We start from the raw sequence: 56,416 nt of genomic DNA, 5'->3' as shown, positions 1-56,416 counted from the left end.
TCACCGGTACTGGCGAGTTAGGAAGACTACGCAGCCATGCCAGCGCTAAAGCGCTGGGGGAGCTATCAAGCTTTGCCGCCCACTTAGCCAAACATTCGCCAACGGCGTCTTGCATCAGTTGCCCGCCTGCCAGAGGCGACCACGCCATGGGGGCGTGGCCATCGGCACATAGATCATCAAAGCTGCCGTCAAACAGCGGCGTTGTGTGGGTAATCGAGAGCTCGATTTGGTTGGCTGATAAGCGGTGATGCATGGCGCCCTGCAAGCGCCGCCACTGGCTGGGCAGGTGGTTGGAAATCCCCGCAGCGCCAATTTTGCCGGCTTCAATGGCGTCGTCCAGCGCGCGGCCGGTCGCTTCTGCGTTCATCAGCAGATCGGGACGATGAATCAGGAAATGGTCGAGGCGTTCGACATTCAAACGCACAAGTGAGGCATCAATGGCACTATTAAGATAAGCAGGGCTAGCGTTGTAGTGCTTTACCTTACCCGAACCGGGGGCGGGGTTGTCGTTAGCGATGCTCGCTTTAGTGACGACATTGACCCGCTGAGCCAGGGTAGGGCGCGCCCGTAGCGCGGCGCCAAAAAGCGTCTCCCCTTGGCCGCTGCCGTAAATGTCCGCATGGTCAAACCAGTTAAGGCCCTGCTCCAGGCGCGCTTCGATCCATTCTGCTAATCGCTCGGGTTCGTGCATGGCGGGTGTTTCGTGCAGACGCATCATGCCGAGTAAAAGCGGCACATCAAAGGTGGCGGCGGGCATAGCAGGTTCCGTATTGATGTTGTTAGAAGTTGTGATCAGAAAACCTCTTCGTTATGCAGTGCTTCGGCGGCACCTAACAGGCCCGTCCAGGGCGCAGTCACCACCCACACGGGAATGTCAGCGTTATAAGCGCCCATACGGCCTTTATTGACAAAGGCGGCGCGCAGCTCGCTTTTTGGCAGCCACTCAAGCAAGCGCGGGAGAATACCACCGCATAGATAAACCCCACCCCTTGCGCCCATGGTCAAGGTGGCGTCGCCGCACACATCGCCAAGAATTTTTAGAAAGCGCAGCAGGGCAGTAGTGGCGAGGCTATCGCCTTCATTGGCCGCTGTGGTCACCTCGGCTGGGCTAGTTAAGTGCGGCTCAATTCCTTCAAGGGTGCAGTAGGCTTGGTAAAGCTCCAATAAACCCTGACCGCATAAGATGCGTTCTACGCTCACCCGTTTGTGGCGCTGCAGAAATACATCCAGCAGTGCCTGCTCGGTACTATCCGTGGGGGCAAAGGTGACGTGACCGCCTTCGGTGGGCAGCGGAATCCAGGCGTGTTGCCCAGGAAATACCCCGGCAACGCCCAGCCCAGTGCCTGGGCCGATAATTAAGCGTGTGGAGTGTGCCTGGGTTTGCCCCGGCTGAACTTCGACCAAATCATTGGATGCCACATGGGGGACGCCCAGCGCCTGGGCGGTAAAGTCGTTGATGACCTTGAATAGCGATAGATTCAACTGTTGCTGAACATCGCTTTTCAAAAAATCCCAATGGTTATTGGTCATTTTGACCCGTTCAGCGTGAACGGGGCAGGCGAAGGCTAAACACGCCTCTTGGGGCGCGTTGTCACCCGTGGCGCCCACGCGCCCCAGATAATCCTGCACCGCTTCCACGACGCCGGGGTAGTCGGCGCAGGGTAGGTTCAAGATATCGTGTGGGGTTATTTCACCGGGAGAGACCAGCGCCAAGCGTGCGTTGGTTCCCCCGATATCGCCGATGAGTGCCGGTCGCATCAGGCATCCTCTTCTGAGATTTGCCCCTGCTGACGGGCGAGATCATCGGCTTCAAAGCCACCGAATACACCAGCGCCTTCTTCACCGCGCATGGCCAGGTGGCGGAAGCCTCCAAACAGCTCGCGACCCAAGCCCACGTGGTAGTGATCCAGGTTGCCAATAGCCAGTTCCCGTTTAGCCCAGGTGGCGGGGTCGACTTTGGCTTCGAGCGTACCGGCGTTGGCATCCAAACGTACAATATCGCCATCACGCAGTTTGGCCAGCGGGCCGCCGTCCAGGGCTTCGGGGCTCATGTGAATGGAGGCGGGTACTTTGCCTGATGCACCCGACATGCGGCCATCGGTGACCAGTGCCACTTTAAAGCCACGATCCTGCAGTACGCCCAGGAAGGGGGTTAGCTTATGCAGCTCGGGCATGCCGTTGGCTTTGGGTCCCTGGAAGCGAACCACCACAATCACGTCGCGATCCAAGTCGCCGGATTCGAAGGAGGCTTTCATTTCGTTTTGATCTTCGAAGATCTTCACCGGCGCTTCTACCACGCGATGCTCTTCCGTCACTGCGGAGACTTTGATCACACCGCGACCCAGATTGCCTTTCATGACCGTCAAGCCACCCGTCGGCGCGAACGGTGTCGCTACCGGGCTGAGCACGTCTTCATCAAGGCTTTTTTCGGGGCCTTCGTGCCAAACGATTTTGCCATCTTCAAGGAACGGCTCTTGGGTGTAGGCGGTTAGGTCGGTGCCGAATACGGTGGGAATATCGCCGTGAATCAAGCCCGCGCCCAGCAGTTCGCGGAACAGGTAACTCATGCCGCCCGCTGCTTGGAAGTGGTTGATATCTGCCTGGCCGTTGGGGTAAACCCGCATCAGACTGGGGGTGACCGCCGAAAGGTCGGTGAAGTCGTCCCAGTTGAGGGTAATGCCCGCAGCGGCGGCCATGGCGATCAGGTGCATCGTGTGGTTGGTTGAACCACCGGAAGCCAGCAAGCCCACCACGGCGTTAACAATCGCGCGCTCATCAATCTGCTTATAGAACGGGCGGTAGTCGCCACCGGGTTCGGTGTTGCGGATCGCCTGCTCGGTGGCATAGCGCGTCAACGCTTCGCGCATTTCGGTGCCTGGGTTTACAAAAGAAGTGCCGGGCAGGTGTAGGCCCATCATCTCCATCATTAGCTGGTTGGAGTTGGCGGTGCCGTAGAACGTACAGGTGCCGGGGCTGTGGTAAGAGTCAGACTCGGCTTCGAGCAGCTCAGCACGGCCGACCTTGCCCTCGGCATAGAGCTGGCGAATGCGCGCCTTCTCTTTATTGGGTAAGCCGCTGGGCATGGGGCCCGCGGGTACAAACATGGCGGGCAGATGGCCAAAACGCGCCGCGCCAATAAACAGACCCGGCACGATCTTGTCGCACACGCCCAGATACAGCGCGGCATCAAACATATTATGCGAGAGACCTACGGCGGTGGCCATGGCAATCACATCCCGGGAAAACAGCGATAGCTCCATGCCCGGCTGGCCCTGGGTGACACCGTCACACATGGCCGGAACGCCACCGGCAAACTGGGCGGTAGAACCCATGGCACTGGCGGCTGCTTTAATCGTTTCAGGAAACGTCTCAAACGGCTGGTGCGCCGAGAGCATATCGTTATAGGACGAGATAATGCCCAGGTTGGCGCTATTCATTAGCTTGAGTTCGTTTTTATCACGCGGGTTACAGGCCGCGAAACCGTGAGCCAGGTTGCCGCAGCTTAGCTCAGCACGGTGCACGCCACGTTTGTGCTGGTCAGCCATGCGCCGCTCGTAGAGGGCGCGACGCTCAGCAGAACGCTCACGAATGCGCTGGGTAACCTCAGCAACGGTGGGGTTTAACGTAGCAGGTGTTGAGCTCGGCATAGGGACCTCTGCATGATAGAGACGGTGAGTGAAGCTTGTAGTTATTTTACATTTTTTGGCGTCGAAATAAGAGACTTTACGGCAATAAAAACCACATTTGTAGTTTTATTACTCGAATGTGAGGTGGCAAGTACGCCACGCCAAATATCTAAATAAAGCCTTAACATCCTGGCAGGGTGGAAGACCCGCTAATGAAATAGCAAGTATAGCACTCAGGCTTTTGCTACCATTTTGCGCTTTGCCTTTGAATGTTTGATGACCCCTAGTGGGCTGGAGCCTGCATGCACGCCATTGTTGACCACATTCAGTCAGTTGATCTTAATGCCGGTGAAGAAACGCATCGTTACTTGGATACGTTGACCAAGCCGCCAGGTAGTTTGGGTGCCTTGGAAGAGCTGGCTATTCAACTGAGCGCCATAACCGGTGAACTCAAGCCCAGCGTGACGCCGCCTGCGGTGGTTGTGTTTGCCGCCGATCACGGAGTTGCTGATGAGGGGGTGTCAGCTTTCCCCCAAGCAGTGACCGCTCAGATGGTGGCCAACTTTGCCAACGGTGGGGCGGCGATTAATGTCTTCGCCCGTCAGATAGGCGCGCAGGTCGAGATTGTGGATGTGGGCGTTGCTTCGCCTTTAACACTGCCTGGGGTGACCTCCGCCAAGGTGCGCTATGGCACCGCCAATATGGTGTTAGAAGACGCGATGCAATGTGATCAAGCCATAGCCGCGATTGATGTGGGTATTGCGGCCGTTAATCGAGCAAAAAGGGCAGGTGCAAAGTGCATTATGGTGGGTGAAATGGGCATCGCCAATACCACTGCCAGCAGCGCAATGTTGGCGGTGCTGACGGGTGAGTCAGTGGCAAGCGTGGTGGGCGCCGGAACCGGGATTAACCCTCAGCAGCAGGCGTACAAAGTGGCGGTGATTGAACGCGCTATTGCTGCGCGCAGCGCTGACCCTCAGGTGCCTTTAGAGGTGCTGGCCAAGTTGGGTGGTCTGGAAATAGCCGCTATGACCGGTGCTTATCTGGCAGCAGCAGCCCAGCGTTTACCGGCCATTGTGGATGGCTTTATTGCCACCGTCGCAGCGCTAACCGCTTGCCGTCTATGCCCCGCCGTTCGTGACTATCTGATTTTTGGCCATCGCTCCCAGGAGTCAGGCCATGATGTGGCATTAAAAGCGTTGGAGGCCAAGCCGCTGCTCGATATGGGCATGCGACTAGGCGAAGGCAGTGGTGCTGCGCTGGCGTATCCATTGCTGCAAGCGGCGACAGCGATGGTGGCGGAAATGGCTACCTTTACCGATTCCGGTGTTAGCGATAAGGCATCACCATGATCCCAGGCGCCACTTTTGGCGGTATTGTTCTGATCATCTTCGCGATCGCCATTGATTTAGTGGTTGGCGATCCGCGCTCATTGCCACACCCGGTGGTGCTGATCGGGCGCTTTATCAGCGCTTTTGAGCGGCTGTGGAATCGTGGCACGGCGCAGCAGCGCAAAGTTAGTGGCTTTCTGCTAACCATTATTGTCGTCGGCGGCGTATGGGGTATTAGCTGGCTAACGCTGACGCTGCTGGAACGCTTGCACCCAGGGCTAGCGCTGATCGCCGAGCTTTGGCTGCTCTCTACTACGCTGGCGATCAAAGGCTTGGGCGATGCGGCCCGCGCCGTGATCCAACCGCTTTCTCAAGGCGATTTGCCTGCCGCCCGCAAGGCGCTGGGGATGATTGTTGGCCGCGATACGCAAAATCTAGACGAAGCGGAGATTACCCGGGGCACGGTGGAAACAGTGGCGGAAAATACCGTTGACGGCATTACTGCGCCGCTATTTTTCGCGCTGATCGGCGGGGCGCCGCTAGCGCTGGCGTACAAGGCAGTCAATACTCTTGATTCGATGGTAGGCTACAAAAACCAGCGCTATGCCAATTTTGGCTTTGCCTCTGCCAAGCTGGACGATCTAGCTAATTGGGTACCGGCACGCTTAACCGCGCTGTGTCTATGGCTCGCAGGCTTGCTATTAAGCCTTTCAGGTGTTGTACGATTGCGCTGGCAAGGCGCACTGTGGGGCACCTTCCGCGATGCACCGCGCCACCCCAGCCCCAACGCCGGTTGGCCAGAAGCCATAGTGGCCCGTTTGCTCGGCGTGCAGCTGGGCGGCACCAATTTCTATGCAGGCGAGGCCTCACACCGTGCGACCTTGGGCGAGCCGCTTGAGCAACTGCGTGTTGCCCATATCAGCACCACACTTTGTTTAATGTACGGCGCCTGGATACTGTTTATGTTGCTGCTTGCTGGGGTAATAGCTGGATTGATGTTTATGCTGCGAGGATCGCTATGAGTACTCCTCTATTGCCCAACGCTCCATGGCCCAGCTCTCCATGGCCCAGCCATGGCGGCCAGGCCGAGACACTGCTGGCCCATTTCGGCTTGCCCGCCGATCACCGCCTGGACGACTTTAGTGCCAACCTTAACCCCTTGGGGCCTCCGGCGTGGGTTAGCGATTGGCTGGCTAAGCAACTGGCAGGTCTTGAACGCTACCCCGCGCCGGATTACGCCGCTGCACGTCAGGCCATCGCCACCCATCACCAGCTTCAGCCCGAACAGGTACTGCTCACCAACGGTGGCGCTGAGGCAATTTTCCTCGCCGCCGCGCTGCATGCGGGTAAGCGAGCGGCGATTATTACCCCGAGCTTTGGCGAGTATGCCCGCGCTTGTCGCGCCCATCGGCTTTCAATCAGTGAGATCGCGCTGCCCGCGCCGCACTTCACGCTGGACGTTGATTCGCTATTGGCAGGGCTTAACGACATTGATGTGCTGTTTCTATGCCGCCCCAATAATCCGACCGCTACGCTTATCGATATTTCAGCAATGGAAGACCTGTTGAATTACACCGCTGCGATGGGTTGCCGCGTTGTGGTCGACGAAGCCTTTATCGACATGGTGGGTGAGACGCTGGGCGAGACGTCACAAGAGGCGTCGTTGGCACCGCTACTGGCGCGCTACCCGCATCTGATGCTGCTCCACTCAATGACCAAGTTTTATACCCTGCCGGGGCTCCGGCTGGGCTACCTGCTGGCGGATACGAACACGGTTCAAGCGGCACAGGATCACCAGCCACCTTGGAGTGTCAACCACCTCGCGGCTGAACTGGTGGCGCCACTATTGGCAGATGATGCCTTTGCCCGGCGCACCCAGCGGTGGTTGGCCAGCGAGCGCTCGCGCATGGCGGAGGCGCTTGCTCAACTAGGGCTGGAAGTCGTACCCAGCCAGGCGTGTTTTTTTCTTATCCGGCCCAGTGCCGCGCAGGCAATCACCAGCGATGCGTTATTTGAGCAGCTGCTGCGCCGGGGGATTTTAGTGCGTCATACCCATAATTTTGCCGGGCTCAATGGTGAATGGCTGCGGGTAGCGCTGCGCGATGCCCCTGCTAATCGACGGCTGATAAGCGTGTTGAAACATGTTTTAGAAAATGTTTTGGAAAAAGGAACTGCATGATTGTCTTCGTTAGCGGCGGGGCGCGTTCCGGCAAAAGTGATATCGCCGAGCAGCTAGCAGTTAGTGCAGCAGGCAGTTCGCCCTGTTACTACTTAGCCACCGCAGACATATACGACGACGAGATGGCTGAGCGGGTGGCGCGTCATCGTCAATCCAGGCAAGGGCAGTGGCACACCGTTCAATGGAAAACGCTAGAGGCACCGCTGCATATTGATCAATCGATTGCCAAGGTGCCTGATGGTGGCGCCGTGCTGCTGGACTGCTTAACGCTATGGGCCAGCCAAGTCCTGTACGCCAGTAAACTAAGCGAAGAAGAAGGCTTCGCGTTGCTAGCAAACGCACTGGCTGATGCCCGCGCGCGCAGCCTTTATCTAGTGATTGTCTCCAATGATATCAACGAAGCGCTGCCGCCTACGGATGCTGAAACCTGGCGCTATCTGGCGTTTCTACAGCGGGCTCACTGCTGGATAGCGGCAGAGGCCGATTCCGTGCTCGAAGCAGTCGCAGGCTGTGCCATTAAGTGGAAGCATCAGGAATGGAAGCATGAGAAGGAGGTAAACGTTTGAAAAATGCCTTGTTCGGTGTGCTGCTGGCGCTGCAGTTTCTGACCCGAGTCCCGATTCCTATAGCCGTTCCCTGGACGCCCAATACCCGTCGCTGGGCAGTGCGCGCCTATCCATTAGTGGGGTTGATGATAGGGGGCTTGCTGGCGCTAGTAGCGCTGGGGATGCAGAACGTTCCTGCGCCGGTCACCGCGTTGACGGTGCTAAGCCTCTGGGTGACGCTCTCGGGTGGGCTGCATTTGGACGGCGTCATGGACATCGCCGATGCCCTGGGCAGTAATCAGCCCATGGCGCGCCGCTGGGAGATCATGAAAGATCCGCAAATCGGCAGCTTTGGAATGCTGGCGCTAGTGTTTTTGCTCGCCTGGAAGGGCGTTCTGCTATGGGCGTTGCTGGCCTATCAGGCTCCCTTGTGGTGGCTGTTGATGTTACCTGCACTAGGTCGCTGGGCTGGCGTTGCATTACTGGTGCTAACACCCTGCGCCCAGCAGAAGGGCTTGGCGTGGAGCTGGCAGCAATCGCTTAGCGGCCAGGATGTGGCACTAGCGCTGGTGCCGATTGTGTTGATAGCCCTGTTAGCGCCCGCGATAGTGTTGATGATGCTAACGGTTACTGTTTTCGTGTTACTAATCCGCTGGCTAATGTTGCGACTGTTTAACGGCATTAACGGCGATATGGTAGGCGCTACCATCGAAGGAGGAGAGCTTTGGCTACTGATCTTACTGTGGAGCTGGTGGCTGTTCGCCACGGTATCACCGCTTGGAATTTAGAGCGCCGTTATCAAGGCCAGCAGGATATTCCGCTGCTGTTTCCCGAGGCTGAAGATGGGTTGCTGGCACTGCGTGACGCACTGGCGCATGAGCGGTTCGATGCTATCTATTCAAGCGATCTTAGCCGCTGCCAGCAAACCCTGGAGTGGGCTGACGTCACCAAGGATGGCGTGCCGCTTGTACTTGAGCAACGCCTGCGTGAGCTTGATTTTGGCGAGTACGAAGGCAAAGTTTACGATGAGCTGAAAGACTTGCCCCATTACCGTGCCTGGATTGATAGCGTGGGCGAGCTGCAAATTCCCGGCGGAGAATCGGCGGCCCAACTGCGTGAGCGTTTAGGCGCTTGGTTGCATGATCTGGCTCTGGCTACGAATGGCCGCGTCGACGGCCATAAAAAGATTCTGGCCGTCACCCATGGTGGCGTGATTCGTGAGCTGCGCCGCCGCTTTGAAACGATTCATTTCTGGGACGGTACCGTGCTCCAAGCCCAAGGCAGGCGCTGGCAGCTTATTTATCAGCAAGACGACCATGGAAAAGGGGAATGGCAATGCAGCTCTTCATCGGCGGTGCCTGCGCTGGCAAACGTGACGCTGTAACCGCACGCTTTCCCACCGCAAACGGGTGGCGGCTTGATGCTGCTAAGCCCTTCAGCGATAGCCAGCAAGCGCTCGTAGCCGACATGCCGCTTGTTATCACAGGTGTGCTTGAATGGCTTAGCGTTGCACTTGAGCGTGACGATAACGATGCCCTGCGACAGCAGTGGCAGAGCGATATGGCAGCACTCTGCCAGCGCGCCGAAGAGCTAAACGCACCGTTAATCATCATTGCCAACGAAGTTGGCCGTGGAATTGTGCCCATGCAGCCCGAACAGCGCCGTCTGCGTGACCTCAATGGCTGGTTTGTTCAGGATGCCACTGCCCAGGCTGAACAGGTGTGGTATGTCCGGCATGGGTTGGTGATGGCGGTTAAGTAGTTAGCTAAGCTTGGCTCCGCCAGCGCTGCCAGCCAATCATCAGCAAATGCACTGGCAGGTAGACTATTACGGGCCAGAGTAGCGAGAGTAGAAACAGATAGAGCAACGGGTCGAGGCTGTCCTGGGGTTGGCCGAAGGGCCCATGCACCCAATTGATATTGCGCTCGGCTTCGGTCAGCAGATAGGTCAATGGCACCACAATCCAGGTCAGCAGGGTCTGCCACAGTAGGGCGCGGCGCGCATAGCCCAGCTTGGCGACGCCAATGCCAGCCACCAGCGGCAGTACCACGTGGTAGAGCGACATGGCTCGCGCCATGGGGGGATGCTCCGGGTCAAACATATACTCGGTGCCGCCGATAGGATGCACGCCAGTGAGCGCAGCCGTGGCGACGTCCAGGCTCCATAAACTGCCGACCAGTGCCACCGCTAGCCATTGCATCGACATCAGAGTGCGATGCTCGCTCCACAGTGCCACCAATAGCAGAAAACTCGCCACGTTACACAGCCAAAAGAAGTTCTGCGCTCCCAGCAGCACTACGTAGCTTGGTGCCCAGACCAGGACCCACAGTGTAAAAGCCAGCTTTAACCAGCGTGGCACACCGGCTGCCGAGAAATCGATCATGGCCGTCTCCTGTTCCGTGCACTGCCTTTACTCTAGCAGCTCATCATGAATTGACCTCTCTTGGGCAAGTTGCTAGCTTACGCCCACTCTCAGGTGCTGGCGGTGGATTAAAGCCGCTAGTGAAACGGGAAGTTGGTGAACGCCTTGCGTGATTCCAACGCTGCCCCCGCAACGGTGATCGAGATAAGAACGGCTAAGACGCCACTGTGCTAACGCACGGGAAGGTGGTCGTTCGGAAAGAATGAAGACGTCTTTCGCTCGTCAGCCCGGAGACCGGCCCGAGAGTAATGGTTCAACCTGAACCGATATATGCCGAGGTGCGGTGGGCGCTCTCAGGGCGATTAACGGTGGTGCGATGCGATCATGCCGCGCGACCGAGACTCCCTTGTTTGATCCTCCGTTCGGTCAAAAAAATGCGCTGTGCGGGTGAGCACACGAGCAAGGGGTCTCACATGAACCACCGTTTCCACACCACCGCCAAACGGGCGGCGTTTAGTATGGCTGCTTTACCGCTAGCCTTTCACATCCAAGCCGAAGCCCAATACGCCGAAACAACGACCGATTTGGCCACGCTTGATCCTGTCGTCGTTACCGCTGCGTTAGCGCCCCGCACTGCTAATGAAAGCCTCTCTTCCGTTAGCGTGCTGGATGAAGCCACTTTCCGCCGCCAAGACCCCACCAGCCTGACGGATCTTCTGCGCGGCCAGCCGGGCGTTGATGTCACGAGTAACGGCAGCTTTGGCAAAAGTAGCAGCGTTTATCTACGCGGTGCGCCCAGCGATGCCTCCGTGCTAATGATTGACTGTATCCGGCTACGATCCGCCACGGCGGGCGGTGCTGCATTTCAGTATTTAGATCCGCGTATGTTTGATCGTGCGGAAATCGTGCGCGGCCCCCGCGGTAGTCTTTACGGAGCGGATGCCGTCGGCGGCGTGATACAGCTTTTTACCCTTGATGGTGACGAAGAGGGGCCGCAACCGAGAATTTCAGTCGGCGGTGGTTCATTCAATACCCAGCGGTTAAGCGCAGGCGTTTCAGGGCGCGAGGGGGGCACGCGTTACAGCTTTGCCGCTAGCCATTTCAATACCGATGGCCAGCCCATTCGTCGGGGTGGTGAGGACAAAGGCTACGACAATACCTCAGCGCTAGCCCGCGTTGCGCATACCTTTGAGAGTGGCGCTGAAGTTGGCGTGCTGGCACTGCGCGCTCGCGGTAACAACGAGTATGACGGTGGGGAGAATGACTTCGTCCAGCAGGTAGCAGGCGTCTACGCTGAGTTGCCGGTAACTGATACGTGGCAGAGCCGACTGACCCTTAGCGAAGCCCGCGATGAGCTGGACACGTTGGATAATTTCGGCGACTCAGTCATTGATACCCGCACGCAAACCGCCCGTTGGCAGAACAACATTCAGTTTGGTGCCCATGAGTTGATCGCTGGCGCTGAAATTAGCGAAGACCGCGTTTCAAGCACCAACGATTTTGACGTTACCAGCCGTGATAACAAAGCAGTGTTTACCCAAGGGTTACTCGACTTTTCGCCGTTCGCCATTCAAGCAAGCCTGCGTTATGACGATAACGAAGCCTATGGTGATGAAGTCACCGGCAGCTTGGCGCTGGGCTACGATCTGGATAACTACCACACGCTGCGTGCCAGTGTAGGTACTGCGTTTAAAGCACCGAGCTTCAATGACCTTTATTGGCCGGATTCGGGTAACCCTGATCTCAATCCGGAAACCTCTGAAACCGTCGAGGTGGGCGTTCGCGGCCAATACAGCCAGTGGTTCTGGGACTTGGCCGCCTTTCAAAACGACTACGACGACATGATTGCCTGGGCGCCAACGTCGAGTGGCTTATGGGCGCCGCAAAACGTTAACAGCGCGCGTATACGCGGGGCTGAGCTGTCAAGCGGCGTAGAGGTCAACGACTGGACACTCCAAGCTGCCTTCACCTACCTGGATCCGGAAGACCGGGCAACCGGCAATCGATTAGCCCGCCGGGCCACTCAAAGTGTGCGATTGGATGCAGATCGGGAACTTGGCGATTGGTCGTTGGGCGGCTCACTTGTAGCGCAGAGTTACCGTTACGATAACACCACCAATACCCAGCGTTTAGGAGGCTATGGGCTGGTTAACCTGCGCGCTGGCTGGCAGTTTGCGCCACTCTGGAGCGCTCGTGTTACGCTAGAAAATGCCTTTGATAAAGAGTATTCAACCACCCGTGATTACATCAACGCTGGCCGAGCAGGGTTCTTGAGTGTTCACTTTGGCCAATAGAAAAAGTGGTTTTGCGCGCGGGGCCCTGGGCCTCGCACTACTGCTGATGGCGTCCGCTGCCCCGGCACACGAGCACTCGCGCTGCGCAGTGGATGATCGTGACCGTGAGGTCTGTCTGTATAATGCTGCTCAGCGAATAGCCACGCTCTCCCCTGGCGCAACCGAGCTGACCTACGCGGCTGGCGCAGGGGATCAAGTGGTCGCCGTCGTCTCGTATAGCGACTATCCCCCGGAAGCCAAACAAGTGGCGTCAGTGGGCAGCCATACCCGAATTGATTTAGAAAAGCTGGTGGGGCTGGCACCCGATATAGTGATTGGTTGGGTGACGGGTAACCCCGCCGAACAGCTTGAAACCCTTGAAGCCCTGGGCATGCCAGTGTTCTATATCGAGCCCCGCGATGTAGAAGGCGTGGCCAGCACCATTGAGCGCTTGGCAAGGTTGGCAGGCACAGAAACAGTGGGGCAAGCAGTGGCCGACAATTTCCGCAATACCATGAACGCCCTTGAAGAGCGCTATCGAGACCGGGAGCCGGTACCCACGTTTTACCAAGTGTGGGATGAGCCGCTAATGAGCGTTAACGACCAGCACCTGATCGGCCAAGTGGTTGAGATTTGTGGCGGTGAGAATGTGTTTGGCGAACAGGCACGCCTGGTACCGCGTATCGATGACGAAGCCGTGCTGGCAGCGAATCCTGAAGCGATTGTTGCCGGTGGCATGGGGGAAGAGAATCGCCACTGGCTGACGCACTGGGAGCAGTATCCCAACTTGACGGCGGTTGCGGAAGATAACCTCTTTTTTGTGCCGCCTTCACTGATTCAACGGCCCACACCGCGACTGATGGAGGGCACCCAGATCCTCTGTGAGAAGCTCGACATCGCCCGCCAAAAACGTGAGCGCAGTTAATGCTCGCACGCCTGGGCCTCCCGCTTAGTCTGCTATTACTAGCGGCCTTGGCTTCGCTGGTCATCGCCATGGGTGTCGGCAGTGCGCAAATCTCTCCTGCGCAAATTTGGCAGGTGTTGATGGGTGACAGTGTGCAAGGCCAGGGCGATGCCTTGGCGCGTACCATGGTGATCGAGCTGCGCTTGCCCAGAGCGCTCTCGGCTTTTGCCGTGGGCGGTTTGTTGGCGGTAGCGGGGGCGTTGATGCAGGTGTTGCTGCGTAACCCCCTGGCAGACCCTTACGTGCTTGGTCTTTCCGGTGGCGCCTCGATTGGCGCACTGGCGGCCATGCTAGGAGGACTTGGCGGACTGGCGATTTCAGGCTCGGCATTTGGCGGCGCACTGCTCTCGACGTTTTTAGTCTTTGGTTTGGCCCATGGCAGCGGCGGCTGGACGCCTTCGCGGCTGCTGCTCACCGGCGTGGTGGTCGCAGCGGGGTGGGGCGCAGTAATTACACTAATGCTGGCGTTGAGCCCCGCCGAACGCCTGCCGGGTATGCTTTACTGGCTCATGGGTGATCTCTCCTATGCGCGTACGCCTTGGCCGCCGCTACTGCTGTTACTGGCTACCTGCGTGGTGCTGATTCCGCTCGGGCGGAGCCTGAATGTGCTGGCCCGTGGCCCGCAGCAAGCCGCCGCGCTGGGCGTTGCGGTCAGACCGCTTGAGTGGTGTATCTATATTGCCGCCAGTCTGCTGACTGCTGCTGCCGTTACTACCGCAGGCAGCATTGGTTTTGTCGGTCTAGTGGTACCTCATATGCTGCGTTTACTGCTAGGCAATGATCAACGGCTGATACTGCCCGCCTGCGCACTGGCGGGTGGCACGCTGTTGGTGCTGGCCGATACCCTGGCGCGCACCATGATCGCCCCGGAACAGTTGCCCGTAGGAGTAATCACCGCGCTATTAGGTGTGCCTACCTTCCTGTTTCTGCTCTACCGGAGCCGCTGATGAGCGTACTGGCTACCCGTAATCTCATCATCGATGTGCCTGGCCGCGAAGGCGGTACGCAGCTTAATATAACCATCGAACCAGGGCAGGTGTGGGGTGTGTTAGGGCCTAACGGTGCGGGAAAAACGACGCTATTACACACCTTAGCTGGCCTGCAAGCGCCACGTTCAGGCAGTGTTCAGCTCAACGATTCAGCGCTTGGCCAACTGCGCCGCCGCCATGTTGCTCAGTGCTTGGGGTTAGTGTTTCAAGATCGCCAGGATGGGTTTCCAGCAACCGTGTTGGAAACCGCGCTGATTGGCCGTCACCCTTATCTATCGCCTTGGCAGATGGAGGGGGCTGAAGACTACGCCCGCGCGGAAGCCGCCCTTGAGCGCCTGGATGTTGCGCACCTGCGTGACCGTCTGGTAAGCACTCTTTCCGGTGGCGAGCGCCAGCGGGTGGCGATTGCCACGGTGCTGACGCAAGCGCCCAATGTGTGGCTAGCGGATGAACCCACCAACCATCTGGATCTTCATCACCAGAGTGCCGTGATGGCGCTAATGGCAGAACAGGCCATTCAGGGGCAGGCGGTCATCATGTGTTTACACGACCTAAACCTTGCTGCCCGCTGGTGCGACCATGTGCTGTTGCTTTATCCCAATGGTGAGGCGTGCTGGGGCCCGCGGGATAGCATGCTGGAGCCCAGTGCGCTGGAAGACCTCTACCGCCAAAAGCTAGCGGTAGTAGAGGTGGATGGTGCACCGGTGTTTGTGCCGATAAAGGGGTGATACTTACTGCTCCAGCTCTTCCCGCCAGGAGTGGCGTGGTTCAAAGCCGACCAGACGACGGGCCTTTTCGATGCAGTAGAAGGTTTCGAATTCGCCCATTTCGCGCTTGATGGGTACGCCGGAGTAGAAGCGCTCTATCACTTGTGCATTGGTCAGGCCCACTGACAGTTCGTTATTGGCGACGTTAAATACCTGGTAGCCAAGGCCATCCGTTTTCAGGCAGCAATCGACCATCTGGCCCAGGTCGCGGGCGTCGATGTAGGCGAATATATTGCGGCGGCGCAGGGCAGGGTCGTCCATGTAGGCTGGGAAATTTTGGCGGTATTCGTGGGGCTCAATAACGTTGTTGATGCGCAGGCCGTAGATGTCGATGCCTGAGCGTGCCTGGAAGGAGCGTGCCGTTACTTCGTTTACCACCTTGCTCATGGCGTAGCTATCTTGAGGCACGGTGGGGTGCTCTTCATCGACGGGCAAGTAGTCGGGTTTTTGCTCGCCATCAGCGAAGCAGACACCGTAGGTGGTCTCGCTAGAGGCGAAGATGACCTTGGGAATACCTAACTTGGTGGCAGCATCAAGAATGTTGTAGGTACTTAGCGTATTGATGCGGTAGGTCTCGTTGTCCGGCCGATGCAGGATGGCTGGTATGGCCGCGAAGTGAACAATCGCATCGTAACGCGGCACGCCGGAGCCGGGTTCCAGCTCATCGAACCCAGCGTAGGCTTGGCAAGCATTAAACACTTGCCCAGCATCGGTCAGATCGGTTTTCAGGGTAGTAATACCGGGCACATCAGACGCCACCCAGTCCAAATTGGTGACGCGGTGGCCTTGATCGCGCAGGTAGGCAGTTGCATGACGGCCCGCTTTGCCACTGCCGCCGGTGAACAGAATACGCATATGAACTCCACCAATTAATAGAATGAGCTCCTCCACCTTAGCAAAGAAAAATCCTCACCTCCGAAAATGATTTTGTGTTCTACACTAAAAATGATTCGGAACCTTGTTGATCCGATCGATCATCGTCTGATCCTAACAATAGCGTGTCCACAAAAACGGGAGGTCGTTATGGTCAATCATGTTTGGGGGCTTCTCCATCATCCTGAACGGGAGTGGTATAAGATCAGTGAGGAGCATGAGTCTGTCAGTCATCTCTATGCTCACCATGTCCTGTTACTCGCTGCCGTTCCTGTTGTCTGTGCCCTGATAGGCACCACCCAGGTAGGCTGGACTTATGGTGGTTCGGCAACCTATAAAGTCTCCCTTGCCAACGGTATTGCCTTAGGCGTGGCTTTTTATGCGCTGATGCTAATGGCTGTGGGGGTGGTGGGGAGTGTGATCCATTGGATGGCCCGCCGTATTGAGAATCGACCTAGCCGCCGCGACTGTATTATCTTCGCAGGTTATATTGCGACCCCGATGTTCCTCAGCGGCGTTTTTGCGCTATATCCGGTTTTCTGGTTGTGTGTGCTAGGGATGGTGATCGGCCTGCTCTATAGCACCTATCTGCTCTACAAAGGAACGCCCAGCTTTCTGGGAATCAGTCATAAGCAGGGGTTTATTCTGTCGACCACGACGCTGGGTATCGGTGTTTTGGTGCTGGAGGCGCTGCTTGTCGTCGTTGTACTTCTGTGGAGTATGGGCACGGACCACAGCGTGGTTTGGCATTTTTTTCGGTGAATGAGCATTGTAGCGCCAGGGGCACGAAAGTTTGCGCTGTCGGTAACCGGGCGTTTTTCCTTGCAGACTAGGATCTAGCTAAATCGCACTATGAAAACGCATGACTTGCTTGCCATCGACAGGATCATCGATCACATGGGCATATACCCCAAAGGTCTGTTGTAGCCTGTTAGGCGTGAGTATGTCTTGGGGGAGGCCGCTATCGATCAGGCGGCCGCCATCCATGACGCCGATGCGGTCACACTCCATGGCTTGGTTAAGATCATGCAGTGAGATAACCACCGTGATCGGTAGTCGCCTGACCAATTCAAGAATCGAAAGCTGGTGGCGAATATCCAGATGATTGGTGGGTTCATCCAACAGCAGAATTTTAGGCTGTTGTGCCAGCGCTCGGGCAATATGCACTCGCTGGCGCTCACCGCCAGAGAGGGTATGCCAAAGGCGATCGGCCATGTGCGCCATATCTACATCTGCCAGCGCCTGCGCCACGATGGCATCATCTTCCGTTGACCAGGGACGCAACGCGGAAAGGAAAGGTGTACGACCCAGTGATACCACTTGGTGTACGGTAATGCGGTCGGTAGTGTCCGCCTGCTGTTCCACCAAGGCAACGGATTGTGCGATAGCCCGTTGCTTGAGCGTGTGCAGGGGCTGGCTATCCATCAACACCCGTCCTGCCTTGGGCTTGTTCAATCCCGCCAACAGACGCAGCAGGGAGGTTTTCCCCGAGCCGTTCGGCCCCACCAGGCCAAAGGTCTGGCCGGGCTCGACGGTAAGATTGACGTCAGCAAGCAATGGCGTGCCGTGCACTGACCACGCAAGCTGTTCAGCCGATAAGCGCATCAGGACCTCTTGCCGCGAACCAGGATCAGCGCAAACGCGGGCGCGCCGATCAGTGAGGTAATTACCCCGATGGGAAGTACTTGGCCGGAGATCAGCACCCGGGAAAGAATATCCGAGCCGATCAAGAACACGGCGCCTGCCAGGGCGGTTGCTGGTACCAGTCGGGTATGGCGGCTCCCCACGATAAAACGCATCGCGTGAGGGATCACCAGGCCAACAAACCCGATGGCCCCCACGATAGACACCATCACCGCCGTGACCAGTGCCATGGCGATAATCAGCATTCCACGCACCGGGCGCACCGCTATGCCCATGGAGGCGGCGCTGTCGGCGCCGAAGGTAAACGCATCCAGGGAGCGCCGGTGCCACAGGCAAACCAGCAGCCCGAACAGCGCAGCAGGCACCGCCAAGGATACATCGGCCCAGCGTACCCCGGATAGATTGCCCATCAGCCAAAACATGATGCCCCGGGCCTGCTCGGCGCTTGCTGACTTGGTGATGATAAAAGCGGTCAGCGCATTGAACAGCTGCGAGCCTGCGATGCCCGCCAAAATAATCGCCCCCGCGGCCTGAACACCGCGGCCGCCACCCACACCGCTATTGGCCGCATGGGCGAGCATCACCACAATACCAAAGGAGAGCAGGGCGCCGATAAAGGCGCCTAGGGAGAGTGAAAGCGCTCCAGCGCCCAGTCCGGCGACTGCCACCGCGACTGCTCCGGTAGAAGCCCCAGCGGAAATACCCATCAAGTAGGGGTCGGCCAGGGGGTTGCGCAGCAGCGCCTGCAGTACGACCCCGGCCAGGGCCAAGCTGGTGCCGCAACAGGCGGCAACCACGGCGCGACTGAGACGATAGTTCCAAATAATGCCCGCGTCGATTCGGTCAACCGGGTAATCCGTTCCTATCAGCTGGTTGGCGAGCACTTTGACAATGGTATCCACGGGAATCGGCGTCTCGCCGATGGCGGTGCCCGCGACCAGTGCCGTCACAAGCACGAGCGGCGTTATCCATAGCCAGCGCAACCCGAAGTGTGCGGAGGAAACCCTCGTTAGCGCTATGCTCATTCGTTAAACGACATATTGGATAGTGCCTCGGCAAGTGATTCAAGGCCGTAAATAGTGCGCATAGTGGCGCTCATGGCGTGGGCGTCCATCTCGACGATACGATTATTTTTAACCGCGTTCATCTCGCGGGTGACCGGGTCACTATGTAAAAACTCACGTTTTGCTTCAATGTCATCGGCAGGGAAGCGGCGGCGATCCATACTGGCGATAACAAGCACATCGGGGTCGGCTCTGGCGATGCTTTCCCAGCCCACCGTGGGCCACTCTTCGTCAGACTCGATGACATTACGAATGCCGAGTTTTTCCATCATATACCCTGGTGCCCCCAGTTGCCCCGCCACGAAAGGGCTAACCCCCAGATCTGTCGATGAAAACCAGAATGCCGCCGACAAGTCTTCCGGTAAATCAAGGCTGCTCGCCAAGTCGATAGCGCGCTGTTCGCGGGCGGTAAGGTCGGCTATCAGCGCCTCGCCAGCGTCCTGAACATCGTAGATCTCGGCTAACTCGGTGATCCCTTTATAGATGGAGTCAGTCGAGAAGGCGGCGGTGCGGGTGCCATCGCCGCCGGTAGAGTTATCCTTGGTGTCGCAATCGGCGGGCATAATATAGGTATTAATACCCAGCTCATGAAACTGCTCACGGGTGGCGACACTGCCGGTGGGGCCCACGTGCCACTCATACTGCACCGCCACCAGATCAGGCCGTTTATTGACCACGGCCTCGAAGCTCGGGTCGTCGTTGGCGATCCGCTCGATCGCTTCATTGGCATCAGCAAACTGGGGAAGAACCGGATTAAACCAAACCGAAGTGCCATTCACTCGATCAGCGAGCCCCAGCGAATAGAGAATCTCCGTAGCTGACTGGCCAACCGTCACCGTTCGCTCCGGGGGGGACGTCACACTGAAGTCAACGCCGCAATTGGTTAGCGTAAGGGGGTAGTCGGTGGAGGCGTAAGCCGCCTGTGCAAGGCCAACAGCGCTCGCGGCGATGGCCATGGTCAATCTCAACATCATGTACACTCCCGTGCATGATGAGCTCCGCATTCGGGCAGAAAATACTGACCGAGCCACTTCGCTCGATGTAAGTAATATATCGGCAGTTCTCCTGACTGACGGGTCATGGCTAGCTCGCCTTCCCAGACGCTGTGTCCAGTGGCATTAAAGAGCATCGCTCGCCGCCTACAGTTGCGGGGGCAGTTCCGGTTCGCGGCAAGCCGCGGCGGATTCTCTATTAAGTTCCGTTGGGAACACCGACACTGGCCATTCTAGGTTGCAGATGGATAGCGAACAACAGAAAGCCTAAGGATCTTATGAGTTCTTGTTTAAAATGATATGTTATAACATTGTATTATGTAGGAGCGTAAAAATCCAACTGTATCCTTAGCGTAAGTGATATATGCCCTCGCAAAGTTAATAGCTTGCAACAAATTGGCCTCGCCGCCACCCCTTCCTCTATACTGAACACCTTTTCTGTTCCCACTTCTTTATGAATGATTTTATTAACATTTGGCTAGATGCCATGAATCATATTCAAGTTCCATGCTCCCCAGATCAGTTGGCTAGTAGTGATCGGTTAGCGGGCTTGGCCAGCACGGGAGGTGCCGGTGAGTGAGTTCCCCTTTGCGGCGGTGGTCGGCCAGGAGTCGCTGAAGACCGCGCTGCTCCTTAACGCCATTAACCCGCGCATCGGCGGGGTATTGATTAGTGGGCCAAGGGGCAGCGCTAAATCCACCTTAGCTCGGGCGCTGGCCGCCATTCTGCCCAGCGATAGCGAAGGAAAACATGCCCCTTTTGTCACTCTGCCGCTGGGTGCCAGCGAAGACCGGCTGGTTGGCAGTCTGGATCTGCAAAAGGTACTGGCCAATGGCGAAGCTACCTTTCATGCCGGGCTGCTGGCTAAAGCCGACGGCGGGGTGCTCTATGTGGATGAAGTCAATCTGCTACCGGATACCCTGGTTGATTTGCTGCTAGACGTGGCCGCCAGCGGTACCAATATTGTTGAGCGCGATGGCATTAGCCACTCCCACCCGGCGCGCTTTAGCCTGATCGGCACCATGAACCCGGACGAAGGCGAGCTGCGCCCTCAGTTGCTTGACCGCTTTGGCCTCTGCCTTGAACAGGCTGGAACCATAAGCATCGACGAGCGCATTGCCATTGTGCAGCAACGGGAAGCCTTTGACCGCGACCCCACTGGCACGCTCGAACGCGTTGAGGATGCCCAGGCCGCTCTGGCCGGGCGCATTGCTAAAGCGCAGTGCTTGCTCAAAGAGATCACCACCGACACCTGGGTGTATCGAACGATTGCCAACTGCTGTGAAGCCGCGGGCGTTGAAGGTCTGCGGGCAGACGTTACCTGGCACCGCGCCGCCCAGGCCCATGCGGCCTGGCGTGGTGTGGCTAGCGTGGAGCAGCAGGATATCGACACCGTTGAACCCTGGGTGTTGGCTCATCGGCGTACCCAACCGCCTGAGCAGAGCCCGCCATCATCTCCACCTAATGGAACACCTTCGAAAGACGAGAGCGGTTCGTCGTCGGGCAATAACGCATCGACCGCTGGTTCATCCCAACAGAGCGCTGAACAGGGCCAGTGGGGCGCAATGCCTCCCATAGCCCAGGAAGCGATTATCCAACCAGCGGTGAAATTGCCCGATAGCGAAGATCTTTTTAAGCTGGCCAACCGCACCGATACCAACGCTAGCGCTGGAAAAGGTGGTGCGTTGGGCCAGGGGCGATCCCAAGTGACGACTTCCCGGCTGGATGGGTTTGCGACCGTTATCGCCAATCGCGGTCAGTGGCCTTGGCAGCAGCTAAAGATACGCAAGACCCGCTCTGGGCAGGCGACAGCGCACCTGGTGCTGCTGGACACCTCCGGTTCCACCCTGGGTCAGCGCCTGCTGGGCCAGGCAAAGGGGCTGGTCGAATCGCTGGTCAGCCAAGCCTACGCCGCGCGGGAGCAGGTGGCGGTGCTTGGGTTTGGTAATGGTGGCGTGGTGTCGATACTCTCTCGCCGCCGAGCGCCCAAAAACGCGCGGAGCACTCTGGATAGTGCCAAAGGCGGTGGCGGTACCCCGCTGCGGGAAGCGATTATTGAAGCCAAGCGGCTGATCCGCCAGTGGCAGCGCCGCGAGCCCGGCCTGAAGGTGCGCACCTATCTGATTACCGATGGCCGCACCCGGGAAGCCGTTGACGATCTCGCCCCGCTGGAGGACTGTCTGCTGATCGATACCGAACAGTCGAAAGTCAAACGCGGGCAGGGCGCGCGCATCGCCCAGCAGCTGGGTGCGCGTTACTGGCCGGCCTCGTTTGACAAACCCTCTATGGCGCCTTCTTTCTCTGCACATCAACCTGGGAATTCCTCATGAGCGACGCAAGCCACCTCAATCGCATGCAGCGCAAGAAAGACGTGGTCGACGAGCGCATCAGCAAGGCGACGGAAGAACGCGGCGTGCTGATTCTGCTCAAAGGCAACGGCAAGGGTAAAAGCAGCTCCGCTTTCGGCACCATGGCGCGCTCACTGGGGCACGCCCAGCAGTGCGCGGTGATCCAGTTCATCAAAGGCCGCCGCGAAACCGGCGAGTACCTGTTCTTTCGCGATCATCCCAAGCTCGATTGGCACATCATGGGCCACGGCTTTACCTGGGAAACCCAGAACCGCGAGCGGGATATCAAAGCCGCCGAGGCCGCTTGGGCCGTCGCCAAAGGGCTGCTGGAGAACCCCGCCTATCATATGATCGTGCTGGACGAGATGAGCTATATGTTCAAGTACGGCTATCTCGACCCCGAGCCGGTAGTGGAAGCGCTTAAGCGCCGCCCGGCGCACCAGAGCGTCATCATTACCGGGCGCACCATGGCCACGCCGCTGCAGGAAATCGCCGATACCATCAGCGTCGTTCAGGATGAGCGCCACGCCTTTCGCGGCGGCGTCAAAGCCCAGGCAGGGATCGAATACTGATGACGACGCCAACCGCTCGCTGCCCCGCGCTGTTTATCGCTGCCCCGGCCTCAGGCCAGGGCAAAACCACCGTCACGGCGGGCCTGGCGCGCCTGCTGCGCAACCAGGGCAAGGTGGTGCGGGTGTTCAAGACCGGCCCGGACTACCTGGATCCGCAGATACTCGCCCAGGCCTCCGGTCAGCCGGTGGATCAACTGGATCTATGGATGGCAGGCGAAGCCTACTGCCGCCAGCGCTTTTATGATGCCGCCCGTGAAGCGGATTTAATCTTAGTCGAAGGTGCCATGGGACTGTTCGACGGCGAGCCCTCCAGCGCCGATCTGGCGGCCTTGTTTAATATTCCCATGGCGATCGTCATGGATGTAAAAGGCATGGCCCAGACCGCCGCCGCGCTGGTCTCGGGATTGGTCGGCTTTCGCGACGACATTCATATCGCCGGGCTGATCGCCAACGCCTGCGGGTCGCAGCGCCACCGCGAGCTGATCGAAGGGGCGCTGCCGCCGACGATTCCTCTACTGGCCGCCATGCCCCGCGACCCCGAGCTGTCGCTCCCCGAGCGCCACCTGGGCCTCGTCCAGGCGGCGGAGATTCGCGAGGATCTGGAAGCCCGCTTCGAGGCGGGCGCCAAAGCGCTGGAAGCGGCCGGGCTGCTGGACGCGCTCTCGGCGCTTTCACCCGTGACCTTTACCGCGCCCCAGGAACAACTTGCGGCCGTTAAGCCGTTGCTCAAAGGCCACACCATTGGCGTGGCCCGCGATGCCGCCTTCAGCTTTGTCTATCAGGCCAACCTTGATCTGCTGGAGCAGATGGGCGCCACGCTGCGCTTCTTTTCACCGCTGACGGATAGCCACCTGCCGGAATGCGACGCCCTCTGGTTGCCCGGTGGCTACCCGGAGCTTCACGCTCAAACGCTTGCGGATAACGGCGCCATGCGTTCGGCCATTGAGGCTTTCTACCGCGCCGACATGCCCATTCTGGCCGAGTGTGGCGGGCTGCTGTACTGCCTGGAAAGCCTGACCGACTACGACGATATCACCCATACCATGCTGGGCCTGCTGCCTGGGCAGGGGGCCATGCGCGGGCGCCGCGGCTGCCAGGGAATGCAAACCGCCGAGCTGCCGGAAGGCCCGGTTCGCGGTCACGCGCACCACCGCTCCATGGCGGAAGGCACCCCCGAGCCGATTGGCCACGGGCGACGCCAGCGGCACCCCGCACCGGGGGAGGCGATTTACCGTCAAAAGCGCCTGACGGCGACTTATTTACATCTGTTTTTCCCCAATAATCCTGACGCTGTGGCAAGGCTCTTTTCTGCCAGCCCGGCGTACTGCGAACCGCAACACAGCGAGGCATTTACCCATGCAGCCCAATAACGTACAGCTGAATAAGATTCCTGCCACGGTCGTCACCGGTTTTCTCGGCAGCGGCAAAACCACGCTGCTGGCCAATATTCTGCGTCAGGTGACCGGCAAGCGGATCGCCGTGATCGTCAATGAGTTCGGCGAGCAGGATATCGACTCGAGCCTGCTGCGCAGCTGTGCGCTGGGGTGTGAAGAGGGTAGCGAAGGCGGGCAGCTAGCCGGTGAAGACGGCAGTATCTATGAACTGGCCAACGGCTGTATCTGCTGCACGGTGGAAGAAGAGTTTCTGCCGGTCATGAAAAAGCTGGTCGCCCGCCGTGACGATATCGACCACATCCTGATCGAAACCAGCGGCCTGGCGCTGCCCAAGCCGCTGGTGCAGGCGTTCAACTGGCCCGACGTCCGCCAGCACTGCACCGTGGATGCGATTATTACCGTGATCGACGGCCCCGCCGTGGCCGCCGGGCGCTATGCTAGCGACGTGGATAAGGTGGCAGCCCAGCGCCTCGCCGACGAGAGCCTGGATCACGACCCCAGTCTGCGCGAGCTGCTCGATGACCAGCTCAGCGCGGCGGATCTGGTGCTGGTCAGCAAGGCCGACCTGCTCAGCCCGGAAGAGCGCACAAAGGTGGAAGCAGTGATTCAGGCGCGGGTGAGTGCCTCGGTGAAAACGCTATTTATCGATCAGACCCAGACCGCCGACACCACCCAGCTGGAAGCGCTGATGGGCATTGGTGCGGCCAGCGAAAAAAACATCGATAGCATTACCAATCACCACGATAAGCACCACGCCGAAGGCGCTCACCACGACCACGCCCACGATAACTTTGATTCCTGCGTGATCACCCTGGGCGAAGTCGATGGCGACATCCTGGCCGACAAGCTGCAACAGCTTCTGAAAAGCCACGAGATCTACCGCGCCAAGGGCTTCGCGGCGATCCCCGGCAAGCCCATGCGTCGGGTCATCCAGGCGGTGGGCGAGCGCCTGGAAGGCTACTTCGACCGGCTGTGGAGCCAGGACGAGACGCGCCAGACCCAGCTGGTGATCATCGGCAAATCGCTGGATAGCCAACTGCTGCAAAACGAGCTTACCGCGGCTGAAATGAACCCTGAACAGTCGCATACGGCTAGCTAATGCACTTATTTGCCGCCAAGCCCGGAGGTTTTGTCGATGATGAAGGCATCATCGATCTGCAACAGAGCCCCGCCGAGGTCGTGATACTCTCCGCCGCCGATAGCAATCTGTCGGCGCTGGCCCAGGCGGTGGATCGTCTGGGCGAGGCGTACCCCTCGGTGCGGCTGGCCAACTGGATGAACCTGGTAAAACCGGCCGCCTATGATCTCTACGAAGATCGGGTGCTGGAAAAGGCTCAGTTGGTCATCGTCTCGCTGCTGGGCGGCAAGGCCTACTGGCAGTATGGCCACGAACGCCTGCTCGCCTGGGCGGCGGCGAAACCCGAGCGCCAGCTGATAATGGTGCCGGGCTGCGATGCCCCCGATGACGCCCTGCTGGAAGATTCCACCATCGCCTTTGATGACGCGTATCGCGTGTGGCGCTACCTGCGTGAGGGTGGCACTGATAACGCCGAGCAACTGCTGCGCTTTGTCGCCAATGAATACATGGATAAGCACATGGGCGACTGGCAGGAGCCCAAGGTCATCCCGCCAGCGGTGATTTATGCGTCGCAGGAGCAGCAGGCGACCAGCCTCAGCGAGTGGCGCGATCACCAGGTGCCCGGGCGGCCGGTGTGCCTGCTGCTGTTTTATCGCAGCCATTTGCAGGGGGCGAACACCGCCGTACCCGACGGCTTGCTGGCAGCACTTAAAGACCAGGGGCTGGAGCCGTTGGCGGTGGCCGTGGCGTCCCTGAAAGAGGGGCCGTGCATTGATTTTATCAATCACCTGATTGAGCAGACCGGCGCCATGCTGGTGATCAATACCACCAGCTTTGCGGTCAACCGCAACGCCGACGGGCTGGATGCCCTGGGAGAGGAATTACCCGACAACCTCTTTGTAGGCCGACCCGTAGTGCTCCAGGCGATTCTTGCCAGCAGCACGTCGGAAGACTGGCAGGGCATGGCCGCCGGGCTGCATAGCCGCGATGTGGCCATGCAGGTAGTGCTTCCCGAGATGGATGGCCGCGTCATCACGCGGGCGGTGGGCTTTAAAGCCGAGGCCCACTACAACCCGCGCTGCCAGCTGGCGGTGACCCACCACGTGATCCACCCGGAGCGGGCCGCTTTTGTGGCCGAGCTGGCGCGGCGCATTTGTTCGCTGCGGCTGACCCCCAACGGCCAGAAGCGTGTTGCGCTGATCATGGCCAACTATCCCAATCGCGATGGCCGGATCGGTAACGGGGTCGGGCTGGATACCCCCGCGTCGACGCTGCAGATTCTCAGCGCCCTGAAAGAGGCGGGGTACCCGCTCAGCGATCTGCCGGAAAACGGCGATGAATTGATCCGCCAGCTTCAGGGCGCGGTGACCAACGATCACGGCAGCCTCGACCAGCGCGCCTGCTGGCAGAGCATCAGCGTTGACGACTATCTGGCCTGGTTTCAAACCCTGCCCACTGAGCTTCAGGAAACCGTATGGACGCGCTGGGGCGCGCCTCACGAAGACCCCAAATGCCGCCAGGGGCGCTTGATGATTGCGGGTATTCGTTTGGGTGAGACCTTCGTGGGTATCCAGCCGGAACGCGATTTTATCGACGATCTCACCCAGTCCTATCACGATATGGAGCTGGCGCCGCCCCACAGCTACCTGGCGTTTTATTTTTGGCTGCGCGCGCACTACCAGGTCGATGCGGTCATCCACGTGGGCAAGCACGGCAACCTGGAGTGGCTGCCGGGTAAAAGCATCGCCCTGAGCGCCGACTGCTGGCCGGATATTGCCCTGGGGCCGCTGCCGCACTTTTATCCGTTTATCGTCAACGACCCCGGCGAGGGCGCCCAGGCCAAGCGCCGCAGCCATGCGGTGATCATCGACCACCTGATGCCGCCGCTGGCCAGGGCTGAACTCTACGGCGCTATGGCCGAGCTTGAAGCGCTCACCGACGAATATTATCAAGCGCTGGATATGGATCCCCGCCGGGAAGCGCTAATACGCAGCCAGATTCTCGCCCACCTGCGTGATACCGGCATTGATCAGGAACTGTCCCACGTGGCAAGCGGTGAATGTGAGGCCGAGATTCTCAACGCGCTGGATACCTTTCTGTGCGACATCAAGGAATCACAGATCCGTCACGGCTTGCACATATTCGGCACGCTGCCGCCGGAAGAGAAGCGGGCGGGCACCTTGGTGGCGCTGTTGCGACTACCCCGTGGCGAAGCGGTGGCAAGCCGCGGCTTGCTGCATAACCTAGCAAGCGATCTAGGCTTGGATTTTGATCCGCTAGCCGCGGGCAACGAGCCCTGGCAGGGGCCTAAGCCGGCCATTCTAAGCCGGCAGCTCGATACCCCCTGGCGTACCGGGGCAGATGCTCGCGAGCGGCTGGAACTGCTGGCCGAGCGCTGGGTGGCCGACTACGTCTTGGCAGACGGCTGCCTGGATGACCTGGCCCGAGATTACCCCGATACGGCAGCGCAGCTGCGCTACGCCCGCGACCAGCTATGGGTCACCATGCAGCGCGGCGTAAAAATGGAAATTCAGTCCCTGCTCGACGGCCTCGAGGGCATCTTCGTGCCCGCCGGGCCCAGCGGTGCGCCCAGCCGGGGGCGGCTGGATACGCTACCCACCGGGCGCAACTTTTTCAGCGTCGATAACCGCTCGATTCCATCGCCCGCCGCCTGGACGCTGGGCGAAAAATCCGCCCAGGCGTTTGTCGAACGCTACCTGCAGGATCACGGCGACTACCCGCGGCGGCTGGGGCTATCCATCTGGGGCACCGCCACCATGCGTACCGGCGGCGATGACATCGCCCAGGCCTTCGCGCTGATGGGCGTGCGGCCCATCTGGTCGCTGGGTTCCCAGCGGGTGAGCGACTTTGAGGTCATCCCCTCGATGCTGCTCAATCGCCCACGGGTAGACGTCACGCTGCGGGTATCCGGGTTCTTCCGTGATGCATTCCCCAACGTGATTAGGCTGTTTGATGCCGCGGTGCAGGCGGTGGCTGCGTACGAGGAACCAGGTAATAGCAATACCATCCGCGAGGCGGTGCTTTCCCGCCAGCGAGAACTGGAAGACCAGGGACTAAGCCCCGAGATGGCCGCTCAGGAGGCGAGCTACCGCATCTTTGGCAGCAAGCCCGGCGAATACGGCGCGGGCCTCAACCGGCTGATTGAAAACCGCGCCTGGGACAGCGCCGACGATCTGGCCGAGGCCTACATGGAGACAGGCGCCTACGCCTACGGCCAGTTCAAGGCCTCCGGCACCGCTGCGCGGTCGGCGTTCGAGCAGCAGCTCCAGGGGCTGGATGCGGTGATGCAAAACCAGGATAACCGCGAGCACGATATCCTCGATTCCAACAGCTATTACGCCTTCCAGGGCGGCATGGCCAACGCCACGCGCTCGCTGAGTGGAAAGGCGCCGGAGATTTACCACGCCGACCACGCCAACCCCGCGATGCCCAAGATTCGCACCCTGAAAGAGGAACTGGCGAAGGTGATTCGCTCGCGGGTGCTGAACCCCAAATGGATCAACGCCATGCGCGAGCACGGCTACAAAGGCGCCTTTGAGATGGCCGCCACGGTGGACTACCTGTTTGCCTACGACGCCACCACCGATCTGATTGCCGACTACCAGTACGCCCAGGTGAGCGACGCCCTGGTGCTCGACGCCGCCAATCAGCAGTTCCTGCGCGAGCACAACCCAGCCGCCCTGGAAGAGATGGCCGAGCGCTTACTCGAAGCCGCCCAGCGGGGCATGTGGCAAGACCCAGGCGAGCACGGCCAGGCGCTTCAGGATCTGCTGCTGGAAATGGACGAAGCCAAAGAGACCAGTGGTCATGTTGCCCAGCCCGCGCATTAAAGGCTGGTGCCCCGGCGCGTGGCGACCCATGGCCACCGGCGATGGCCTGCTGGTGCGTGTGCGCCCGTCGCTGAGCCAGCTATCGAGCCAACAGGTAGTGGCACTGTGCGACGCCGCCGAGACCTTCGGCAGCGGTTTAATCGAGCTGACCAGCCGGGCCAACCTGCAGCTGCGTGGTGTGACCGACGCAAGCTGGCCACCGCTGATGGCGTTTCTGGTCGAACATCAGTTGGTGAGCGACGACCCGGAAGCAGAACGTCAGCCGCAGCTGATGCTGGTGCCCGCCTGGCAAAAGGGCGATGACACCCATACCATTGCCCGCCTGTTGCAGACGCGGGGTAGCGAATTAGCCACCATGCCCGGCAAGGTCGGCATCGCCATCGATGCGGGAAACGCTCCGGTGCTTGTCGACAGCGCCGCCGATTTTCGTATCGAGCGCTCAACAGAAGGCGACCTGCTGGTACGCGCCGATGGCTACGCGCTAGGCACGGCGGTGAGCGATACCGATGCCGCCGTCGAGCAGCTGATACGCCTGACCCACTGGTTCGTGGCTACCGGCGGCTGGGATGCCGGGCGTATGCGTCGTCACACAGCACCGCTGCCCGATTGGGCGCCGGCTGATACCGCCCCTGCACCCCCCGGTGAGAAGCTGGCGCTGGGCGAACATCGCGAGGGCATGGTGGTTGGCCTGCCTTTTGGCCGGGTAGCGGCTGATACACTGCGCGAGGCGGTCTCCCCGGTAAGTGGCTCTCTAACAAGTGCCTCGTTAGTAAATATCAGTGCTGTGCAGGTTACCCCCTGGCGGCGCCTGTTGTTGCAGGATTGCGATACACTACCCGCGATTGATGGCTTGATCCGTCATAATAGTGACCCGCGGCTAGCGATGAACGCCTGCCCCGGCGCGCCCTATTGCGAACAGGCGAGTGTCGCCACCCAGCCGCTTGCCGAGAAGCTAAACGGCTGGGTGGAAGGAACCGTGCATATATCCGGCTGCGCTAAAGGCTGCGCCCGCCAACGACCGGCAGCGCTGTGTCTTACCGGCCGCGATGGTCGCTTTGACGTGATAATCAATGGCCGCGCCGATAGCGCACCGGTTAAGTCAGGCCTCACTGAGAATGAGGCGTTGGATGTTATTAAAAAGCTCAGCGAAAGCCGTTAGGTTTAGCGATATTAAAAAAATAGTGGCTTATATGCTGGATAGCTGAGTGCCAGGGCAGGTTGTAGCGAGGGTCTTTCGACAGGCCGGAAAATGTTCCCGACATCTCCGGCATTTCCGCCATCCATGGCGGTCAGATGTCGAAAGTAGCGCCCACGGATGAGTTCACAGCGCCCTCGGGGAAACCTGCCCTGGCACGGATGCCTTGCAGACCAGTAACTGCGAATTAGTTTATTTGGAGAGTTTGGGTGCCCTATAAGTATGAAACCAGTGGCCCGGCGATTTACCGGGAGTCGTTTGCGATTATTCGCAGTGAAGCCGAGCTTGGCCGCTTTTCAGTGGAAGAAGAGACCGTGGCGGTGCGCATGATTCACGCCGCCGGGCTGGTGGAATTGGCCGCGCATATTCATTTTCAAAACGACGTGGTCAATAAGGCCCGTGCCGCGTTAGAGCAGGGCGCACCGATCCTCTGTGATGCTCGAATGGTCTCGGAAGGCATCACCCGCAAACGGCTGCCCGCTGACAACGAGATCATCTGCACCCTCAACGATGAGCGCACGCCCGGCCTTGCCCAGGAAATGGCCAACACCCGCTCGGCGGCGGCGCTGGAACTCTGGCGGCCCCACCTGGAAGGCGCCGTGGTCGCCATTGGCAACGCGCCCACCGCGCTGTTTCACCTGCTCAATATGCTCGAAGACCCGGCGTGCCCGCGCCCGGCGGCGATTATCGGCTGCCCGGTCGGCTTTGTCGGCACGGCGGAATCCAAGGAAGCGCTGTTGGCTAACCCGGCACTGCCCAGCTGTATCGTCCGCGGGCGTCTGGGCGGCAGCGCCGTCACGGTGGCGGCCATCAACGCCATGGCGGATCGCATCGAATGACCCAGGGAACTGTATACGGCGTTGGCCTGGGGCCAGGCAGCCAAGACTTGATGAGCGTGCGCGCTGACCGCCTGATACGCGGGGCGACCCACGTGGCGTATTTCCGTAAAAAGGGCCGCTGCGGCCATGCGCGCACCATCGTGGAGGGCATGATCCCGCCCGGCGCGATCGAGCTGCCCATGGAATACCCGGTCACCACGGAAATTCCCTTTGACGACCCGCGCTACAATGAGCTACTGGCAGCTTTCTACGAACGCAGCGTGGCCCAGCTTATCGAGATGGCAGAAGCCGGGTGCGATGTGGTGGTGCTGTGTGAAGGCGACCCGTTCTTCTACGGCTCCTTCATGCACCTCTACACGAGACTGTTGAACCGCGTGCCAGTCTCGGTAGTGCCGGGGATTACCGGCATGTCGGCGGCGTGGACGGCCACCGACCAGCCCATTACCTGGGGCGATGACATCCTGACCGTGCTGATGGCCACGCTACCCGAAGACGCGTTGGCCGAGCGCATCGCCCAAACCGACGCGCTGGTAGTGATGAAGATAGGCCGTAACCTGGCCAAGCTACGCCGGGCCCTGGTTCACGCTGGTCGCGAAGGCGAAGCCTGGCTGATCGAGTACGCCGCCATGTCGCAACAACGCGTATTGCCGCTGGCGGACGTGGGCGAGAGCGTGCCGTACTTCTCGATTGTGCTGATCCATGGCCACGGGAGGCGACCATGAGCGGCTGGCTGAAAATCGTCGGCCTGGGGCCGGGCTCAGAGGCCATGGTCACCCCCGAGGTAACTGCTGCGCTGGAGGAAGCCACCGACGTGGTGGGCTATGTGCCCTACGTTAATCGGGTCGCGCCGCGTGCTGGATTAGTCCGCCACGGCTCGGATAACCGCGAAGAGATCCGCCGGGCAGAGCAGGCGCTACAGCTGGCGCTTGAGGGCCACCGGGTGGTGGTGGTGTCTTCCGGCGACCCCGGCGTCTTTGCCATGGCCGCTGCGGTGTTCGAGGCGCTGGAAGCGGGCGATGCCCAGATGCGCACGCTGGATATTCAGGTACTGCCGGGTATTTCCGCCATGCTGGCCGCCAGCGCAAGCGTCGGCGCGCCGCTGGGGCACGACTTCTGCTGCATTAATCTATCCGACAATTTGAAGCCCTGGGCACTGATTGAAAAGCGCCTGCGCCTGGCCGCTGAGGCCGACTTCGCCATGGCGTTTTACAATCCCCGCTCCAAGGCACGCCCAGCGGGCTTCGAGCGCACGCTGGACGTACTGCGGGAAGTCTGCGGGCCGGATAGGCTGATCATTTTCGCCCGGGCGGTTTCCACGCCGGAAGAGTCGATTCGCGTCACCACGCTAGGCGAGGCAACGCCGGACATGGCCGATATGCGCACGCTGGTGATCGTCGGCTCACAGCAGACACGACTGATTGACCGCAGTGGATCGCCGCTGGTTTATACGCCGCGCTCGGCTGATTAAACGTGGTCGCTGAGCCAGCTAAACACGTCATCGATGCAATGAACTTCGTGGCGGGGTGGCAGTGCTGGCCGTTCGATCATCACAATGGGCAGGCCGAGGGTTCTTGCCGCGGTGAGTTTGGACGCGGCCCCTTCGCCGCCGGCGTTTTTACACACGATGCGCTGGATGCGCTGATTTTCCAACAGGGCGAGATCGCCTTCCAGCGTAAACGGGCCTCGATCAATCACGGTGCTGACATCCGGCAGCGGCGGCGGGCTGGTAGGCTGGTCAACCAAGCGCAGCACGTAATGGTGCTGGGGCTGGGCGGCAAAGGCTGCAAGGTGCATTCGGCCAATGGCGAGCAGCACTCGCTGGGGCGGGCCCGTCAGGGCGCTGACGGCTTCATCGATACTTGCCACGCTTTGCCACTGGTCACCTTCAACGGGTCGCCAGGCAGGCCGGGTAAGGGCAATGGCCTTTACGCCGCACTGGGCCGCGGCGGCGACTACGTTCGTGCTCATCTGCGCGGCAAAGGGGTGGGTGGCATCAACGATATGGGTAATGCGCTCCTGTGCCACAAAGGCGGCAAGGCCGCTAACGCCGCCAAACCCACCAATGCGAGTCGGCAGCGGCTGGGGTTTAGGCGTGGCAACACGACCTGCATAGCTGAAAATGGCGGGAAGCCCGCGCTTGGCAACCGCACTGGCCAGGGCGCTGGCCTCCGAGGTTCCCCCGAGAATTAGGATCTTGATCATGGTTGAAATTTCTCATGCTCCAGTGGGTCAGGCTCCCTGGCTGACCCTTTTAGGCTGGGGGGAGAGTGGCACACAGGCGCTAACGGCGGCAAGCCGCGCCGCACTGGAAAGTGCCGAGGTAGTGTTCGGCGCACGCCGCCATCTGCGCCTTTTGCCGCCACTAAATGCCGAGGTGATTGAGTGGCCGGTGCCCTTTGCTGATGGCATTCCAGAGCTGCTTAATCAGCGCGGCCGTCGGGTGGTCATGCTGGTCTCGAACGACCCGTTCTGGTTTGGGGCGGGCAGCACCCTGGCGCAGCATCTCAGCGCTGACGAGTGGCTGGCATTGCCAGCGCCTTCCACCTTTAGCCTGGCGGCTTCCCGCCTGGGTTGGCCGCTGGAGCGCTGCACCTGCCTGGGCCTGCACGCCAAACCGCTGACGCGCATTCGACCTTACCTGCATGCCGGTAGGCGTTTGCTGGTGCTGGTAAGAGACGGCGAAGCGGTGGCTGAACTTGCCTCCCTGGTTAGCCGATTCGGCTTTGGGGATTCCCAGCTAACGATACAGGAAGCCCTGGGCGGCGATAACGAGCGCATTCGCCATTGTCGTGTCGACGCCAGCTTGCCCCAGGATATCGCCCACCCGGTCGCGTTAGCGTTGGAAGTAGCTGGTAACGGCCCCGCCTTGCCGCTGACGCCCGGCCTGCCGGATCACTTTTTTGACCACGACGGCCAGATCACCAAACAGACCATTCGCGCCATCACCCTGGCGGCGCTGGCCCCCATGCCCGGCGAGCGGCTATGGGATATCGGCACCGGGTCGGGGTCGGTCGCCATTGAGTGGCTGCTCGCTCACCCTGATAATCAGGCGGTAGGCTTCGAGCAAAACGCAGAACGGGCAGCGCGAGCGGGGAGCAATGCAGAGAACCTGGGCGTCGATTGGTTGGAAGTAAAAGAGGGCAGCGCGCCGGAAGTGCTAAACGATACGCCGCTTCCCGATGCGGTATTTATCGGCGGCGGGTTATCCCAAGCGCTGTTAGACGACTTATGGCAGCGCCTGCCCGAAGGCGTGCGCGTCGTCGCCAATGCCGTCACCCTGGAATCCGAAGCGCTGCTGGCGCACTGGCAGCACAAGGTAGGTGGCGAACTGCTGCGGCTGGAACTTGCCAACGCCGCCCCCATCGGCGCCCGGCGGGGCTGGAAGGCCAGCTACCCGATTGTTCAGTGGCGGGGCGTTCGATGAAGCAATCGGCGTTGAAAATAGCAGGGTTTGGTTTTCGCAGTGAAGCCCCGCTTGAGTCGCTCGCCCAGGCGTTGGATCAACTTACCGAGCACTACGGGGCTATCGATAAGTTGGCGGCGGCTCATTCCATGCTGCCGTTAGTCGAAGAATTGGGACGACTGCGAGGCATCAAGGTTATCGCCGTGGCGGACGCCGAGCTACCGACGGTGACAACGCTTACTCATTCAACACAGAGTATGCAGGCGCGCGGTACGGGCAGCGTGGCTGAGGCCGTGGCGCTATTAGCGGCAGGCCCAGGGGCAACGCTGCTAGGGCCACGGATAATTTCAGCGGATCGTAAGGCCACCGCCGCGTTGGCGTTAGCAGAAGGAAATAAACAATGACAGTACACTTTATCGGCGCAGGCCCCGGCGCACCGGATCTGCTTACCCTGCGCGGGCGCGACCTGATCGCCGCCTGCCCGGTGTGCCTGTACGCGGGCTCATTAGTGCCGGAGCAAATCCTCGAGCACTGCCCAGCTGGGGCGCGGGTGATCAATACCGCGCCGCTCTCGCTGGATGACATCATGCAGGAGATCAGCCGCGCCCACGCCAAAGACCAGGATGTCGCCCGACTGCATTCGGGGGATCTATCGTTGTGGTCGGCCATGGGCGAGCAACTGCGCCGCCTGCGTGAGCTGGATATCCCCTACAGCATTACCCCCGGTGTGCCAGCCTTCGCGGCAGCCTCGGCAACCTTGGGCCAGGAGCTAACGCTGCCCGGTGTCGCCCAGTCGGTAGTGCTCACCCGCACGCCGGGGCGGGCCAGCGCCATGCCTAGCGACGAGACACTTGCCAATTTCGCCCGCACCGGTGCCACGCTGGCCATTCACCTCTCCATCCATAATCTTTCCCAGGTGGTCGAGAGCCTGACGCCTTACTACGGCGAGCAGTGCCCGGTAGCAATTGTATGGCGGGCAAGCTGGCCCGATGAGCGGGTGGTGCGTGGGCGGCTAGCCACCATAGAAGCGCTGATCGATGACACCATGCAGCGCACCGCGCTAATTCTGGTGGGGCCGGTGCTGGAGAGCGACGACTTCCAGGAGAGCAGCCTCTACGCTGTGGGCTACGACCGACGCTTTCGTCCCCAATCGGCGGATTCGCCTTTTGCCACGGCAAGCCAAGACCAAGAGAGCGAACCATGATCACGCTGTCGCTAATAGGCATCGGCACCGGCAACCTTGATCACGTCACTCTGGCCGCCGTGCGCGCTCTCAATAACGCCGACCTGATCCTGCTGCCCCGCAAAGGCGAGGCCAAGTCAGATTTGATCGACCTGCGCCGCTTGCTCTGCGAACGGCTGCTGGAAGCGCCGGTGACCACCAAAATCGTCGAGTTCGACCTCCCCAGCCGCGATGGCCGCAATGACTACCTGGTCGCGGTAGACGACTGGCACGCTGCCATCGCCAGCGTCTGGGCGCAGCTAATCGATGAACATCTTCCCAACGGCGGGCGGGTAGGGATGCTGGTGTGGGGCGACCCCTCGCTTTACGACAGCAGCCTGCGTATTACCCAGCGCCTAAGCACTGCGGGTAAGCAGGTTGATGTAGAGGTGGTGCCAGGCATCACCAGCCTGCAAGTGCTCACCGCCGAACATAAAATCCCCCTCAACGCCCTCGCCGAGCCGATACAAATCACCACCGGCCGTCGCCTGCGCGAGCGTGGCTGGCCAAGCGATGCCGCCACCGTCGCGGTAATGCTGGATAGCGGCGGGGCCTTTACCTCGCTCCCGCAAGACGACATCTACATCTGGTGGGGCGCTTACCTGGGCATGGAGAAACAGTGCCTAATCAAAGGCTGGCTTAATGAGGTCAGCGACGAGATTATCGAGCGGCGCGCCGAATTGCGCGAAAGTTATGGCTGGATAATGGACTGTTATTTGATGGCGCGCGAGCCGCTCTTATAAGCCTGAGTAGAGGGCGGCATCTCGTACAGTAATTATAAATAATCTGGAGAGCTGATAGGCTTTATGTGTGCTTAAAGGAATTATGCCGATGCAACAAGATGCGCGTATTATCTCTCGTTCAGCTGTTTTTAGCCGCAGGATTTTTCCTGCCGTATGGTTAATCTTTACCAGCTTGATGACTTTGTCATTTTTGTACCATGCAGGTGGCTTTACAATAGCCGTATTTATCCCCCTTGGCATGATTGTTTTTATGGCTCATTCGTTTAAAAAGGCTTATGCAGGTGTAGCCAACTGTGTGTATGACAATGGTGACAGCTTGACGTTTGTGTACGGAAAAGAGCGAGAGATAGTGTATTTAAAGGATGTGATGAACGTTAACTATCAGTCCATGGTGTCACCCGATAAAGTGACACTGACGCTACGAAGATCCGGCGCTGAGAAAACCTCTACCCGCGAGGTTGCTTTCCTTCCGACCAGAACCAATTGGAATACAGGCGATATATCGTTCAAAACTTTCAGACGCGAGAATCGGCTTTTCGAAGAATTGGTTGAACGAGTCGACACGGCAAGGCGCCATGACGATAAAGCTGGGTAACTCAGCAGTTACTAAATTACCCTAGGCGCAGAACTATTGGACTCAAAACTGTCTAGGAAGCAGAAAATTTTTCATTCGCTTACACTCCAGGAGCACCCCATGAGCTTTTACGTTTATCTATCCGGTGAGATTCACACCGACTGGCGCGAAGAAATCCAGCGCGGCGCCGAGGCAGCGGGCCTGGATATCGTGTTTACCGCTCCGGTCACCGACCACGCCGCCTCTGACGCCGCCGGCGACCACCTGGGCAAGCCGGAAAATGGCTTCTGGCGCGACCACCAGTCCTCCAAGGTCAACGCCATCCGTACCCGCACCATGATCGAGCAGGCTGATCTGGTCGTTGTACGCTTCGGCGACCAGTACAAACAGTGGAACGCCGCCTTCGACGCAGGCTACTGCGCCGCCCTCGCCAAGCCCTACATCACTCTACACAGCGAAGACATCGTCCACCCGCTGAAAGAAGTCGATGCCGGCGCGAACGCCTGGTGCACCACCACCGATCAAGTGGTTGAAACTCTGCGTTACGTTCTCAAAGCGTAAACCCAAGGCGCCTCCCACAAACCTTGCCACTGCACATTAGTGGTGTTGAACCGGCGTTGTGGGAGGGCGCTTCAGCGCGCGACCCCCCCGCGCCATAAACAATCCAGCCCAATATAGTGCTAGGCCACTATTGCGAATGTACTTCGCTTACCACGCACTACAAACCCCTTAAAATCAAACGATTGCACACTTGTAGCGCGGCGTAACGCTTGGCGAGGAACGAGCCAAAAGGCACCCGCGAAGGCAGCGCCAGCTGCCCAAAACATGCTCCAGCTCAATTTTTCTTCAGAGTCCCGTGACCTAAGCCCATTTTATGAATACATTATGATCAGATCAGCAAAACGATGCGTACGCGAATTTTGGATATACTGCCAAGCTATTATTAATTAACTTAAATATCAGATGATTAGGACTGCTTCGGCGCGCGCGATAAGAATGTTGAACAGCGCAGCGCGTTCATTCAATACCAAAACGTGCAGTCTAATCGCTGTTACATTTTCTGTCGAATCTAGGAGTATGAGTTGAAACTGAAGGAAAAACTGAAGAAGACGAGAAGGAGATCACTCCTATCCTATTTGGTCATTTTTTTAGCAGTTGTCTATTTTTTGATGACTATTGTCAAAGGTCTTTACCTTTGGACAGAGGGAAGTAACGTCAGTATCACTCTAAGTATTCATTCTGCAATGAGCTGGGTAATAAATACGACATGGATATTTCCGCTCAGTAGTCTCTGGCAATCGATACCCGCAGTACCTTTCGAAGGCAGGAGCATCTTGGAATTTTATAAGGTCATCGTTCCTCCAATGGTCGTGATCGGCATTTGCGCTCTGTTTATTTCAGACCATAGAACGTTAAGAGCTAAATTTTATGAGCTAAAATCTGAAATCGAAAAAGAGATTAACTTACGAGAAATGCGCAAAGAGGCTGGTTTGGAAACCGTTGCGGAGAATGCGACTGTCGATGTTGTTATCAGCAACGCAACCAACAACGACCCCGCGTGGCATGAGACATGGTGGGGGCTCATTGTCATCGGTGTAGCAGTTGCCCTTATTGTTGCGGCCTTTGGGATTAAGTAGCCACAATGTAACAAGTGGGTGAAGCTGACCGGTACTACGCTGCACTCCGTCCCGGCAGCTTACCCAAAGCGTTAGGCGTAAGGAAACCTTAGTGGGAGAAGTAAATATCGACTATATCGCTTGGTGGGGAGCAGGTCTTTCCACACTGCTTGCGTTCGTAAAGTTGTGGGAGCTCTGGCGAGACCGGTTTCGGATTGATATTGGGTATGGATTCACGGGTGACCCAGGGATGGGCAATGACATCCACATTCGTAACTTAGCCGGAAAGCCAATAATTCTTGGTTACTGGGAGTTGTTCTATCGTTCAAACTGGTGGCCGCTTCGTAAGGATTCTCATATCGATTCCCCGGGGCCAGATGCACACGATGTAAGAATTGAAGGGCATTCGAGCAAGACTATCAACTTTAGCGGGATAGACCACTTTGATTGGGGGTGGAAGGCGATGAAGGGGCGGCGCATTTACATTCGACTCCACATCGCTGGGCGTAGGCCAAAGGTAAAGAAAGTCTATGGGTAATCGTTCACCTAGCCAAGCCATGCACCGGATGCCAAACCCTCCGCTTCGCTGCGGCTTTGTCACCGGTGATGGTGGGCGTTGAGCCTGTAGAAAAACTCCGCTGACGGCTAAGTTTTGGTAGGATCGGGAAAACAGACGAGGAGTGGTCAGCATGCCGCGCTTCAAGGCTTATAACTACGATCAGAACGCCATGGTGGTGATCAACTACCAGGATCAGCTCCAGCCAGGCACCTTTGAACACGCGGTGCACTACCTGATCGAGCACAAGCTCGACTTATCCGTTTTCCATCCCAAGTACCGCAACGATGCGACTGGTCGGCTGGCCTACGATCCGGCCATCCTGCTTAAGATTATCCTGTTTGCTTACTCAAAAGGCATCACCTCCAGTCGTGAAATGCAGTGGTGCTGCGAGACCAATATTATTTTTAAAGCTCTTTCCTGCGATACCGTTCCCCACTTCACCACACTGGCAAGCTTCGTCAGTCGGCATGCCGATGAGATTGAAGCGCTGTTCGAACAAGTGCTGCTGGTGTGCCACGAACAAGGCTTACTGGGCAACGAACTCTTTGCCATTGACGGCTGCAAGAGGTCCTCCGATGCCTCTAAGGAGTGGTCGGGTACGTTCAAAGAATTGGGCGAGAAGCGGGAGAAACTAAGAGGACTGATTCGGCATCATTTATTGGAGCACTACGCGCGTGATGAAGCCGAAACGGAAGCCGACCTGGATCGGGACATTCGCCGAGCCAAGACGATTCTCTCGCTAGATGCCGCCATGAATAAAGTGGATCGTTTCCTAAAGATGCACAGCCCAAGGATGGGCCAGGGGAAGCGAATCAAGGAAGTGAAGAGCAATCTGACCGATAACGAAAGTGCCAAAATGACCACCAGCAAGGGCACGATCCAGGGCTATAACGGCGTAGCCACGGTGGATAAAAAGCACCAGATCGTCATTGATGCTCAGGCCTTCGGCGAAGGCCAGGAGCATCATACCCTGAAGCCAGTTCTGGAGCAGGTAGAAGCGCGTTTTAAGAAGCTGGGCATCGCCGAGAACATCTACCAGAAAGGCACCGTCGTGACCGCTGACACTGGCTTTGCCAATGAAGCTAACATGAAGTATCTGTACGAACAGCAGATCAACGGCTACATCCCCGATAACCAGTTCCGCAGCCGAGATCCGAAGTTCGCCGACCAGAAAGACAAATACGGCAAGCGCCACCAGAACCTCCCGGACAAAGGCTGGCGAGAGACGACGCCCGCCAGCGCGTTCCAGTTTGATCCTGTAAACCTAACGTGTATCTGCCCCACCGGTGAAAAGCTGTCCTATCGCGGGCAACGAGAAACAGACAATGGCAAGATCCGGGTACACTTTGAAGGGCGTTTGCTGCAATGTCGGCATTGCCCAAAGAAATACCGATGCATGCAGAACCCGAGTTCGGCCGACCATCGCAACGGCGCAGGGCGACAAGTGTCTTTTATTATCGAGAACAAACGCTTACCCAATTATACGGACTGGATGAAGCATCGGGTTGATAGCCCGAAGGGCAAAGAGATTTACAGCCATCGCATGTCAGTCGTAGAGCCTGTATTCGGTAACATTGGCACGACGAAAAGGTTGAACCGCTTCAGCCTTCGGGGTAAGAAAAAGGTGCAAAGTCAGTGGCAGCTCTACTGCTTAGTGCACAATATTGAAAAGTTGGCGAATTACGGCCACATGGCCGCGTCATGAAGGGCTTAGAGCGGAGTAAGTTGCTTTTTAAGAGCAAAAGGCCGTCTTCAACAAGCTTTAGTTGGGCGCTAAAGTGGCTAAATGCCGATATTAAGATTACTCAGCCAGATGACCGGCTGGGTAAATAAATAAGGACAACAGGCGGTGGAAACGGCTCGAAATCGGTTTTTTCTACAGCCTCGTTAGGCAATAGAACCAGGATAGGATTTCAAACTTGAGTATAGAGTTTTTAAAAAGCGACTTCGATAAGCTAAGCTATTTGGCCAATCTTCTTACATCTCGGGCTACAGGCTTATCCGCTGATCAGCGGGAGTACGAGATCCTACGTCACGATCTTTTGATCTGGCAACAGTTTTCCGGACACTTTTTTAAGCGGCTGCACGTAGCCTCGATTCATAGTCCGCTGGACTCATATAGTCGTTGCTGGAGTGCAGCCGCACCCGATTATAAAATACCTCGATATACTCGAAGATCGCCTGCCTCGCTTCCTCTCGCGTCTTAAAGTCCTCGTGATACACCAACTCGGTCTTTAGAGTATGAAAGAAGCTTTCTGACGGGGCGTTGTCCCAACAGTTACCCTTGCGGCTCATGCTGCACTTGAACTCATGCTGCTTGAGCAAGCCCTGGAAACTATCCGAGGCATACTGGCTGCCACGGTCACTGTGAACCAGCAGACCGGCTGCTGGCCGACGCTTAAAGATCGCCATGGTCAGCGCGTCGTTCACCAACGCTGCCGGCATCCGGCTATCCATGGACCATCCGACGACCGCTCGTGAGCAAAGGTCAATGAAGACGGCTAGGTACAGCCAGCCCTCCCGTGTCGGGATATAGGTGATATCACCGACATAAGCCTGATCAGGCTCTGATGCCGTGAAGTTACGATTCAGCAGGTTCGCGGCTACCGGCTTGTTATGCTTTGAATTGGTCGTCGCTTTGAACTTGCGCCGCATCTTGCACTCAAGGCCCTCTTCACCCATCAATCGACCGATTCGACGGCGGCTGACGGTTTCTCCGTCTTCAGCCAGTTGCTTTTGAATACGCCGTGTTCCATAGGTTGAGCGGCTTTTTTTATGATGTTCACGAATACTGGCCTTCAACGCCTGATCATCCCGGACTCGCTGGCTGGACGGTCTAGTTCGCCACTCGTAATAGCCACTGCGAGAGACTTCAAACACTCGGCACATCAGGGCAGTGCTGAACGTGCCCCGATGCTCCTCGATGAAGCCGTACCTCAGTTCGATTCTTTGGCGAAGAAGGCCGCCGCCTTTTTTAACAGTTCCCGCTCTTCCTTCAGCCGAGCATTCTCACGCCGGAGTTGCTTCAACTCTTCATATAGGTGCTTGTCGTCAACCGCACTACTCGAATCACTCGTCTGCTTGCCATGGAATTTATCGATCCAAGTATGCAGCGTGTTGACGTTAACGCCCAACTCGCGCGCCGACTGGGCGATCGGTTGATCGGATTCCACCGCTAGTTTGACGGCGGCTTCTTTAAACTCGGCTGTATACGAATTGCTTTTTTTCTGACTCATGGCACACACCTTGATGGGCAGATAATATTATCTGCGTCTGTGTGTCCGGGAAACTATAACCACTTCATTTTGAGCAATTCAAGTATTTCAAATCTTCTCCCTCGATGGTTAAAGCAGCATCGTAGTCTTGATACGTTCTGGGGTTTCATCAAACATAAATTTGGCACCTATGCTGAACGAAGAACATTTATATCCGAAGAGTTTACCCCAGCTCTTGATGCCCTGGAATTTGGCCTTGATGGTGAGAAGACCGCATCGCTAAATGCCCCGGCAGTGTCTTCGGCCCCACGCAATACTGTTGCGCGGAATAAGCGAAAGGTATTCATCGTACACGGGAGAGATAACGAGGCAAAGCAAGAGGTCAGTCGGTTCATTGAAAAGATTGGGTTAGAGGCCATCATTCTCCATGAGCAAGCTAGCGCGGGGAGAACAATCATTGAAAAAATTGAACACTATTCGAGCGATGCCGACTTTGCGATTGTCTTGTATACGGCATGTGACCATGGTCGTGGAGTTCATGAGTCGAATCAACACCCGAGAAATAGAGCTCGTCAAAATGTAGTCTTCGAGCATGGCTATCTCATGGCAAAGCTTGGCAGAGAAAACGTATGCTCCTTGGTCAAAGGCGATGTAGAGACGCCCAATGACATTAGTGGCGTTGTCTATGTGCCCCTGGATCAGCCTGGGGCTTGGAAAACCGAAGTCGCGAGAGAGTTGAGGGCGTGTGGGTATGCTATCAATAGCTTTTTCTAGGTGTCCAGAAGTGTCTAATAAGCGGCTGCTAGGGGCTGCATTACGCTACGCTTCATGCAGCCCAAGAGCCTGGCGTTAGTCCTCATGCTCACTGATCGCATTTTGTCATCGCCGAATCACATGGTATGGGAACTGTTTCAGGCTCTTCGACGGCTCTGTGTTCGCGTCGCGGAATCTCACGTCGCGCAGGATGACTCAGCGCTGCGGCAAGATGCTGCACTTTGCGTCATCCTCGCGGTGCAATGTGTGGAGGTTTTCTTCAATGTGTACTTTAGGGTTCTCATCACCGAGCCAGCATATGCGCACGCTGCCGAAAAGATTTCTGCCGACCTAACTAGCACTCAGTGCGGTCTCGACAGAAAGATCAAAGAGTGGCCACTTCTTGTATTCGGACAGAAGCTTCCTCTCGGTGAAGGTGCTGGGCAACAGTTCATAACGCTGAAAAATATCCGGCACAAGCTGATGCATTTCACAAGCACCCACGAAACCTTGTCCATTCCTGGCATCGCAATTCATGGCATGGCGGATACAAGCGCCTACCATTCGCTTTCTGCGAAGTCGGCGATTGAGGCACTCAATACCGCCGAGGGATTTCTATGTGAGGTGTTCAAGCTGAGAGGTATCTCATCCGAAGACTTGCCACACGCATTACTGATCTGGCAACAGTTTTCCGGACACTTTTTTAAGCGGCTGCACGTAGCCTCGATTCATAGTCCGCTGGACTCATATAGTCGTTGCTGGAGTGCAGCCGCACCCGATTATAAAATACCTCGATATACTCGAAGATCGCCTGCCTCGCTTCCTCTCGCGTCTTAAAGTCCTCGTGATACACCAACTCGGTCTTTAGAGTATGAAAGAAGCTTTCTGACGGGGCGTTGTCCCAACAGTTACCCTTGCGGCTCATGCTGCACTTGAACTCATGCTGCTTGAGCAAGCCCTGGAAACTATCCGAGGCATACTGGCTGCCACGGTCACTGTGAACCAGCAGACCGGCTGCTGGCCGACGCTTAAAGATCGCCATGGTCAGCGCGTCGTTCACCAACGCTGCCGGCATCCGGCTATCCATGGACCATCCGACGACCGCTCGTGAGCAAAGGTCAATGAAGACGGCTAGGTACAGCCAGCCCTCCCGTGTCGGGATATAGGTGATATCACCGACATAAGCCTGATCAGGCTCTGATGCCGTGAAGTTACGATTCAGCAGGTTCGCGGCTACCGGCTTGTTATGCTTTGAATTGGTCGTCGCTTTGAACTTGCGCCGCATCTTGCACTCAAGGCCCTCTTCACCCATCAATCGACCGATTCGACGGCGGCTGACGGTTTCTCCGTCTTCAGCCAGTTGCTTTTGAATACGCCGTGTTCCATAGGTTGAGCGGCTTTTTTTATGATGTTCACGAATACTGGCCTTCAACGCCTGATCATCCCGGACTCGCTGGCTGGACGGTCTAGTTCGCCACTCGTAATAGCCACTGCGAGAGACTTCAAACACTCGGCACATCAGGGCAGTGCTGAACGTGCCCCGATGCTCCTCGATGAAGCCGTACCTCAGTTCGATTCTTTGGCGAAGAAGGCCGCCGCCTTTTTTAACAGTTCCCGCTCTTCCTTCAGCCGAGCATTCTCACGCCGGAGTTGCTTCAACTCTTCATATAGGTGCTTGTCGTCAACCGCACTACTCGAATCACTCGTCTGCTTGCCATGGAATTTATCGATCCAAGTATGCAGCGTGTTGACGTTAACGCCCAACTCGCGCGCCGACTGGGCGATCGGTTGATCGGATTCCACCGCTAGTTTGACGGCGGCTTCTTTAAACTCGGCTGTATACGAATTGCTTTTTTTCTGACTCATGGCACACACCTTGATGGGCAGATAATATTATCTGCGTCTGTGTGTCCGGGAAACTATAACCACTTCATTACATTCTTGGACGGGTAGGCCTCCAATATGAGTGATAACCCTGCATTCGAGGCGACCTGCGCGAAAAGCCGCGCAGGTGCCTTAACTTCTCGTTAAATGGAAAATAAGCACTTGAATAAGCCATACCAGCGCGTTGGGTCTATATCAAACGCACACGTAGGAAGAGATTTTGAGGCAGTTGCTCTGGATGTATTTGCAGCAAAAGGTATCGATCTTCACAGTGATCTGAAGCTTCCGGTCGGTGTGGTCAAAAATAAGAAATTGCATGCTTTCGATCTGGGCTGTGAAGATCAAAAGATCATTGTCGAATGTAAGTGCCATAAGTGGACCGCTCCGAACGACAACGTTCCAAGTGCAAAGCTGACTGTGTGGAACGAAGCAATGTATTACTTCTTGGTCGCACCTCAAGGATATAGAAAGATTCTGTTTGTACTCAGAGACGTAAGCGAGAGGCGGGGAGAGACATTGGCTGAGTATTATGTCCGAACATACGGCCATCTGATACCCGCAGACGTTGAAATATGGGAGTATGACGAAGGTAGCCAAGAAGTAGTCCAGCAATCATTTAACAATTTGTTGCATCGGACAAGTCGGTTAACGCAGCGTTAGTCACCTCGGTCACGCTATGAAGCTTACGAAGCGCAATCACTACAACCCCTGCTTCTGGACTGCTCTCTGGAACGTTTCTTACTACGAGAAGGCTGTAGCAGGTCTTGCTTCTAATGAGTTGGCGCGCAAGCAGGTCCTTCACACACTCAACGCTAAATCGCTGAAGATTTATCCAGTGGCCGCCGAGCGTGTGCACTACGATAAAAACTTGGGGGTCGCCGAGATAACCAAGCAGGCAGCGGAAGACTTTGTGCAGCGCCACCACCCAGATCAGTACGAACGGTTTGCCGCCGAGAGTGCGACGGCTTCCTACCCGATTTACATCGACTTCGAGAGCGTCCTTTCAGGTATTGAGGCGACATCCGCGTACCAAACCTTGCTCAAGGTCGCAACAACTCAAACTGTCGGCAACCTGATTGAGAAGTCCTACCTCGCGTCGTTCGTAGTGATCCAAAACCTTCGCAGTCACTCGATGATGAACGCGATGATTGACTGGCACGAAGAGATTGGATGCGAGAAGTTTGAGCACCTGGTGACACTTAAATGGATGCTGAGCGATCCTCGCTTCCTCTTCCGGCTCGTTCATCCATTGGTATCGTCAAAATGGATCCTCTACACATCCGCTGAGCACTGTCTCCCGCTCTGTGATTCACCGGTACTCGTGCAACCAACGAGCGTGATGGTCGCTCTCTCGCCACGTTTGTTGCTCGAAATACGCACTGACACTCCTGCGCCAGAAGACGCGATGCCTACCTCGCAGAAGATAAGGAACGAAGGGCTGGAAGAATATCGCTTACGAACTATCGGCAACACGTTTCGAGAAGTCATTGGTGAGCCGAAGCAGCTTGAAAGGTGGGGTGCCAGTTCTGAGTTTCAGGCTCGCAGCGAGTTGATGAAAGACGTAAAGCGTTACAACACGTTGGTTCGGGCGACTGGCAATCGAGAGCTGTGGCATCTGAATGCGTACGCTAATCGTCTGTAGCAGAGACGCTTAACCCTTCTATCGAGAGGACATGCCCCGGCACACCGAGTAATGTCCCTCATGTCAACGTTAGAAACGAGTCGAACTATGAATAAACCCGAATATCTCTACCACGGTGCTCGAAAAAAGCTCGATTTGCTGAATCCGTCGCAGGGCGTTGGATATGGCATGGCGGATAACGAGTACGGCATTTATGCTGTTTCAGAGCGGGAATTGGCAATCCCTTTTGCGCTTTCATACCGAGGTCTCGGCGACGGGGCGGTTTTTTCTGTTGAAACTTCGGAACGTCCTCATCGTATTGTGCTAAAAGATACCGATGTCGATTGGGATCAGGTGGGATATGTGCACAAGGTGAGATCCGAAACCTTTGAAAAGATTGATTCAGAGCAGTGGTTATCCAGGGTTGCCGTGGAGCCAGTTGAAGTTGAGGAGATCAAGCCTGAATCCTATCGGAACTGGATCGTGTACAAGTAGTAAAGCTAGAGTCCGTGCAAAAGGTTTCTAACCAGTGCAGATTAGCCGATGCCCATTACATTTCGGCTTTATATCCACTTCGTGGGCGCACAAGTCGTTGAGCCTATAGAAAAACCACGCTGACACCTAAGTTTTGGTAGGATCGAGCAAACAGACGAGGAGCGGTCAGCATGCCGCGCTTCAAGCACTACAATCACGATCAGAACGCCATGATGAAGACCAACTACTAAGATCAGCTCCAACCCGATCCCTTTGCGCACAAGTTAGACTTACCCGTTTCCCATGCTAGGTACCGCAACGATGCGACTGCTCGGCTGTCTATGATGTAGCTATTTTATAAATTCAGGACTCTATAAATTCAAATTATTCAAGGCGACCCATCAATATTATGACGAGAAAAACACTAGGTTTGAAGGCGAAAAAAGAGATAGATGCCAAGCCCGCCGATGAATTGGAAGATCAATTCCCTAATGATCCCGAAAAACGTTTTTTAAATGGCGTCGCTATTCATCCTTCCCCACGCATTTATTTAGAGCCTGGCTCTCAAGAGCGTACTGTGCGAGCGATGGATTTGATTACGCCCATTGGGATGGGTCAACGAGGGTTGATTGTAGCGCCACCAGGCTCTGGCAAAACGACGATGTTAAAACATATCTGTCAGGCCGTGGCAGAAGCTCATCCTGACATAAAGCTATATGCTTTGCTGATTGATGAGCGCCCTGAAGAAGTGACCGATTTTAAGCGCAGTGTGTCGGCAGAAGTACATGCTTCATCTTCAGACGAGAGCTACACACACCATGTAAGTATGGCCGATAAGCTGCTTGAGACGGCGCGTAAGCAAGCGGGCGAGGGTCATAATGTGATGATTGTGATCGATTCTCTTACCAGACTCTCGCGCGTTCATAATGCCGAGCAGCGAGGCAATGGTCGCACTATGTCGGGTGGACTGGATTCTCGCGCGATGGAGATACCGCGAAAACTGTTTGGCGCCGCGAGAAAGATCGAAAACGGCGGATCGCTCACTATTCTGGCCACCGTGCTGGTAGATACGGGAAGCCGCATGGATCAGGTGATTTTCGAGGAGTTCAAGGGCACGGGCAATATGGAGCTCGTGTTATCCCGGGATGTGGCCAATCAACGGATTTTTCCGGCGATCGATATTGCTAAAAGCAGTACCCGCCGAGAGGAGCTTTTGATTGATGCAAAAGATATTGAAAAGGTAAGGACATTACGTAGAGGTTTGACAGCGCTTAAGCCAGTAGAAGGCGCGCAGAAGCTGCTTGCGTTATTGGATAAATATCCCACTAATGCCGAACTGTTAGATGCATTTTTACCGGATTCGTGAAATATCGATAATAAAGAAGCCCACCCTTTTAAAAGGTGAGCTTCTTGGGTAAGTTTTAACGATTACTTTATTTTCTGTAATTCAAGTTTGATTCAGGTACTGCTTTTCGAACCGGGAACCCTGCAATCTCTTTGCGCTCAATAATGCTTTTTAAGCGTCTTTCAATAGCGCAAAGATTTTTAAAGTCACTCATGTCGACTAAAGAGATGGCTTCACCTGAGGCGCCCGCGCGGCCGGTTCGGCCAATGCGGTGGATGTACTCTTCTGGCTTAAAGGGTAAATCATAATTCACCACACGGCTCAGTTCACCAATATCCAAACCTCGCGCGGCAACCCCCGTGGCGACCAAGTACTTTAATTCGCCGGTTTTGAACTGAGCCAGAATCTTTTCGCGCATCGCTTGGCTTCTATCGCCATGAATGGAATCCGCTGTGATGCCGCGTTTTTCCAGTTGAGCAACAAGCTTGGCTGCATTGTGTTTTTTCTCGGTAAAAATAAGCGCCTGATCCCACTTTTGTTCGTTGATCAAGTGGCTCAACAAGGCGGATTTCGTGTCTTTATCGACGGTGATTAGCCATTGTTGGACATTAGCGGCGGCGCGGATGTTGGGAGAAATGGATATTTCAGCCGCAAGATCGGTCATCTTGCTATCTGAAAAATCGTAAGCGAGGGCGCGAACGTCGTCTGTCATTGTGGCCGAAAACAGTAGGTTCTGACGGTCTTCAGGCAGGCGTTCGATGATTTTATGGATATCGTCGACAAAACCCATGTCGACCATTCTGTCCGCTTCGTCCAATACCATGACTTTAAGTTCATCAAAGTGCAGTGCACGCTGATGTGCCAAATCAAGCAGTCTGCCCGGCGTGGCGACCAGAATATCCACTCCTTTTATCAGGCGTTCTTTTTGAGCTTCGGTATCCACACCGCCATACACGGCCATCGAGGTTAGGTGTGTGTGTTTAGCGTATTGAGCCACATTGGCTTCGACCTGAACCGCTAGCTCGCGGGTCGGCACGAGGATCAGCGCACGTATGCGTTTGCCGCGTAACGTTCCCGCGTTGCTGAATCGTTCTAGCAGAGGCAGAACAAAGGCAGCGGTTTTGCCTGTACCCGTTTGTGCGGTGGCGATTAAGTCGTTACCCGAAAGAATGGCAGGAATCGCTTGTTCCTGGATGGGCGTTGGCGTTTTGTAACCTAGTTCGGTAATCGCTTGAACAAGAGGATTGGATAACCCTAGTTTTGAAAATGGCATAAGGAGCCCTGGCAGATTGTCGTAAGGTTTTACGAAAATGAAAAATGATGCAGTATAGCGTAAAAGCAGCCGTTCGTTGCTCGAGTAGTGCAATTCGTTTCATAGTGCTGAATTGCGACTTCTGTGATGAAATTAAAGGCATTCATTATATGAATTGTAAGTGATGCTTTATAATACGCTAATAATGGTCAGAATTAGCCTTAAAATCGGAGAGATAATATGGGCGATATAGGATTAATTTTTGGAATTATGGGAATGTCGATGGGCATTTTGGGGTTTGTTTTTGGCATCATTTCATTTTCTAAAGTTATTAAGCTAGAGAAGAAGTTGGCGAAAGTGGAGTCTCAGGGTGATTAAAATTAGATCGTGAGTGAGCTAAATAGAAATGCAATTAAATTCACTCATTTAGGTCGTTGCACGCTTGTTCCTCGCATCATTTATAGCAAACGTTAATCAATATGCAAATGAACCCCGTCATTCAAGAAGAAATATCCGGCTGTGGCATCGCAGCATGCGCTGCTCTTGCGGGCATTACCTATGCGCAGGCCAAAGATACAGCCAACGCCTTGGGTATTTATGCCGAGGACACAGCACTTTGGTCAGACACTGAGTATGTCCGTAAGCTATTACGTGCGTTGGGTATAACGGCTGCATCTACAGAGACACCATTCGATACTTGGGAAAGCCTGCCAGATAAGGCGCTTTTGGCGATCAAATGGCGCATGGAGCAGGGCAGACCTTTCTGGCATTGGGTGGTGTTTGCTAGAAGCGAGCGGAAAACCGTGGTGCTGGATTCCAAGAAAGCCCTGAAAACAAACACCCGTCGCGACTTTGGGCGCATCAAACCCAAGTGGTTCATTCGTATAGATTAATGCATGAGGGCTGCTCATAAGCGCTATGAGCTAGCGCTTGGTTCTTGCTGGGCTCTCGCTTTCTGCTCTGCCTGATCCAACAGGACTGGGCCGCTACCTGATTCCGCCAGCTTGTCGTCCGGGTTATAGAGCGGGCAATTGGTCATGCTTAGGCAACCACAGCCGATACAGCCTGCCAGGTTATTACGCAGCTTTTGCAGATAAGCAATCCGGCCATCGAGCATCTGCTGCCAGTTTTTTGAAAGCTGTTGCCAGTCTTCAACCGTCGGTGTCCGGTTATTGGGCAGTGATTCAAAAGCTCGCTTGATCTCTTCCAGGCTGACGCCGACTTTCTGCGCGGCTTTAATCACCGAAATTCGCCTTAGCACTTCCGGTTTATAACGGCGCTGATTGCCTGCATTACGCCAGCTATGGATCAGGCCTTGCTGCTCGTAAAAGTGCAAGGTACTGACTTTAATGCCGCAACGCTTCGCGACCTTACCAACACTCCAAATTGCCTCTGCCATCACGCGCTCCTGGATCTTTTTTGCCATTTTTTTCCAAAAACAGCTTTACCTCAAGTGAAGTTGAGGTTTTATCCTGCCATTTCACTTAATGCAAGGAGACACTTATGTACTTGGAACACGTTAATCTGGTCGTTGATGATATGGATGCCATGCTGGATTTTTACCGCGCGGTATTCCCGCATTGGCGGGTACGCGATGAAGGCCGTGGCGAGTGGTATGGCAAACCGCGTAAATGGGTGCACTTTGGTGACGACGAACATTACCTGGCGTTAAGCGATCACGGCAAAGGGGCGAATCGCGATCTGAAAGGCCACAGCGTTGGCTTGGCCCATTTTGCCTATGTGACCGATAACCTTGATGCCGTTGTGGCCAGATTGAATAACGCGGGTTATGCGATTGCCAAACCCGGGGCTGTTGAGCCGTTTCGGAAAAATGTCTATTTTGTCGATCCGGCCGGTTTTGAGGTGGAGTTTGTCGAATACCTGAGCGATATCCCGGCCGAGCGGAATTTAAACCGCGATGCTCAGCAAGCAGCAACGTAGGAGAGATAGACAATTAGCGGTGTTTGTAGTCAAGCATGCTCTTGATAAGCAGGGGTATGTAAGCAATAACGAGCCAGAAAGTCTCTTTTTTAAAACTAGAAATTTTGGATTGACAATGAAAATAGATGTCGGCTTTACACACATTGCGTTATCAGCAAGTAACTTAGATCAGAGTATTGATTTTTATCAGCGCTACGCCCACATGTCTGTCATTCATGAGCGAACAGATAAGGAAATTGACAAGCGAGTCGTTTGGTTGTCAGATAAATCACGGCCATTTGTATTAGTGTTAGTACAAAGCAGTAATCTGGTTCCTATATTAGGGCCTTTTGCCCACCTGGGTGTTGGTTGTAAAAGCAAGAGTGAAGTAGATGATTTATGTGACCAAGCTAGGCGCGAAGGAATATTGTCCCGGGAGGCGACTGATAGCGGCTATCCGGTAGGCTATTGGGCATTCATAAATGATCCTGATGGACATGTTTTAGAAATTTCGTATGGACAGGAAATCGGCTTAACGGTTGAAAGATCGGAAACTTAGGGCCACAGCAATACCGCCTCTGTTGACGAGTGCTTGTTGTTGAGCGCTCCGTTGAGCATCTTTCAAAACTATCGAGTGAGCTGTTTAAAGCCAATCAGTAAGCAGCCCGCCCAGCAAAGTGAACGCATGGTGGAGATCAGTACGCCGCTCTTATCGTGTTGCAAGTGACGCCGGAACCCCATCCCATTTCTTGAGGTAACACTTCCCACGGGATGCCTGACTTAAGAACAAACAGGATGTCGGTCAAGGCGGCACGGTTGGAAACACGTGGCCCACCACCATCATGCTTGGGTGAATCCAGTGGCAAGAGCGGCTCAACAATTCCCCACAGTTCATCAGGGCTTTTTTCTTAGCCATAATAGCTAAGCTAGGCACGTAGGTGAGCTATTTCAAGGGTTTTGCAAGGAGCTCTTATAAATCCAGGCTGTATAGCTGCCTTCCTGTGTTTAGAGATTAGCTATAAGTTTACACCGGCTGATTTTGGGAATCGTAGGGGATAATGGTTGGGTTGTGTTTAATAAACGCTTAAGCGGGGGAGGCCAGTTACCTTGTAAAAGGTAGCAGCACAATTTGAATAGATGAGACCCAAATTAAATTTCACCTTTTGCAGTGAATAAGTGGCTGTCTTGTTCTATCTTGGTAAGCAGCAGTGTACCGCTGATCCAGCTTTACTATTTCTTCAGTTACAGTTCAGAGATTCATGAGCCTATGCGGCGCCAGAACACCTTCGCTTCATGGTGTCGTCCCATACAAAAAGGGAGTGACAGATGTCTGAGATCGCTTACGCCAAAATTCACCCGGCCATTGGTATCGCCAGGGTGGGCAATTCCAAGCAAAGCGACGGTTTTTACATCGGCCCCCAGGTCACCGAGCCCCTGCCCAGGGAACCGGGGGCCTATCGGGACGCCACTGGTGCCTTGAAACGCGAGGTCGCCGAGTTCCGCATCTACGCTTACGACGGCAACGGTAGGGTAGTGCGGGAACTGACCATGGATCCTACCACCGAGATTACCTGGACGGTGGAGGTAGCTAACCATAAAGCGGCTTGGTACAACTTCGAGCTCGCGTTGGATATCCCCGAAGCTGAGACGGCAGCGCCTTCCACGCGTCGTAACGCCGAGGTGGCGTTGGATCGGCATAATCTGTCCATCACCCCAGGCGCGCGTAGCATCAATACCTGTTCCGGCGTGGCTCAGTTTAAGGGCGGCACGTTCATGGGAATAGAGGTGCCACTGGGGGAGTTACGCACCGACACTGTTGGTCGCCTGCAGGTATTCGGTGGCCATGGGCGCTCCGCTTCCTATCAGGAAAAGCCACCCACTACCTTCGCCAATAATGACGGCTGGTATGATGACACCAGTGACGGGCCCGTGACGGCCACAGTATTGGTGGATGGCCGTCCGATTACCGTGACGCCAGCCTGGGTGGTGGTGGCTCCGCCCAATTACGGCCCACAGCAGAAAGCAGTGCGTACCATGTACGCGCTGATGACGGATGTGGCTATCCAGGCTGGCCAGTTACCGGCACCCACCAGGCCTTCCTTTACCGACGACATACTGCCCATCCTCAAAGCCATGTGCGATCTACAATGGATGAATGCGGGCTTTGCCGCTGGCTTCGGCTATGGCATGCCCCAGTACTTCCTGGAGCCCCGCTACCTGTCGCAACTGGCCGAGCCGGGTGAAACCTACGCCGAACTTAGGCGCACCGTGGCCAATAGCTTCCGCAATCCCCAGGACGGCGATATCTCCATGAAGCCTTGGCCCTGGATCTATGGCGATGCCATGAATGTTCCCATGCCAAATGTGCCCGACGCTATGAACACCCTGACCACCACCCAACTGGCACTTCTGGACAAGTGGGCAGAAGGGGATTTTGAAGCGGACTACGATCCACATCGGCAATCACCTGAGAGTATCGACAAGGTTCCGTTGGAGCAGCAGCCCGCTATGCTGGACAGAGCAGCGATGGAGTTCTGCATCGCCGACGCTTTCCATCCGGGGTGTGAGATGACCTGGCCGGTACGCCATAGCACCATGTATATGGAACCCTACCGCTGGCGCCACCGCAGCCCCGAAGATCCGGAGCCGGACTATGGCACAACGCTGACGCCAGCCATGGCGAAGTCCTATAACGGCCCCCTATACGGCCAATACCCCGGCTCTATTACCCGTTGGATGGCTATTCCCTGGCAAACTGACACTGCGAGTTGCCGCTCTGGCTACGACACCGAATACGATCCCTATCTACCCACCTTCTGGCCTGCTCGGGTACCTAATCAGGTACTGAGCAAGGAGAACTATGACACGGTGATGAACGACGCGCTGCCGAGAGAAGAGCGCTTGGCTGCCTACCATCAGCGTGCCGACTGGGATCGCACCCTGGGCGCTGGCCACAATAAACAGTTGGCGAGAATGGTGACTGATTTTGATCAGATGGGGATCGTAGAGGTGCAGCCAGGGCTCAACGGGGATCCCGACTTCCCGCCGCAGATGCAGGTCGAAGATAGAGGCGGCCGTGACTTGACGCCTGAGGAGCGGCACGACACAGACAAAGGCATGCGGAAGCTGTTGATCGAACAACGACGCGGCCGCTAATGGCCGACTATCGCCCCTTCGACGTAGTGATTGTCGGTGCCGGACCTGCTGGGCTGGCGCTCGGCACTTTGCTGCGGCCGGAGCAGCGGGTGCTGGTGCTGGAGCGCCGGGCTTCCCTGGCTAGGACGCCCCCCATTGGTGAGTCCCTGCCGGGAGCAGCAGCTGTGCTGCTGCAGCGCCTTAACTTGATGGCGGCTTTTCAGGACGCGGGACACCGGGAGCGGGGCGCTGCAGTATCGGTGTGGGACGATGATAAGCCGGTCTGGCGGGATGCCATCCAGGATCCGGCCGGACCTGGGTGGTATCTAGATCGGCGGGAATTTGAGCAGATGCTGCGTCTTCGAGCCCAGGATGTCGGGGTGACGCTGGGGGAGGGCTGCAAGCAAGTGGATATCCGCCACCGTCAGGGCCAGTGGTACTTGGACACGACACTGGGATCGTTTAGGGCGCCTGTGATGATTGACGCCACGGGCCGTAGTGGGTATTTGGGGCGTCAATTGGGATTACGGCGCGATGCTGATGATCCTTTGCTGTGCCTCTACAGTTTCCTGGACCAAGCGGCCGAGAGCCAGGACGCTACTATGCGCATTCAGGCGGATGCCCGTGGCTGGTGGTATACGGTACCCCTGCCTCAAGGGCAACGGGTGTTGGCCTACCATATGGACGTCGATGATCCGCTATGCCGTCAGTTGTTGCGTCACCCCGATGCCTTTCTGGCCCGAGCCAGGGAGCATGCCCTATTGGCAGAGGTGCTGGAGGGACTGGCTCCCGCCCGTATACGCGGCCGACCGGCGGGTACTTCCCTGTTGGAAGTAGGGCAGTTGCCGAAGGCGGGGCCGGGATTTCTGGCTATCGGCGATGCCCTGCTGGCCTTCGACCCATTGGCTTCACAAGGGCTCTTTCATTCCCTGGCCTCGGCAACCAGCGCGGCCAAGGCCATCGAATCTGGCTTGCACCAATCACTCGGTGCCTACCAGCAGGAGATGCAAGCAGTCAGCCAGCGTTATCTCTGGCATCTCAAGGCCAGCTACCAGGGGCCAAGGCGGTTCAGTCAGGAGGCCTTCTGGCAGCGGAGGCAGTGAATTGAAGGCCATGGCGAGTGGTATGGTAAATCGCGTAAATGGGTGCACTTTTGGTGACGACGAACATTACTTGGCGCTAAGCGATATCCCGGCCGAGCGGAATTTAAATCAAGATGCCACTTAATAAGCAAGCAGTTCAGCACCTTCCGGGGTGCTGAACCGTAATAGATTTAGCTTTGATGCACCATGAAATATCTTTAGAATAACCTGTTAAAATTCCTGGATCTTTCAGTGGGACTTGGAAGCAAAAAGGCTTTCAGGAAGTGATGAGAGCTAATTACTCCTATGTAAGGAACGGATTGACCCTAAGTAAGACAAAGCATACCGGCCTAAATTTATGAAGCTGCCTAGCGCTGGTTCAGGTGCAACCTTATCCAGGGCTAGGCAGCTTTTCAGTACCGCCTTTGGCGCCATTGACCATCGTTAGGAACATTTAGATGATTCGTAAATACCGTGAGGCGGATATTGAACAAATTTTGGATATCTGGCTTTCAGCTTCGATTAAAGCCCACTCCTTTGTTGGTTCTGAATTTTGGCAGTCAAAAGTTAGCGATATGCGGGATATATACATCCCTGCATCAGAGACCTTTGTATTTGAGGCTGATGAGCAGATTACAGGGTTTTATTGCCTCTATGGCAATACGTTAGCAGCAGTTTTTGTGCTACCAAGCCTGCAGGGAAATGGTATAGGGTCAGCGTTGATTGAAGATG

General features: G+C 56.6%; 54 protein-coding genes, 1 pseudogene and 2 riboswitches (2 of these 57 cut by a window edge). Of the genes and pseudogenes, 41 read left to right on the top strand and 14 right to left on the bottom strand.

Going from position 1 to position 56,416, the window contains the following annotated elements; translation table 11 throughout:
• The 3 genes in view from LMS44_RS13620 to edd are tightly spaced (at most 35 nt apart) and all read right to left on the bottom strand, a layout consistent with a single transcriptional unit that may run on beyond the window.
• Window positions 1–757 carry the 5' portion of an aldo/keto reductase gene (locus tag LMS44_RS13620; RefSeq protein WP_022523043.1) on the bottom strand. Its footprint begins 113 nt before the window's first position, so only the first 757 of its 870 coding nucleotides appear in the window; it begins with the start codon at window positions 755–757; its stop codon lies off the left edge, out of view.
• A 35-nt stretch (window positions 758–792) separates the two neighbouring features.
• Window positions 793–1,758 (bottom strand): glucokinase, encoded by a 966-nt coding sequence (glk, locus tag LMS44_RS13615; protein ID WP_022523044.1) that lies wholly within the window; start codon window positions 1,756–1,758, stop codon window positions 793–795.
• On the bottom strand, window positions 1,758–3,647 hold the full coding sequence (edd, locus tag LMS44_RS13610; protein WP_022523045.1) for a phosphogluconate dehydratase: 1,890 nt from the start codon (window positions 3,645–3,647) through the stop codon (window positions 1,758–1,760). The genes glk and edd overlap by 1 nt, the downstream gene beginning before the upstream one ends.
• A gap of 281 nt (window positions 3,648–3,928) precedes the next feature.
• Between edd and cobT the strand changes: the two genes are divergently transcribed.
• From cobT to LMS44_RS13575, 7 genes are read left to right on the top strand one after another with little or no spacing between them, the layout of a single operon-like run.
• Window positions 3,929–4,978, top strand: coding sequence for a nicotinate-nucleotide--dimethylbenzimidazole phosphoribosyltransferase (gene cobT / locus LMS44_RS13605; RefSeq protein ID WP_414123612.1), 1,050 nt, complete (start codon window positions 3,929–3,931; stop codon window positions 4,976–4,978).
• Window positions 4,975–5,979: an adenosylcobinamide-phosphate synthase CbiB gene (gene cbiB / locus LMS44_RS13600; RefSeq protein ID WP_414123614.1), complete on the top strand. Its 1,005-nt coding sequence runs from the start codon at window positions 4,975–4,977 to the stop codon at window positions 5,977–5,979. Before cobT ends, cbiB begins: the two co-directional genes overlap by 4 nt.
• Window positions 5,976–7,136 carry a threonine-phosphate decarboxylase CobD gene (cobD, locus tag LMS44_RS13595; RefSeq protein ID WP_278371798.1) on the top strand — a complete coding sequence of 387 codons (1,161 nt, stop codon included), beginning with the start codon at window positions 5,976–5,978 and terminating at the stop codon, window positions 7,134–7,136. Before cbiB ends, cobD begins: the two co-directional genes overlap by 4 nt.
• Entirely contained in the window at window positions 7,133–7,702 is a 570-nt protein-coding gene (locus LMS44_RS13590) for a bifunctional adenosylcobinamide kinase/adenosylcobinamide-phosphate guanylyltransferase (protein ID WP_414123615.1), read from the top strand. The genes cobD and LMS44_RS13590 overlap by 4 nt, the downstream gene beginning before the upstream one ends.
• Window positions 7,699–8,469, top strand: a complete 771-nt coding sequence (cobS, locus tag LMS44_RS13585) for an adenosylcobinamide-GDP ribazoletransferase (RefSeq protein WP_498945396.1) — start codon at window positions 7,699–7,701, stop codon at window positions 8,467–8,469. The genes LMS44_RS13590 and cobS overlap by 4 nt, the downstream gene beginning before the upstream one ends.
• Complete coding sequence (locus LMS44_RS13580; protein ID WP_159176942.1) at window positions 8,406–9,065, top strand: histidine phosphatase family protein; 660 nt, start codon at window positions 8,406–8,408, stop codon at window positions 9,063–9,065. The genes cobS and LMS44_RS13580 overlap by 64 nt, the downstream gene beginning before the upstream one ends.
• On the top strand, window positions 9,017–9,442 hold the full coding sequence (locus LMS44_RS13575) for a bifunctional adenosylcobinamide kinase/adenosylcobinamide-phosphate guanylyltransferase (protein ID WP_278371795.1): 426 nt from the start codon (window positions 9,017–9,019) through the stop codon (window positions 9,440–9,442). Before LMS44_RS13580 ends, LMS44_RS13575 begins: the two co-directional genes overlap by 49 nt.
• 4 nt (window positions 9,443–9,446) lie before the next feature.
• On the opposite strand, the gene LMS44_RS13570 is transcribed toward LMS44_RS13575, so the two are convergent.
• Window positions 9,447–10,064: a hypothetical protein gene (locus tag LMS44_RS13570; RefSeq protein ID WP_476488282.1), complete on the bottom strand. Its 618-nt coding sequence runs from the start codon at window positions 10,062–10,064 to the stop codon at window positions 9,447–9,449.
• Between the two features lie 74 nt (window positions 10,065–10,138).
• Window positions 10,139–10,360: riboswitch (cobalamin riboswitch) on the top strand.
• Between the two features lie 156 nt (window positions 10,361–10,516).
• Here LMS44_RS13570 and LMS44_RS13565 point away from each other — a divergent pair.
• The 4 genes from LMS44_RS13565 to LMS44_RS13550 are packed head-to-tail and all read left to right on the top strand — an operon-like array spanning window position 10,517 to window position 14,997.
• Window positions 10,517–12,337, top strand: a complete 1,821-nt coding sequence (locus LMS44_RS13565) for a TonB-dependent receptor family protein (protein WP_498945393.1) — start codon at window positions 10,517–10,519, stop codon at window positions 12,335–12,337.
• Window positions 12,318–13,241 carry a cobalamin-binding protein gene (locus LMS44_RS13560; protein WP_159176938.1) on the top strand — a complete coding sequence of 308 codons (924 nt, stop codon included), beginning with the start codon at window positions 12,318–12,320 and terminating at the stop codon, window positions 13,239–13,241. Before LMS44_RS13565 ends, LMS44_RS13560 begins: the two co-directional genes overlap by 20 nt.
• Window positions 13,241–14,227: a FecCD family ABC transporter permease gene (locus LMS44_RS13555; protein ID WP_039859171.1), complete on the top strand. Its 987-nt coding sequence runs from the start codon at window positions 13,241–13,243 to the stop codon at window positions 14,225–14,227. The genes LMS44_RS13560 and LMS44_RS13555 overlap by 1 nt, the downstream gene beginning before the upstream one ends.
• Window positions 14,227–14,997 (top strand): ABC transporter ATP-binding protein, encoded by a 771-nt coding sequence (locus LMS44_RS13550; protein ID WP_159176936.1) that lies wholly within the window; start codon window positions 14,227–14,229, stop codon window positions 14,995–14,997. Before LMS44_RS13555 ends, LMS44_RS13550 begins: the two co-directional genes overlap by 1 nt.
• A gap of 3 nt (window positions 14,998–15,000) precedes the next feature.
• Here the strand turns inward: LMS44_RS13550 and LMS44_RS13545 are convergent, their stop codons facing one another.
• Window positions 15,001–15,891, bottom strand: coding sequence for an NAD-dependent epimerase/dehydratase family protein (locus LMS44_RS13545; RefSeq protein WP_414123618.1), 891 nt, complete (start codon window positions 15,889–15,891; stop codon window positions 15,001–15,003).
• Between the two features lie 168 nt (window positions 15,892–16,059).
• On the opposite strand from LMS44_RS13545, the gene LMS44_RS13540 reads away from it, so the two are divergent.
• Window positions 16,060–16,671 carry a Yip1 family protein gene (locus tag LMS44_RS13540; RefSeq protein WP_022523063.1) on the top strand — a complete coding sequence of 204 codons (612 nt, stop codon included), beginning with the start codon at window positions 16,060–16,062 and terminating at the stop codon, window positions 16,669–16,671.
• 78 nt (window positions 16,672–16,749) lie between these two features.
• Here the strand turns inward: LMS44_RS13540 and LMS44_RS13535 are convergent, their stop codons facing one another.
• From LMS44_RS13535 to LMS44_RS13525, 3 genes are read right to left on the bottom strand one after another with little or no spacing between them, the layout of a single operon-like run.
• Window positions 16,750–17,514, bottom strand: coding sequence for an ABC transporter ATP-binding protein (locus tag LMS44_RS13535; RefSeq protein WP_476488277.1), 765 nt, complete (start codon window positions 17,512–17,514; stop codon window positions 16,750–16,752).
• Window positions 17,514–18,578, bottom strand: a complete 1,065-nt coding sequence (locus LMS44_RS13530; protein ID WP_498945389.1) for a FecCD family ABC transporter permease — start codon at window positions 18,576–18,578, stop codon at window positions 17,514–17,516. The genes LMS44_RS13535 and LMS44_RS13530 overlap by 1 nt, the downstream gene beginning before the upstream one ends.
• Window positions 18,575–19,591, bottom strand: a complete 1,017-nt coding sequence (locus tag LMS44_RS13525; protein ID WP_159176931.1) for an ABC transporter substrate-binding protein — start codon at window positions 19,589–19,591, stop codon at window positions 18,575–18,577. The genes LMS44_RS13530 and LMS44_RS13525 overlap by 4 nt, the downstream gene beginning before the upstream one ends.
• Before the next feature lie 64 nt (window positions 19,592–19,655).
• A riboswitch (cobalamin riboswitch) is annotated at window positions 19,656–19,847 on the bottom strand.
• 334 nt (window positions 19,848–20,181) lie between these two features.
• On the opposite strand from LMS44_RS13525, the gene LMS44_RS13520 reads away from it, so the two are divergent.
• The 9 genes from LMS44_RS13520 (at window position 20,182) to cobJ (ending at window position 32,354) form a co-directional block, all read left to right on the top strand.
• On the top strand, window positions 20,182–21,939 hold the full coding sequence (locus LMS44_RS13520) for an ATP-binding protein (RefSeq protein WP_498945387.1): 1,758 nt from the start codon (window positions 20,182–20,184) through the stop codon (window positions 21,937–21,939).
• Window positions 21,936–22,529 carry a cob(I)yrinic acid a,c-diamide adenosyltransferase gene (gene cobO / locus LMS44_RS13515; RefSeq protein WP_498945385.1) on the top strand — a complete coding sequence of 198 codons (594 nt, stop codon included), beginning with the start codon at window positions 21,936–21,938 and terminating at the stop codon, window positions 22,527–22,529. Before LMS44_RS13520 ends, cobO begins: the two co-directional genes overlap by 4 nt.
• Window positions 22,529–23,899, top strand: coding sequence for a hydrogenobyrinic/cobyrinic acid a,c-diamide synthase (locus tag LMS44_RS13510; protein ID WP_498945383.1), 1,371 nt, complete (start codon window positions 22,529–22,531; stop codon window positions 23,897–23,899). The genes cobO and LMS44_RS13510 overlap by 1 nt, the downstream gene beginning before the upstream one ends.
• Window positions 23,886–25,022 (top strand): CobW family protein, encoded by a 1,137-nt coding sequence (gene cobW / locus LMS44_RS13505; protein ID WP_498945381.1) that lies wholly within the window; start codon window positions 23,886–23,888, stop codon window positions 25,020–25,022. Before LMS44_RS13510 ends, cobW begins: the two co-directional genes overlap by 14 nt.
• Window positions 25,022–28,852 carry a cobaltochelatase subunit CobN gene (gene cobN, locus LMS44_RS13500; RefSeq protein WP_498945379.1) on the top strand — a complete coding sequence of 1,277 codons (3,831 nt, stop codon included), beginning with the start codon at window positions 25,022–25,024 and terminating at the stop codon, window positions 28,850–28,852. Before cobW ends, cobN begins: the two co-directional genes overlap by 1 nt.
• Window positions 28,830–30,011, top strand: coding sequence for a ferredoxin-like domain-containing protein (locus tag LMS44_RS13495; RefSeq protein ID WP_278371781.1), 1,182 nt, complete (start codon window positions 28,830–28,832; stop codon window positions 30,009–30,011). Before cobN ends, LMS44_RS13495 begins: the two co-directional genes overlap by 23 nt.
• 245 nt (window positions 30,012–30,256) lie before the next feature.
• The gene (locus LMS44_RS13490; RefSeq protein WP_498945377.1) at window positions 30,257–30,886 is read left to right on the top strand and encodes a precorrin-8X methylmutase; all 630 of its coding nucleotides are present in this window, start codon (window positions 30,257–30,259) and stop codon (window positions 30,884–30,886) included.
• Complete coding sequence (gene cobI / locus LMS44_RS13485) at window positions 30,883–31,608, top strand: precorrin-2 C(20)-methyltransferase (RefSeq protein ID WP_113269536.1); 726 nt, start codon at window positions 30,883–30,885, stop codon at window positions 31,606–31,608. Before LMS44_RS13490 ends, cobI begins: the two co-directional genes overlap by 4 nt.
• Entirely contained in the window at window positions 31,605–32,354 is a 750-nt protein-coding gene (gene cobJ / locus LMS44_RS13480) for a precorrin-3B C(17)-methyltransferase (protein ID WP_476488270.1), read from the top strand. Before cobI ends, cobJ begins: the two co-directional genes overlap by 4 nt.
• Here cobJ and LMS44_RS13475 read toward each other — a convergent pair.
• Entirely contained in the window at window positions 32,351–33,088 is a 738-nt protein-coding gene (locus tag LMS44_RS13475) for a precorrin-6A/cobalt-precorrin-6A reductase (RefSeq protein WP_498945374.1), read from the bottom strand. The genes cobJ and LMS44_RS13475 overlap by 4 nt on opposite strands.
• On the opposite strand from LMS44_RS13475, the gene cbiE reads away from it, so the two are divergent.
• The 8 genes from cbiE (at window position 33,087) to LMS44_RS13435 (ending at window position 40,708) form a co-directional block, all read left to right on the top strand.
• Window positions 33,087–34,310: a bifunctional cobalt-precorrin-7 (C(5))-methyltransferase/cobalt-precorrin-6B (C(15))-methyltransferase gene (cbiE, locus tag LMS44_RS13470; protein ID WP_498945372.1), complete on the top strand. Its 1,224-nt coding sequence runs from the start codon at window positions 33,087–33,089 to the stop codon at window positions 34,308–34,310. The two genes, LMS44_RS13475 and cbiE, sit on opposite strands and share 2 nt — an antisense overlap.
• Window positions 34,307–34,693 (top strand): cobalamin biosynthesis protein, encoded by a 387-nt coding sequence (locus LMS44_RS13465; protein ID WP_498945370.1) that lies wholly within the window; start codon window positions 34,307–34,309, stop codon window positions 34,691–34,693. The genes cbiE and LMS44_RS13465 overlap by 4 nt, the downstream gene beginning before the upstream one ends.
• Window positions 34,690–35,493, top strand: coding sequence for a cobalt-precorrin-4/precorrin-4 C(11)-methyltransferase (cobM, locus tag LMS44_RS13460; RefSeq protein WP_498945368.1), 804 nt, complete (start codon window positions 34,690–34,692; stop codon window positions 35,491–35,493). Before LMS44_RS13465 ends, cobM begins: the two co-directional genes overlap by 4 nt.
• Window positions 35,490–36,254 carry a precorrin 6A synthase gene (gene cobF, locus LMS44_RS13455; RefSeq protein WP_498945366.1) on the top strand — a complete coding sequence of 255 codons (765 nt, stop codon included), beginning with the start codon at window positions 35,490–35,492 and terminating at the stop codon, window positions 36,252–36,254. Before cobM ends, cobF begins: the two co-directional genes overlap by 4 nt.
• 88 nt (window positions 36,255–36,342) lie before the next feature.
• A complete protein-coding gene (locus LMS44_RS13450; protein WP_236614949.1) occupies window positions 36,343–36,849 on the top strand; it encodes a hypothetical protein in 507 nt (168 codons plus the stop codon).
• A 99-nt stretch (window positions 36,850–36,948) separates the two neighbouring features.
• Entirely contained in the window at window positions 36,949–37,389 is a 441-nt protein-coding gene (locus LMS44_RS13445; protein WP_039859147.1) for a YtoQ family protein, read from the top strand.
• 521 nt (window positions 37,390–37,910) lie between these two features.
• Window positions 37,911–38,465 carry a hypothetical protein gene (locus tag LMS44_RS13440; RefSeq protein WP_476488264.1) on the top strand — a complete coding sequence of 185 codons (555 nt, stop codon included), beginning with the start codon at window positions 37,911–37,913 and terminating at the stop codon, window positions 38,463–38,465.
• Window positions 38,466–39,133: 668 nt separating this feature from the next.
• On the top strand, window positions 39,134–40,708 hold the full coding sequence (locus LMS44_RS13435) for a transposase (protein WP_498945365.1): 1,575 nt from the start codon (window positions 39,134–39,136) through the stop codon (window positions 40,706–40,708).
• Window positions 40,709–41,076: 368 nt separating this feature from the next.
• Here the strand turns inward: LMS44_RS13435 and LMS44_RS13430 are convergent.
• Window positions 41,077–42,239, bottom strand: a protein-coding gene (locus tag LMS44_RS13430; protein WP_174788252.1) for an IS3 family transposase whose coding sequence is annotated in 2 segments (ribosomal slippage) — window positions 41,077–41,966 and window positions 41,966–42,239 — 1,164 coding nt in all. Because the reading frame shifts where the segments join, the coding sequence is not laid out codon by codon here.
• A gap of 69 nt (window positions 42,240–42,308) precedes the next feature.
• Between LMS44_RS13430 and LMS44_RS13425 the strand changes: the two genes are divergently transcribed.
• Window positions 42,309–42,992: a TIR domain-containing protein gene (locus LMS44_RS13425; RefSeq protein ID WP_498945363.1), complete on the top strand. Its 684-nt coding sequence runs from the start codon at window positions 42,309–42,311 to the stop codon at window positions 42,990–42,992.
• 682 nt (window positions 42,993–43,674) lie between these two features.
• On the opposite strand, the gene LMS44_RS13420 is transcribed toward LMS44_RS13425, so the two are convergent.
• A protein-coding gene (locus tag LMS44_RS13420) for an IS3 family transposase (protein WP_174788252.1) occupies window positions 43,675–44,837 on the bottom strand; the annotation gives its coding sequence in 2 pieces (ribosomal slippage) (window positions 43,675–44,564 and window positions 44,564–44,837; 1,164 coding nt in all).
• 180 nt (window positions 44,838–45,017) lie between these two features.
• Here LMS44_RS13420 and LMS44_RS13415 point away from each other — a divergent pair.
• The 4 genes from LMS44_RS13415 to rho all read left to right on the top strand — a co-directional run bounded on the left by LMS44_RS13415 (window position 45,018) and on the right by rho (window position 48,316).
• Window positions 45,018–45,515, top strand: coding sequence for a hypothetical protein (locus tag LMS44_RS13415; RefSeq protein WP_476488261.1), 498 nt, complete (start codon window positions 45,018–45,020; stop codon window positions 45,513–45,515).
• 16 nt (window positions 45,516–45,531) lie between these two features.
• Window positions 45,532–46,497 (top strand): hypothetical protein, encoded by a 966-nt coding sequence (locus tag LMS44_RS13410; RefSeq protein ID WP_498945360.1) that lies wholly within the window; start codon window positions 45,532–45,534, stop codon window positions 46,495–46,497.
• An 87-nt stretch (window positions 46,498–46,584) separates the two neighbouring features.
• On the top strand, window positions 46,585–46,971 hold the full coding sequence (locus LMS44_RS13405; RefSeq protein WP_476488259.1) for a hypothetical protein: 387 nt from the start codon (window positions 46,585–46,587) through the stop codon (window positions 46,969–46,971).
• Window positions 46,972–47,359: 388 nt separating this feature from the next.
• Window positions 47,360–48,316, top strand: coding sequence for a transcription termination factor Rho (gene rho / locus LMS44_RS13400; protein WP_476488258.1), 957 nt, complete (start codon window positions 47,360–47,362; stop codon window positions 48,314–48,316).
• A 67-nt stretch (window positions 48,317–48,383) separates the two neighbouring features.
• Here the strand turns inward: rho and LMS44_RS13395 are convergent, their stop codons facing one another.
• On the bottom strand, window positions 48,384–49,568 hold the full coding sequence (locus LMS44_RS13395) for a DEAD/DEAH box helicase (RefSeq protein ID WP_476488257.1): 1,185 nt from the start codon (window positions 49,566–49,568) through the stop codon (window positions 48,384–48,386).
• Window positions 49,569–49,787: 219 nt separating this feature from the next.
• On the opposite strand from LMS44_RS13395, the gene LMS44_RS13390 reads away from it, so the two are divergent.
• Together LMS44_RS13390 and LMS44_RS13385 are read left to right on the top strand one after the other, a co-directional pair.
• Complete coding sequence (locus LMS44_RS13390) at window positions 49,788–49,925, top strand: hypothetical protein (protein WP_476488256.1); 138 nt, start codon at window positions 49,788–49,790, stop codon at window positions 49,923–49,925.
• A gap of 107 nt (window positions 49,926–50,032) precedes the next feature.
• Entirely contained in the window at window positions 50,033–50,440 is a 408-nt protein-coding gene (locus LMS44_RS13385) for a hypothetical protein (protein WP_476489430.1), read from the top strand.
• A 23-nt stretch (window positions 50,441–50,463) separates the two neighbouring features.
• On the opposite strand, the gene soxR is transcribed toward LMS44_RS13385, so the two are convergent.
• On the bottom strand, window positions 50,464–50,946 hold the full coding sequence (soxR, locus tag LMS44_RS13380) for a redox-sensitive transcriptional activator SoxR (RefSeq protein ID WP_476488255.1): 483 nt from the start codon (window positions 50,944–50,946) through the stop codon (window positions 50,464–50,466).
• A gap of 104 nt (window positions 50,947–51,050) precedes the next feature.
• Here soxR and LMS44_RS13375 point away from each other — a divergent pair, with 104 nt between their 5' ends.
• Both LMS44_RS13375 and LMS44_RS13370 read left to right on the top strand, forming a co-directional pair.
• Entirely contained in the window at window positions 51,051–51,488 is a 438-nt protein-coding gene (locus tag LMS44_RS13375) for a VOC family protein (RefSeq protein ID WP_476488254.1), read from the top strand.
• On the top strand, window positions 51,466–52,026 hold the full coding sequence (locus LMS44_RS13370; RefSeq protein WP_476488253.1) for a VOC family protein: 561 nt from the start codon (window positions 51,466–51,468) through the stop codon (window positions 52,024–52,026). Before LMS44_RS13375 ends, LMS44_RS13370 begins: the two co-directional genes overlap by 23 nt.
• A 160-nt stretch (window positions 52,027–52,186) precedes the next feature.
• Here LMS44_RS13370 and LMS44_RS13365 read toward each other — a convergent pair.
• Window positions 52,187–52,357: pseudogene (locus tag LMS44_RS13365) on the bottom strand (transposase); the annotation flags it as partial.
• A gap of 436 nt (window positions 52,358–52,793) precedes the next feature.
• Between LMS44_RS13365 and LMS44_RS13360 the strand changes: the two are divergent.
• The 3 genes from LMS44_RS13360 to LMS44_RS13350 form a co-directional block, all read left to right on the top strand.
• Window positions 52,794–54,623: a LodA/GoxA family CTQ-dependent oxidase gene (locus LMS44_RS13360; RefSeq protein WP_476488252.1), complete on the top strand. Its 1,830-nt coding sequence runs from the start codon at window positions 52,794–52,796 to the stop codon at window positions 54,621–54,623.
• On the top strand, window positions 54,623–55,705 hold the full coding sequence (locus LMS44_RS13355; RefSeq protein WP_476488251.1) for an NAD(P)/FAD-dependent oxidoreductase: 1,083 nt from the start codon (window positions 54,623–54,625) through the stop codon (window positions 55,703–55,705). The genes LMS44_RS13360 and LMS44_RS13355 overlap by 1 nt, the downstream gene beginning before the upstream one ends.
• Before the next feature lie 437 nt (window positions 55,706–56,142).
• Window positions 56,143–56,416, top strand: partial view of an N-acetyltransferase gene (locus LMS44_RS13350; RefSeq protein ID WP_035579975.1) — the 5' portion only. It continues 152 nt past the right edge of the window; only the first 274 of its 426 coding nucleotides appear in the window; it begins with the start codon at window positions 56,143–56,145; the stop codon falls past the right edge of the window.

It is taken from the genome of Halomonas profundus (assembly GCF_020865425.1).
Taxonomy (GTDB): domain Bacteria; phylum Pseudomonadota; class Gammaproteobacteria; order Pseudomonadales; family Halomonadaceae; genus Vreelandella; species Vreelandella titanicae.
This window is presented reverse-complemented; position numbering and strand designations above follow the sequence as displayed.

Excerpts from the sequence above, each read along its gene's own strand:
- LMS44_RS13395 (WP_476488257.1), bottom strand. The coding sequence starts at position 49,568 with ATGCCATTTTCAAAACTAGGGTTATCCAATCCTCTTGTTCAAGCGATT.
- LMS44_RS13450 (WP_236614949.1), top strand. The coding sequence starts at position 36,343 with ATGCAACAAGATGCGCGTATTATCTCTCGTTCAGCTGTTTTTAGCCGC.
- cobW (WP_498945381.1), top strand. The coding sequence starts at position 23,886 with ATGCAGCCCAATAACGTACAGCTGAATAAGATTCCTGCCACGGTCGTC.
- LMS44_RS13445 (WP_039859147.1), top strand. The coding sequence starts at position 36,949 with ATGAGCTTTTACGTTTATCTATCCGGTGAGATTCACACCGACTGGCGC.
- cobJ (WP_476488270.1), top strand. The coding sequence starts at position 31,605 with ATGAGCGGCTGGCTGAAAATCGTCGGCCTGGGGCCGGGCTCAGAGGCC.
- LMS44_RS13510 (WP_498945383.1), top strand. The coding sequence starts at position 22,529 with ATGACGACGCCAACCGCTCGCTGCCCCGCGCTGTTTATCGCTGCCCCG.
- LMS44_RS13355 (WP_476488251.1), top strand. The coding sequence starts at position 54,623 with ATGGCCGACTATCGCCCCTTCGACGTAGTGATTGTCGGTGCCGGACCT.
- LMS44_RS13550 (WP_159176936.1), top strand. The coding sequence starts at position 14,227 with ATGAGCGTACTGGCTACCCGTAATCTCATCATCGATGTGCCTGGCCGC.
- cobO (WP_498945385.1), top strand. The coding sequence starts at position 21,936 with ATGAGCGACGCAAGCCACCTCAATCGCATGCAGCGCAAGAAAGACGTG.
- LMS44_RS13410 (WP_498945360.1), top strand. The coding sequence starts at position 45,532 with ATGAAGCTTACGAAGCGCAATCACTACAACCCCTGCTTCTGGACTGCT.
- LMS44_RS13565 (WP_498945393.1), top strand. The coding sequence starts at position 10,517 with ATGAACCACCGTTTCCACACCACCGCCAAACGGGCGGCGTTTAGTATG.
- LMS44_RS13405 (WP_476488259.1), top strand. The coding sequence starts at position 46,585 with ATGAATAAACCCGAATATCTCTACCACGGTGCTCGAAAAAAGCTCGAT.
- LMS44_RS13385 (WP_476489430.1), top strand. The coding sequence starts at position 50,033 with ATGAACCCCGTCATTCAAGAAGAAATATCCGGCTGTGGCATCGCAGCA.
- LMS44_RS13370 (WP_476488253.1), top strand. The coding sequence starts at position 51,466 with ATGCTCAGCAAGCAGCAACGTAGGAGAGATAGACAATTAGCGGTGTTT.
- LMS44_RS13465 (WP_498945370.1), top strand. The coding sequence starts at position 34,307 with ATGAAGCAATCGGCGTTGAAAATAGCAGGGTTTGGTTTTCGCAGTGAA.
- soxR (WP_476488255.1), bottom strand. The coding sequence starts at position 50,946 with ATGGCAGAGGCAATTTGGAGTGTTGGTAAGGTCGCGAAGCGTTGCGGC.
- LMS44_RS13360 (WP_476488252.1), top strand. The coding sequence starts at position 52,794 with ATGTCTGAGATCGCTTACGCCAAAATTCACCCGGCCATTGGTATCGCC.
- LMS44_RS13590 (WP_414123615.1), top strand. The coding sequence starts at position 7,133 with ATGATTGTCTTCGTTAGCGGCGGGGCGCGTTCCGGCAAAAGTGATATC.
- LMS44_RS13535 (WP_476488277.1), bottom strand. The coding sequence starts at position 17,514 with ATGCGCTTATCGGCTGAACAGCTTGCGTGGTCAGTGCACGGCACGCCA.
- LMS44_RS13545 (WP_414123618.1), bottom strand. The coding sequence starts at position 15,891 with ATGCGTATTCTGTTCACCGGCGGCAGTGGCAAAGCGGGCCGTCATGCA.
- LMS44_RS13575 (WP_278371795.1), top strand. The coding sequence starts at position 9,017 with ATGCAGCTCTTCATCGGCGGTGCCTGCGCTGGCAAACGTGACGCTGTA.
- LMS44_RS13525 (WP_159176931.1), bottom strand. The coding sequence starts at position 19,591 with ATGATGTTGAGATTGACCATGGCCATCGCCGCGAGCGCTGTTGGCCTT.
- LMS44_RS13570 (WP_476488282.1), bottom strand. The coding sequence starts at position 10,064 with ATGATCGATTTCTCGGCAGCCGGTGTGCCACGCTGGTTAAAGCTGGCT.
- LMS44_RS13540 (WP_022523063.1), top strand. The coding sequence starts at position 16,060 with ATGGTCAATCATGTTTGGGGGCTTCTCCATCATCCTGAACGGGAGTGG.
- rho (WP_476488258.1), top strand. The coding sequence starts at position 47,360 with ATGACGAGAAAAACACTAGGTTTGAAGGCGAAAAAAGAGATAGATGCC.
- LMS44_RS13555 (WP_039859171.1), top strand. The coding sequence starts at position 13,241 with ATGCTCGCACGCCTGGGCCTCCCGCTTAGTCTGCTATTACTAGCGGCC.
- LMS44_RS13375 (WP_476488254.1), top strand. The coding sequence starts at position 51,051 with ATGTACTTGGAACACGTTAATCTGGTCGTTGATGATATGGATGCCATG.
- LMS44_RS13390 (WP_476488256.1), top strand. The coding sequence starts at position 49,788 with ATGGGCGATATAGGATTAATTTTTGGAATTATGGGAATGTCGATGGGC.
- LMS44_RS13475 (WP_498945374.1), bottom strand. The coding sequence starts at position 33,088 with ATGATCAAGATCCTAATTCTCGGGGGAACCTCGGAGGCCAGCGCCCTG.
- LMS44_RS13435 (WP_498945365.1), top strand. The coding sequence starts at position 39,134 with ATGCCGCGCTTCAAGGCTTATAACTACGATCAGAACGCCATGGTGGTG.
- cobD (WP_278371798.1), top strand. The coding sequence starts at position 5,976 with ATGAGTACTCCTCTATTGCCCAACGCTCCATGGCCCAGCTCTCCATGG.
- cbiE (WP_498945372.1), top strand. The coding sequence starts at position 33,087 with ATGGTTGAAATTTCTCATGCTCCAGTGGGTCAGGCTCCCTGGCTGACC.
- cobI (WP_113269536.1), top strand. The coding sequence starts at position 30,883 with ATGACCCAGGGAACTGTATACGGCGTTGGCCTGGGGCCAGGCAGCCAA.
- cobT (WP_414123612.1), top strand. The coding sequence starts at position 3,929 with ATGCACGCCATTGTTGACCACATTCAGTCAGTTGATCTTAATGCCGGT.
- cobF (WP_498945366.1), top strand. The coding sequence starts at position 35,490 with ATGATCACGCTGTCGCTAATAGGCATCGGCACCGGCAACCTTGATCAC.
- cobM (WP_498945368.1), top strand. The coding sequence starts at position 34,690 with ATGACAGTACACTTTATCGGCGCAGGCCCCGGCGCACCGGATCTGCTT.
- LMS44_RS13495 (WP_278371781.1), top strand. The coding sequence starts at position 28,830 with ATGTTGCCCAGCCCGCGCATTAAAGGCTGGTGCCCCGGCGCGTGGCGA.
- glk (WP_022523044.1), bottom strand. The coding sequence starts at position 1,758 with ATGCGACCGGCACTCATCGGCGATATCGGGGGAACCAACGCACGCTTG.
- cbiB (WP_414123614.1), top strand. The coding sequence starts at position 4,975 with ATGATCCCAGGCGCCACTTTTGGCGGTATTGTTCTGATCATCTTCGCG.
- cobN (WP_498945379.1), top strand. The coding sequence starts at position 25,022 with ATGCACTTATTTGCCGCCAAGCCCGGAGGTTTTGTCGATGATGAAGGC.
- LMS44_RS13530 (WP_498945389.1), bottom strand. The coding sequence starts at position 18,578 with ATGAGCATAGCGCTAACGAGGGTTTCCTCCGCACACTTCGGGTTGCGC.
- edd (WP_022523045.1), bottom strand. The coding sequence starts at position 3,647 with ATGCCGAGCTCAACACCTGCTACGTTAAACCCCACCGTTGCTGAGGTT.